This window comes from Streptomyces sp. NPDC004126 (assembly GCF_050275515.1).
Lineage (GTDB): Bacteria > Actinomycetota > Actinomycetes > Streptomycetales > Streptomycetaceae > Streptomyces.
Genome location: NZ_JBNNPF010000044.1, coordinates 14,787 through 66,587, shown reverse-complemented (window position 1 = coordinate 66,587; position 51,801 = coordinate 14,787). Strand labels below are relative to the sequence as shown.

The following is a 51,801-nucleotide window of genomic DNA, read 5'->3' as shown; positions in this document are numbered from 1 at the left end:
CGGCGGGGGGTTGGGGGGCGGGGGGGGGGGGGCGCCCCCCCCCGGAGGGGGTCCGGGCGCAGCCCGGGGAACGGGTGAAGGGCGGGTAGGGGACCTCCGCTCCGCGCAGCGGCACCCACCGGCACCAGCCACCCGAACCGGCCCCGCCCCGCCACCCGCCGGACGGAGTCCGGCGCCGCGGCGCGAAGCAGGTGAGGCCCCCTGGGGCCGAGCCGCGCGAGCGGCGCGTCAAGGAGGGGTCAGAGGTAGAGGCCCGCCTCCGAGGACGGCTGTGCGGGGAGCACCGCCGCCGGCCCCGTCCCGCGCCGGAGGGCGAAGAGTTCGGCCAGGGTGGCGCCCTCGCGGGAGACGCCCTCGTCCGTGCCGAGCCAGTCCACCGCCTCCCGGTGGGTCAGCCGGCCGACCTCGATGCGGGCCAGGCACCGCCCCGGGCGGACCACCGCGGGGTGGAGGCGTTCGAGGTCCTCGTTCGTCGTGACGCCGACCAGGACGTTGCGGCCCTGCCCCAGCAGACCGTCCGTCAGGTTCAGCAGCCGGGACAGCGCCTGACCCGCCGTGTGCCGGGCCTCGCCGCGGATCAGCTCGTCGCAGTCCTCCAGCAGCAGCAGCCGCCACCGGCCCTTCGCCGTGCCCTCGTCCTCGCCGATGGCGATGTCCATCAGGTAGCCCACGTCGTTGAACAGCCGCTCCGGGTCCAGGACGCAGTCCACCTGGCACCAGTCCCGCCACGACCGCGCCAGCGTGCGCAGCGCCGAGGTCTTGCCGGTGCCCGGCGGCCCGTGCAGCAGGAGCAGCCGGCCGGCGATGTCGTCCGGGGTGACCTTCATCAGCCGGTCCATCGCCAGCGCCACCGGCGCCGTGTAGTTCGGCCGGACGTCCTCCCACGTGCCCGCGGAGATCTGCCGGGTCGTGCGGTACGGGCCGCGGCGCGGGGAGACGTACCAGAAGCCCATGGTGACGTTCTCCGGCTGCGGTTCGGGCTCGTCCCGGGCCCCTTCCGTGGCCTCGCCGAGCACCTTCTCCGCGAGTTCGTCGCTGACCGCCGTCACGGTCACGTCCGCCCCCCGGCTCCAGCGGGAGACCAGGACCGTCCAGCCCTCGCCCTCGGCGAGCGTGGCGCTGCGGTCGGTGTCGCGGGCCGCGCGGAGCACGGTGGCGCGCGGGGGCAGCAGGGTGGCCTCCGCCTTCACCCGCTCGATCGTGACGCTCTGCGCGTACGGCTGCTCGCCGGTCGCGAACCGGCCGAGGAACAGCGCGTCGACGACATCCGACGGTGAGTCGCTGTCGTCGACATGGAGCCGGATCGGCAGCGCGTCATGCGGGTCTGCTGGCATGGCGCCCATGATCCGGCACGAAGTGCCCCCACGCACCCGTGTTTCGCCGGATCGGGTGGACGGGTTCCCTCTTCAAACCCGGTTCGGGGTGAAGATTCCCGCCCCGAACATTCTTGGCATGAACACTTCCGGCCGTGCCCGGCTGCTTGTACCACGGACTCAGTGGTAACCCCCCCCACAAGGAGCCGCACACCCATGAGCAAGAGAATGTCGCGTTTCGCTGCCTTGACCTCCTCCCTGTTACTCGCCGCGGGCGCCGCCCTGTTCGGCGCCGGCCAGGCGTCCGCCGCGCAGGCCGACTTCGGCTACGTGGCCCTCGGCGACTCGTACTCCTCCGGCGTCGGCGCCGGCAACTACGACAGCTCCAGCGGCAGTTGCAAACGCACCAGCCGCGCCTACCCTGCCCTGTGGGCCGCCGCCCACTCCCCGCAGACCTTCTCCTTCACCGCGTGCTCGGGCGCCCGCACCGGTGACGTCCTCTCGGGCCAGCTCGGCCCCCTCAACTCCGGCACCGACCTCGTCAGCATCACCGTCGGCGGCAACGACGCGGGCTTCTCGGACGTGATGACGACCTGCGTCCTGCAGTCCGAATCGACCTGCGTCAACCGGGTCAACGAGGCCAAGCGGTACGTCGACACCACCCTCCCCGGCCAGCTCGACCAGGTCTACGACGCGATCCGGGGCCGCGCCCCCTCCGCCAAGGTCGTCGTCCTCGGCTATCCCCGCTTCTACAAGCTGAACGGCACCTGCGTCGCCGGCCTGACCGAGGGCGAGCGCACCGCCATCAACGGCGCGGCGGACTACCTCAACGCCGCCATCGCCAAGCGCGCCGCCGACCACGGCTACACCTTCGCCTCGGTCGCCGGAGCCTTCACCGGCCACGAGATCTGCTCCGGCAGCGCCTGGCTGCACAGCGTCAACTGGACCAACATCGGCGAGTCGTACCACCCCACGGCCGCCGGGCAGTCCGGCGGCTACCTGCCCGTCTTCTCCGGCAAGGTCTGATCCGCGGGGCACGTCACCGAGGGCTGACGCCCGCGCTCGGCGTGGGCGCGGGCGTCGGTGTCGGCGTCCCGGCCGGGGAACCGGAGGGCCCGGGTGAACCGGGGGAGGAGGTCCCGCCCGTCGGGGTCTCCTCCACGCACGTCAGGGAGTACTCCAGCCACGCCGAAGCCGTCTGCGCCGGCGCCCGGACCTCCAGCCGTACCGCGTCGCGGAAGCTCGCGCCCGCCGGATCGCCGGGCTCGGTGTGGTTCAGCTGGCGGGTGCGCGCCCCGCCCTCCTCGTACACGATGCTCTGCCAGTCGGAGGCCGGCCCCCCGCCCGCACCGCGCCGGACCCAGCGGTACTCCACCACCGCCGGGGTCCGGGCCACCTCGACGGTCCCGGTGAAGGCGGGCGCGGCCGCCTCGGCGGGCGGGCAGCTCCCGCGGTACTCGGGGCGCGTGGCGTGGGCGTACAGGGTGACGCCCTGCGCGGCGGTGGCACCGGCGGACGCCGAGGCCGAGGCCGAGGCGGAAGCCGACGGGGAGGCGGACGGGGACGCCGAGGGTGACGCCGAGGGCGAGGGGGTGCCACCCGGCCCCTCCCCGCCCCAGGTGTCCCGCAGCAGCAGCCACCCCAGCAGGACCAGCCCCAGCAGCAGCACCACGATCCCCAGGGTCAGCACCGCACCCGCCGGCCCGCGGGAGCCGCCCCCGGGCTCCGGCGCGGGCGACGGCACCGGCACCGGCACCGGCGGGGTCTGCCCGTACCCGGGCCCGTAACCCGGCCCCGGCCCCGCCCCGGCTCCCGCCCGCGCGGCGACCGTCGGCGCGGTCGGCCCCGACGCCGGCGACACCGGCCCGCCGGGGTCCCGTACCGCCCCGCCCGCGCCGACGATCCGCAGCATCCGGGCGGCCTCGGCGGCGGACAGCCGCTCGGCCGGATCCTTGCGCAGCAGCCCCTCCAGCACCGGCTCCAGCGGCCCGGCCCGGCGCGGCGGGGGCAACTCCGAGTCCACGACCGCCTGCAGGGTGGACAGCGGGGTGTCCTTGCGGAAGGGCGAGACCCCCTCCACGGCCGCGTAGAGCATCACCCCGAGCGACCACAGGTCCGACTCGGGGCCGGGCTCGTTGCCCAACGCCCGTTCCGGGGCCAGGAACTCGGGGGATCCGACCACCTCGCCGGTCATGGTGAGCGCGGCGGAGCCCTCCAGCCGGGCGATCCCGAAGTCGCTCAGCACCACCCGGCCGTCATTGGCGACCAGCACGTTGGCCGGCTTCACGTCCCGGTGCAGCACCCCGGCGCCGTGCGCGGAGCGCAGCGCGGCCAGGACCTGTTCGCCGATGTGCGCGGCCCGCTGCGGGGTCATCGGGCCCTCGCCCTCCAGCACCTCCGCCAGGGAGAGGCCCCGCACCAGCTCCATCACGATCCACGGGCGGCCCTCCTCGCTCGCGACGTCGTAGACCGTGACCACCCCGCGGTGCGAGACGCGGGCGGCCGCCCACGCCTCCCGCTCCAGCCGCCGGTACATCCGCTCGACCTCGGCCGCGTCCAGCCCGGCGGGCGCGCGCACCTCCTTGACGGCGACCTCGCGGCCCAGCACCTCGTCACGGGCCCGCCAGACCACGCCCATGCCGCCGCGCCCCAACTGGCCGAGCAGCCGGTACCGGCCGGCGATGACACGCCCGGCGTCCCCGCTTTCGCTACCGTTCACGCGAACCCCCCTGCGTCACCGGGTGATCACTCCAAGTTAGCGCAGTACCCGCCGGGAGGCCCCCGTCGTGACGACACTGTCACCGACCGCTGCGCGAGACCCCCGAAGTCGGCCCGATGGTACGGAGAGTGACGGTCGACTCCGCTGAGTAATCGTCAACTACCCGTAATTACAGGGGTAATTCACACCACCGGGATACCCGCGGACGTTGCGGGGGCGATAGGGTTACCCTGCCCGGGCCGGGTGCCCTCGTACGGGTGGGGAGAGATCATGGAACAGATAACGATGCGCAGCAGGCCGCCCCGCGTGCCTGCCATCACCTGCGGCAGCAGCGCGGTCAGCTCACGCCTCGACCGCCACCTCGCCGTGCTGGGCGGTCCCGCCGTCCCGCGCCACGAGGTCGCCGAGGCGACGCTGCTGATGCGCGAGCTCACCTCGCGCGACCACACCCACGTCCAGCGGAGCCGGAGCGCGCGCGTCGCGCTGTTCGCGCCGCTGCGCAGGCTGCGGCGCACGCTCTTCGGCAGCCGCCGCACCTGACCGTCCGCGCAGCCGGTCCCCCGTCCGGCTGCGACCCGGCCCCGTCCCCCCGTCCGGCGTCTTCCGGGAATCCCCGGCGCCACCCCGGCCTCAGGCGACCACACCGTCCCGGCGCAGTGCCGTGATCTGCGCGCCCGTCATCCCCAGGGCGTGCAGCAGGGCGTCGGTGTGTTCGCCGAGCGCGGGTACCGCACCCATCCGCGGTTCCGCGCCGCCCGGCAGCCCGATCGGCGGCAGCAGTGCCCGCAGCGGGCCCGCCGGCGTATCCACCTCCCGCCAGCGGTCCCGCGCCGCCAGCTGCGGGTGCCCGGCCAGCTGTGCCACCGAGTTGAGCCGCGCACAGGCGATCCCGGCCGCCTCCAGTCGCGCCACGGCCTCGTCCGCGCCGAGCCGGCCGAGGGCCTCCGCCACCACCGCGTCCGTCTTCTCCCGCCCCCGCGTGCGGGCCGCGTTCGTCGCGTACGCCGGATCCTCCGCCAGGTCCGGCCGGTCCAGGACCTGGACCGCGAGGCGCCGCCACTCCCGGTCGTTCTGCACCGACAGCAGCACCCGGTCCCCGTCGGCCGTCGCGTAGGCGTCGTACGGCGCGATCACCGCGTGCGCGAGGCCGGTCCGTACGGGCTGCTCGCCGCCGTGCATCGTATGGTGCAGCGGATGCCCCATCCACTCCGCGAGCGCGTCCAGCATCGACACCTCCACCGGCCCGCCGCGCCCGGTGACGCCGCGGCGCAGCAGGGCGGCCAGCACCCCGGAGAAGGCGTACATGGCGGCCGCGATGTCCGCCGCCGGGATGCCCGCCTTCACCGGCCGCTCGGGTGTGCCGGTCACCGAGACCAGCCCCGCCTCGCACTGCACGAGCATGTCGTAGGCGCGCTTGTGGGCGTACGGGCCCTCCGGGCCGTAGCCGGAGACGTTGACGGCGACCAGGCGCGGGTAACGGGCGCACAGCGCGGCCGCGTCGATCCCGAGCCGGGCGGCGGCCCCGTGCGCGAGGTTCTGCACGAAGACGTCGGCACCGTCGAGCAGGCCGTGGAGCACCTCCAGCCCGCGGGGGTCCTTCAGGTCGAGGGCGAGGGACTCCTTGCCGCGGTTGGCCCACACGAAGTGCGAGGCCAGGCCCTGGGCGGCGGTGTCGTAGGCGCGCGCGAAATCGCCGCCGTCGGGCCGCTCGACCTTGATCACCCTGGCGCCGAGGTCGGCGAGCTGGCGGGTGGCGAAGGGGGCCGAGACGGCCTGTTCGACGGCGACGACGGTGAGCCCGGCGAGGGGGAGGGGTTCGGTAGCCATGGGGTCTGCCTACCGGGTGGAAGCCGGGTCTGTCACCCGTGTCCGGAGCCCAAGTCTGATGGAATGTCCGGATTGTATGCGTAAGGTGCGGGCGTCCGCCGTCGCGCCGTACCGAAGGGTCGCCCATGAGAGCCCCGACCGCCGCCGCATCCCCCGCCCGCTCCGCAGCCCGGCGGGTGGCGGCCGTCGCGATAGCGCTGCTGGCGGGCGTGGCGGTGGCGACGGCTCCGGCGGGGGCGGCGGGGCGCGTACCGGACCCGGTGACCGTGAACGCGTCCGGTGCCGACGGCGTCGTGACGAGCTCGGCGGGCTGTCCCGCCGGACCGCTCACCGGCGGCCGGACGCTCAGCGGCAGTGACACGCTGGATGCCGGCGTCTTCTCCTCGCTGCCCACCCAAATGGCCGTCAATCTGCCCTTCCGCGTCGGCGGCGCGCAGTCCGCGCTCCCTCCGGAGGGCATCCATGTCACCCTCACCAACGCGCGGGGGTCCATGACCGTGCGGCTGGACGGCGGTACCTGTGACGCGCCCGAGCTCCTGTACAACGGGACCGTGGCGTCGGGGGCCGCAACCTGGCAGGTCGTACCGGACTCCACCTCGACGAACGCCTACCGAAACGCGTCGGGCAGCGGGTTCTTCTCGGTCAACGCCGACGTCACTCTGGGTGGCGGCAAGCCTTGGGGCCTGGACCTCCTGGGGAACATCAGCCTCCTCCAGCCGCAGATCGCCGTCACCCACCGCGCCTACTGGGGCGGCCTCGGCAACTACCTCTCCCGCACGCTGAGCGTCGAGTACCGGATCCGGAACACGGGCTCCGGCGACGCCTTCAACGTCAAGCTCCTCGACGCCCTGCCCACGGGGTCCGGGATCACCCGGCTCGGCCCGGTACCGCAGACGGTGGGCTCGATCCGGTCCGGGGCCACCGCCTCCGTGGTCGTCCGCTACCGGGTGTGCGGGATCGCCGTCGTCGGCTGCCGCTTCACCGCGGGCACCCAGACGTCCCTGACGGACGCGCTCGACGGCAACCCGCAGACGGCGGCCGTCCCGGTGGCGGTGCAGGTGCCGATCGCGCCGGTCCCGTAACACCCCCGGAGGGAGCGGTCCCTGACCGGTCCTCAGCCCCGGCCGCGCGCGAACCGGCGCGTGGCCGGCGGCACGGCCAGGAGCAGGAGCAGCAGCGACCACAGCACCGCGCCCGCCACCGGATGCGACGCGGGCCAGGCCGCGCCCGGTGCCGTGGCCGCCCCGCCCGCGTTGCCGCACAGTTCCCGGACGGCGGTGGCGACGGCGCTGATCGGGTTCCACTCCGCGACCGTCCGCAGCCAGCCGGGCAGTCCGGCCGTCGGCAGGTACGCGCTGGACAGCATCGGCAGGATGAAGGTGGCGCTGCCGAGCTGGCCCGCGGCCTCCTCGCTGCGGCTCAGCAGCCCGAGGTAGGTGCCGACCCAGGCGGTGGCGAAGCGGAACAGCAGCAGCACGCCGAGCGCCCCCAGGGCTCCGGGCAGCCCGTTCTCCACCCGCCAGCCCATCGCCAGCCCCACCAGCATCAGCGGCACCATCGACACCGCCGTGGTCAGCAGGTCGGCGGTGGTCTGCCCCAGCGGGACCGCGGCCCGGCTCATCGGCAGCGTCCGGAAGCGGTCCATGACGCCCCGGTGGACATCCTGCGCGGCCGTGAACATGCCGGTCATCAGGCCGTTCGCGGCGGTCGCGGCGAGCAGCCCGGGCACCAGGAACTCGCGGTACTCGGACCCCGGCATCGCGAGCGCGCTGCCGAACACGTAGCCGAAGAAGAGCAGCATCATGATCGGCATGGTCTGGGTCAGCACCAGCAGGGCCGGGGCGTGCCGGGCCTTCTGGAGCTGGCGGGTGAGGACGGCGCCGCCGTCCGACAGCAGGGTGGTCATGCCGCGTGCTCCTTCTCGTCCGGGGTGGCGGAGGGGATCCGGGTGAGGCGCAGGAAGACCTCGTCGAGGGTGGGCGGGCGCAGGCTCGCGTCGGTCACCGGGATCCCGGCTGCGTCGAGTTCGCGGATGATCCGGGGCAGGGTGAGCCCGCCGTCCAGGACGGTCACGCCGACGGTGAGCCGCTCCTCGTCCAGGGCGGGCCGCCCGCCCGTGAGCCGGTCCAGGACCACTGCCGCGCCCGCGAGGGCGGCCGGCTCGGTGACGGTGACCTCGGCGCGGGCGCCGATCCGGGCCTTGAGGCCGGCCGGGGTGCCGGTGGCGACGGCCCGGCCCCGGGCCACGACGACGATGTCGTCGGCGAGCCGGTCGGCCTCCTCCAGGTACTGGGTGGTCAGCAGCACGGTGGTGCCCTCGTCGGCGAGGTCGCGCACCGCCGTCCAGATCTGTTCGCGGGCCGCCGGGTCCAGCCCGGTGGTGGGTTCGTCGAGGAAGAGCACCCGGGGGCGGGTGACCAGCCCGGCGGCCAGGTCCAGGCGCCGCCTCATGCCGCCCGACCAGGTGGCGGCCACCCGGTCGGCGGCCTCGCCGAGGCCGAACCGCTCCAGCAGCGCGTCCGCGCGCTCGCGCCCGGCCCGTCCCCGCAGACCGGCGAGGCGGGCGAACAGCCGGAGGTTCTCCCGGCCCGTCAGGTCCCCGTCGACGGAGGCGTACTGGCCGGTGGCGCCTATGGCGCGGCGTACGGCGGCCGGGTCGGCGGTGACCTCGTGGCCGGCGACCAGGGCGCGTCCGGCGGTGGGTGCGGTGAGCGTGGTGAGGATCCGCACGGCGGTGGTCTTGCCCGCGCCGTTGGGGCCCAGCAGTCCGCAGACGGTGCCCTCCGGCACGGCCAGGTCGAGCCCGCGCAGGGCGTGCACCTCGCCGTAGTGCTTCTCCAGACCTTCACTAAGTACAGCGTACGTAGTTGTCATGCGTCGCACCCTATCGCACTACGTACGGTGTACGTAACTAAGATGGGGCGGAGACGAACGACGAGGTGATGTGACCGATGACAGCCGGCGGGCGCCCCGCTGAACCCGAAGTGATCTGGGCCCGCCCGCAGCGGGCCGGCCGCGGGCCCCGGCCCGCGCACAGCCGCGACTCGATCGCGGCCGAGGCCGTACGGATCGCCGACGCGGAGGGGATCGAGGCCGTTTCCATGCGGCGGGTGGCGGCCGGGATCGGCGCCGGGACGATGTCCCTGTACAACTACGTCCCCCGCAAGGAGGACCTGTACGAGCTGATGGTGGACGCGGTCAGCGCGGAGTACGACCTCGCCCCGCCGACCGGCCGCTGGCGCGAGGACCTGCTCGCCCTGGCCCGGCAGACCCGGGACGTGATGCACCGCCACCCCTGGCTGCCCCGGCTGCTGAGCCCGGTCCACGGCTTCAGCCCCAACGCCCTGCGGTACCTGGAGCACAGCCTGGCCTGCCTGGAGCCGCTGGAGGCGTCGGGGGCCGAGAAGCTGGAGCTCATCGCCGCCGTCAACGGCACGGTGGCCACCTTCGTGGCGGGGGAACTGGCCCTGGCCGAACGGGCCCGCTCGCTGCCCTGGAGCGAGGCCGCCGAGGAAGGCGTACGGACGGCCTGGCTCGGCTCGCGGCTGGCGACGGGGGAGTACCCGAGGCTCACGGCGGCCCTCACCGAGGGCACACCGGTGACCGCCGCCGGGACGGACATGACGGACGTCTTCGACCGCGCGGTGTCCCGGCTGCTGGCGGGGTGGTCCTGAGAGGGCCCCGGAGAGGGGTCAGAGCAGCGCGAACTGCCCGCCCGGCCCCTCCTCCTGGTGGTCCAGCACCGAGGCCGGACGCCGGGCCCAGCGAGGCGGCGGCAGCACCCCGGCGGCCTCCAGCTCCGCGGCCGGCAGCAGCGGCCCGGGAACGAACGCCGCCCGCTCCGGCGCCAGGGCGGCCAGCAGCGCCAGCGTCGTCACCAGGGCCAGCAGCTCCGAGGTCCAGGACTGCGGCCACTCGGCCGGCCCCAGCCCCTCCAGGCCGCCGGCCCCCGGATCCCGGTGCGCGCAGCGGGCGCCGAACCACGCCTCCAGCACCCGGACCCCCTGCACCTCGTACTCCCAGGCCTCCACCGGGACGGGGGAGACGGCCCCGTCCCCGAGGGTCAGCGTCTCGGACTCCGGCTCGTAGCCGAGCCCCGCGGGCCAGGCCGTCACCGCCGCCCGGACGTACGGCCGCCGCCCGCCCGGCAGCCGGGGCGGCTCCCCGCCGCGCGCCCCGCGCAGCTGGACCGTCAGCAGCCGGTGGCCCAGCTCCAGGCCGGCCCGCCAGCGCTCCGGGTCGGCCGCCAGCGGGACCTCGTACCCCCGGGGCCCCGGCCGCCCGGCGGCGAGGACCCAGCACAGCACGTCCTCCGGGGTGACCCAGCCGCCGTGGCGCCCGCCGAGCAGGGGCAGCAGGCCCGGCGCCAGGTTCGGCTCGGCCCCGCCGGGGCGCCGGTGCAGCGGGCGGATCCGGCCGAGCCGGCCCGCCGGGAGGTGGGCGGTGGCCAGCAGGCCGGGCGCCTCCAGCAGGAACACCTGCTGAGCGTCGCGCACCCGCCACAGCTCGGGGCGGGCGGAGTCGATGAGCCGCTGGTCGGGCAGCAGCCACTGCTCGTCGAAGGGCGCACGGAGCACCCGTACGGGGTCCGGGAACGCGCCGGGCGCGTCGGCGAAACGGGCGGTGGCCGAGCGCTGGCCGGGCAGCGCGGCCGCCCCGGCGGAGGGCGTACGGGTCCGGCTCGGGCGGAACAGCCGCTCCCGCTCCGCCCCTTCGGCGCCGGTCAGGGCCGTCCACCGGGCGCGCAGGGTGGCGGGATCGGGCGCCGCCACCCAGTCCCGGCCCAGGCGCAGGCCGCCCACGGCCCAGGGCATCAGATCGTCCAGCAGCGGTACGTCAGCGCTCACCCGGCAGATGGTAGCGACGGCCCGGCGGGGCGGGGCCGTGTCCCGGCCGAAGCGTTACGCTCCTTATATGCGTATACGTCCCGTACGTACGCACCCGTTCCGACCGAGGAGCCGGTCATGAGCATGTACGACGAGTATTCGACCCCGTCGCAGGCCGAGGGCGAGCGGCTCGACGAGGACATGGACGAGCGGGAGAAGATGCAGCGGCACCCGCAGACCATGCGCACCACGCCCTCCCAGGCCGAGGGCGAACGTGTCACAGAGGAGAACGAGCAGCAGAAGTAGGAGGTTCCCGGAGCCCGGAGCCCGGAGCCCGGAGCCCGGAGCCCGGAGCCCGGAGCCCGGAGCCCGGAGCCCGGAACCGGCTCAGGGTGCTTCGACGGTCACCGTGAAGGAGAACCGGTCGCCCCGGTACCGGATCCGGGCCACGTCCACGACCCGCCCGTCCTCGTCGTAGGTCACGCCGGTGTAGTGCAGGATCGGGCTCAGCAGCGGGACCTCCAGCAGCTCGGCCGTGACCGGGTCGGCGAGCCGCGCCTCCACGGTGTCCGTGATCCGGCTGATCCGCACGCCGACCACGTCGCGCAGCACCTTGGTCATCGGCCAGCGCTCCAGGTCGGCCAGGTCCACGGCGTCGGCGAGCTCCGGACGGACCGCGTTCTCCGCCCAGTTGGTGGGCTCCCCGCTCTCCCCGTCGCGCCGGAGCCTGCGGTACGTGACCACCTCCGCCGTGTCCGGGAAGTGCTCCAGCAACTCCCCGGCCACGGGCGTGCGCTCACGGCCCAGCACCGTCGTCAGGTCACCCGACTGCTGGGCCACGATCGCGTCCACCGAGCCGAGCAGCCGCACCGGGGCGCTGCGCATCGCGCCCGGCTCGATGAAGGTCCCGCGCCGCCGGTGCCGGCTGATCAGGCCCTCGCCCTCCAGCTCCTTGAGCGCCTGGCGCATGGTCAGGACGCTCACCCCGTAGTGCTCGGCGAGCTGCTCCTCGGTCGGCAGCCGCAGCGAGGCGTCCGGAGTGCGCCCCAGTATCGAGGCGCGCAGGGACTGGGACACCTGGTACCAGAGCGGCAGCTTCCGGTTGAGTACCAGGGAGTCGGGGGCGAAGGCGGTCACGGGTCGTTCTCCGTACGGGCCGGCCGTCATCGGACGACGGGGCGGGGCGGTGCGCAGGGGGACACCGGCATGTTAGGCGCGGAAGTGCCGCTGGAGACCCTCCCATACGTCGTCGTAACCGCGCTGGAGGTGCTCCGCCCCCGCCGCCTGGGGGGTGGCGGTGATCGGCCAGCGGGTCTCGAACATGAAGGCCAGGCCGTCGTCGATCTTCTGCGGCTTCAGCTCGGCGGCGCTGGCCTTGTCGAAGGTCTCCCGGTCCGGACCGTGCGCGGACATCATGTTGTGCAGCGAGCCGCCGCCCGGCACGAACCCCTCCGCCTTGGCGTCGTAGGCGCCCTCGATCAGGCCCATGTACTCGCTCATCACGTTGCGGTGGAAGTACGGCGGGCGGAAGGTGTCCTCGCCGACCAGCCAGCGCGGGGCGAACACCACGAAGTCCACGCCCGCCAGCCCCGCGGTGTCGGAGGGCGAGGTCAGCACGGTGAAGATCGACGGGTCGGGGTGGTCGTAGCTGATGGACCCGATCACGTTGAACTTGCGCAGGTCGTAGACGTACGGGACGTGCGTGCCGTGCCAGGCGACGACGTCGAGCGGCGAGTGGCCGTAGGTCGCGGTCCAGAGGTTGCCGCAGAACTTGTTGACCACCTCGGTCGGACGCTCCACGTCCTCGTACGCGGCCACCGGAGCCCGGAAGTCCCGCGCCGCGGCCAGGCCGTTGGCGCCGATCGGGCCGAGGTCCGGCAGCTCGAACGGCTGCCCGTAGTTCTCGCAGACGTAGCCGCGGGCGTCGCCGTCCAGCAGCTCGACGCGGAAGCGGACGCCGCGCGGGATCAGCGCCACCTCGCCCGGGCGGGCGCTCAGCAGGCCGAGCTCGGTGCGCAGCAGCAGGCCGCCGCGCTCGGGGACGATCAGCAGCTCGCCGTCGGAGTCGCTGAAGACCCGGTCGGTCATGTCGGCGTTGGCGGAGTAGAGGTGGACGGCCATGCCGGTGCGCTGGGTGGCGTCGCCGTTGCCGCCGAGGGTCCACAGGCCGGAAAGGAAGTCGGTGCCGGGGGCCGGGTCGGGCAGCGGGTTCCAGCGCAGCCGGTTGGGGTCCGGGACGGCCTCGGTGAAGGGCGCGGTGCGCAGGGCGCCGTTGTCCACGCGGGTGAACGCCGGGTGGGCGGCGGAGGGGCGGATCCGGTACAGCCACGACCGGCGGTTGTGGCGGCGCGGCTCGGTGAAGGCGCTGCCGCTGAGCTGCTCGGCGTAGAGGCCGAGGGCGGCGCGCTGGGGGGAGTTGCGGCCGAGCGGGAGAGCGCCGGGCACGGCCTCCGAGCTGTGCTCGTTCCCGAAGCCGGTGAGGTACTCCAGCGCCTCCGCCGTCTTCCTGGCCTGCTCACTCATGGGCTGCTCCCGCTCCCTCGAAGGAATCCTATGGTCGACAGTAGGATTCCGGGCCCCTCCCCGTCAACGCCCTCTTGCGGCCACCGGCCGAAACCTCCGCCGGGCCGGGGCGGGCCGGAGGGGCTCCACCGGCCCGCCGGGCCGCCCGCCGGTCGGCGCCCCCGCCCGGCCGCCACCTCAAGCCGCCCGCTCGCTGGCGCCCGCCCGCCGTCCCCGCCCGCCCGCCATCCCCGCCCGGCCTCCGCCTCTGCCCGGCCGCCACCCCAAGCCGCCCGCCCGCTCGCTGCCGCTCGCCCGCCGTCCCCGCCCGGCTGCCGCCCCGGCCCCCGGCCCCCGGCCGCCCCGCCCGTCGCCCCCCCGGCCCGCGCCGCAGGCATTCGCGCAACGATCCGGTCACCGCCCGGAGGGACCCCGCACGGGGGGATCCCAAAAGATGAACATTGCTCTACTCTCTCGCGCATGTCGTGGACCCGCAGGTTCCCTGCCGTGCCGGCGGCGCTCCTCGCCGCCCTCCTCGCCTTCCTGTCCCTCCTCGCCGCCGCGCCCGCCGCCCGCGCGCACGAGGAGCGCCCCGTCACCCTCCCCGACGGCACCGGATCCGTCCCCGCCTACCGGACGGCGGCCGAGCCCGACCTGCTGGTCTGCAAGACCGACCGGCCCGCCTTCGAACGCCGCGTGGCCGGCTTCCCGCCGCAGCTCCGGCAGCGCAACCTCGACCTCTACGAGCGCTGCGAGAAGAGCGGCTACCGCCACCTCCAGCAGGCCGTGGACGCCGTCGACCGGCCGGGGATGAACATCGCGATCCTGCCCGGCCTCTACGAGGAGGAGCCCTCCCTGCCCGCACCCGCGGGGGAGTGCGCGAACCTCAAGGCCCCCGACTCCTCACTGGGCTACCAGATCCTGTCCTACGAGCAGCAGGAGAAGTGCCGCCACAACCAGAACCTCGTGGCCATCCTCGGCAAGACGAACCTGCAGATCGAGGGCACCGGAGCCGCCCGCACGGACGTCGTCGTCGACGCCGGGTACCAGAAGCTGAACGCCATCCGCGCCGACCGGTCCAACGGCATCTACTTCCGGAACTTCACCGCGCAGCGCACCACCTTCAACTCGCTGTACGTGCTCGCCGGCGACGGCTTCGTCATCGACGACGTCCTGACCCGCTGGAACGACGAGTACGGCTTCCTGACCTTCGCCAGCGACCACGGCCTCTACAAGAACTGCGAGTCCTACGGCAACGGCGACTCCGGCATCTACCCCGGCAGCGCCTCGAACATCAACGACGGCCGCGGCTACGACGTGCCCCGCTACTCCATCGAGATCACCGGCTGCCGCAGCCACCACAACATGGTCGGCTACTCCGGCACCGCCGGGGACTCGGTGTGGGTCCACGACAACGAGTTCGACCAGAACATGGGCGGCGCCTCGATGGACAGCGCCTTCCCCGGACACCCCGGACTCCCGCAGAACCACGCCCGCTTCGAACGCAACCTCATCCACGACAACAACGCCGACTACTACCACTACGTCGCCGACGGCACCTGCGCCAAACCGCCCGCCGAACGCGGCTACGAGCAGGGGGTGGTCTGCCCGCAGATCTCCATGCCGCCCGGCACCGGCATCATCACCGCCGGAGGCAACTGGAACCTCTACGAGGGCAACTGGGTGTACGGCCACCGGCGCGCGGGCTTCTTCCTCAGCGCCGTCCCCGCCTTCATCCGGGGCGAGGAGAAGTGGTCCAAGCAGACCGACACCTCCCACCACAACCGGTACGCGGGCAACGTGCTCGGCAAGGACAGGTCCGGGGCCTCCCGGCCCAACGGCACCGACGTGTGGTGGGACGGCCAGGGCCGCGGGAACTGCTGGCAGGACGGCCCCGACGGCTCCACCCCGGGCACGCTTCCTCAGTGCGGGAAGGAACGCGGCCAGGTCAGCGGCTCCGCGGCCCGCCTGGTGGGCGAACCGGTGAAGCTGACCCAGCTGATGGTCTGCGCCGACTACAACGTCCAGGCCCGCAAGCTCCCGGCGGGCTGCGACTGGTACGGCGCCCGGGGCCTGGAGCGGGTCGAGACGCAGATCGCGGTGGCGGTGGCGGCGGTGCTGCTGCTCGTCGGCGGCACCCTGTGGTGGCGGCGCCTGCGCGGCTCCCGGCTGGGCACGGCTGCCTCGCTGTCAGGCCTGGCCGGGCTGGCCCTGGACGTGGCCGGCTCCACGACGCCCCTGACCGACACCCCCGTCCCGGCACTGGCCCTGCTCCTGCTCGGCCTGTGGTGGACCGGCGCCGGCCTGGCACTGCGCCCCCAACGCCCCTGGCTGGCGCGCCTCACCCTGCTCCTGGGCGCCCTGACCCTGCTGGACGCCTTCGACAAGGCGGTCCTGATGATCCCGTGGATCCCGCTCAGCCCCGCCTGGGTACGGGTCCTGGTCGCGGTGGTGTGGGTGCTGTGGGCGGTCGTCGCGTCGGCCCGCCCGGGCCCGGCCGCCCCCGCCCGGCCCGCCGGCCCGGGCGACGACCCGTCCGGCGACCGCACCCCCGTCCCGGCCGGCCCGGCCCCCGGCCTGACCACCACCGCCGACACCCACGGCAGCCCCGCCTGACCCGCCCCGCCGGCCGGCCCGGGGGGCCGCAGGCCCCGCCCGGGGCTCGCCATCCTGCCCGGGGAGGGGCCGGCGGCCCCCCGGCCCGCTCCCGGCCAGAACGCCCGCGGCCCTCGCCCCGCCGCCGGCCCGGGGGTCGCGGCCCCGCCCGGCCGTCATCCGGCCCGGGGCCCGCCCCGCCCCCGCCCGCCCCGTCCCACCCCCGGAGGCCCGCAGTGAACGTGCCCGCAGAGACCCGCATCCGGTGCGACGTGTGCCGGACCCCCGCCCCCCGGACCCGCCGCCGCCCCGCCCGCACGGCGGCGCTGGTGGCCCTGCTCCTGCTGCTCGCGGGCGGCGCGGCGACGGGCTGCGGCGGCCGGGCCACCACCCACCACAAACCCGGCACCACCCACGAACAGGCCACCGGCGGCGCCGGCACCCTGCTGGACACCCAGGACGCCGGCGGCCACCGCCTGCGCGAGGTCCCGGCCCGGGGGGCACCCCAGGTGAAGCTCACCGCCCGCCCCGACTCCGAGGACGGCTGGAACCTCCAACTGGCCGTGACCGGCTTCCGCTTCACCCCCGACAGCGTCGGCGGCGCGGCACTGACCGGCGCCGGCCACGCCCACCTGGAACTCGACGGCCGCAAGCTGGCCCGGCTGTACGGCCCCTGGTTCCACCTGCCCGCGACGCAGGTGCCCGAGGGCACGCACACCCTGACCGTCCGCCTGTACGCCGACGACCACACGGCCTGGGCCGTCGCCGGCAAGCCGGTCGAGGCGGCCGTCGAGCTGACCGCGGGCCCCCCGGGCCAGGGAGCCCACAGCCACCCCGCACCCGCCCCGACCGGTTCCCCGGCGACGCCGGCACCACAGGCGACCCCGCCCGCCCCGCCGACTGACCGGACCGTCACCCTCGCGGTCCGGGACGGAAAGGTGGTGCCTGCCATCGGCCGCACCGAGCTGAAGCGCGGCGAACGCCTGGCCCTGCGCGTCACCAGCGACCGCGCCGACACCCTGCACGTCCACGGCTACGACAAGGAACTCGCCCTGCCCGCCGGCCAGGAGGCCACCCTGGTCCTGACGGCCGACCGCACGGGCCTGTTCGAGGTCGAGACCCACGAGTCCCGGCTCGTCCTGACCCAGCTCCTCGTCCGATGAGCCCGGCGGCACCCGTGGTCCTTCCCCCGCCCGGCCCGTCGGCCCTGCTCGCGCACGGCATCGGCTCCCAGCACGACCTGCCGATCTCCCCCTTCTACGCCTTCGCCGGCGCCTTCACGGCCCTGTTCGTCTCCTTCCTCGCACTCGGCCTCCTCTGGTCCGCCTCCCGCTTCCGCGGCGACCGCTCCGGCCTCGCCCTGCCCGCCGGGCTCCAGCGGGCGGCCGACGCGCCGGCCACCCGCACCGCCCTGCGCGGACTGGGCCTCGCCGCAGCCCTCGCCGTGCTCCTCCACCTCCTCCTCGGTCCCGACGACCCCGCCCGCAACCCCGCTCCCGGCGCCGTCTACGTCCTGCTGTGGGTCGGGATCGTGCCCGCCTCCCTCCTCCTCGGCCCCGTCTGGCGCCTCCTCAACCCGCTGCGCACCCTGCACCGCCTCCTCGCCCGGGTCCGCCGCCGCCCGCCCGGGGCCGGCCGCCCCCTGCCGCCCCGGACCGGCCAATGGCCCGCCGCCGCCGGACTGTTCGGCTTCACCTGGCTCGAACTCGTCGCTCCCGATCCCGCATCGACCACCACCCTCCTGTGCGCCCTCACCGCCTACACCGCCGCCCACCTGCTGCTCGCCGCCCGCTTCGGCGAGGGCTGGTTCGCCGAAGCCGACGCCTTCGAGGTCTACTCCGACCTCCTGGCCAGGCTCTCCCCCCTCGGCCGCCGCAGCGACGGCCGCCTGGTCCTGCGCAACCCCTTCCACGGACTCGACGCGACGCCCGAGCGGCCCGGACTCGTCGCCACCGTCTGCGTCCTGCTCGGCTCCACCGCCTACGACGGCTACTCCGACAACCCCGCCTGGATCGACACCCTTCAGACCTCCCCCCTCGGCCGCACCCCCACGGCCACGCTCGGACTGCTCGCCTCCGTCGCCTTCGTCGCCACCCTGTACTGCCTGTGCGCGGCGGCCACCCGCCTCGTCAGCGGCCCGCACCCCCGGCCGCTGACCGCCTTCGCGCACTCACTCGTGCCGATCGCCCTCGGCTATCTCACCGCCCATTACTTCTCCCTCCTCGTCACCGAAGGACCACGTACGGTAATCATGGCACTCGGCACTGACAACGCCCCCGATCCCAGTCCCCCCTTGGGTCCGGGCGCTCTCGCCGCCCTCCAGGTGGTCGCCGTCGTGGCCGGTCACGTACTCGGCGTCATCGCCGCGCACGACCGTTCCGTACGCCTCTTCCCCCCGGCGAAGGCGGTGGCGGGCCAACTGCCGCTGCTCGCGCTGATGATCACGTACACGATCGGCGGGCTGACCCTCCTCCTGAACTGAGGAGCGGGGACCCGCACCACTGGACCCACGAGCCAGGAGCGGCATGATGGACCCCGTGCCTCCCGCCCACCCCCTGCGCAGGACCCCGGTCCAGCAGCGCAGCGCCGACCGCCTCGCCCGGATCCTCGACGCCTGCGCCGAACTCCTCGACGAGACCGGTTACGAGAACCTCAGCACCCGGGCCGTCGCCCTTCGGGCCGGCGTGCCCATCGGCTCGGTCTACCGCTTCTTCGGGAACAAGCGGGCCATGGCCGTCGCCCTGGCCCAGCGCAACCTGGAGCAGTACGCCGAGGGCATCGAGCGGCGGCTCGCCCTGCTGCCGGCCACGCACTGGCGGCCCGTAGTGGACGCCGTGCTGGACGAGTACCTGGCCATGAAGCGCAGCGTCCCCGGCTTCGCCCTCGTGGACTTCGGGGTGCCCGCCCCGCCCTCCGAAGGGCCCGCCTCCGACCCCAACCACCTGGTCGCCGCCCGCCTGACCGGGCTGCTGTGCACCCACCTCGGGCTCACCCCGGACCCCGGACTGTCCCGGGCGGTCCTGGTGGCCGTCGAGGCCACCGACGCGCTGGTCCAGCTGGCCTTCCGGGCCGATCCGGCCGGCGACCCCGGCATCGTCGCCGAGACCCGGGCGATGATGCACGCCTACCTGGCCCGCGTCCTGGACTGACCCCACGGGACCGGATCCTCCGGCTCCCGCCGGGCTCTCCGGCTCCCCCCAACCCCTTGGCTCCCCCCGACCCCTTGGCTCCCCCCGCATCCGCTCGGGAGCAACCGGGTGCCGCAACCCCCTCCCCTCCGTGCCTACCGGTCGGTATGCTCGGGCCCCGCCGTGCCCGCGCCGCAGCCTGCCGCCCCCAGGAGGGCCCATGCCCCGCACCGCCCCGCGCATCTGCCCCCTCTGCGAGGCCACCTGCGGCCTCACCCTCACCATCGAGGGCACCACCGTCACCGGAGCCCGGGGCGACCGCGACGACGTCTTCAGCCGCGGCTTCATCTGCCCCAAGGGGGCCGCCTTCGGCGCCCTCGACGCCGACCCCGACCGGCTGCGCACCCCCCTCGTCCGCCGCGCCGGACGGCTCCGCGAGGCCACCTGGGACGAGGCCTACGACGCCGTCGCCGCCGCCGTCCCCGCCCTCGTCCAGGACCACGGCCCCCAGGCCGTCGGCATCGTGCTCGGCAACCCCAACGTCCACACCATGGCCGGCGCCCTCTACCCGCCGCTCCTCGTCAACACCCTCGGCACCCGCAACCTTTTCACCGCCAGCACCCTCGACCAGATGCCCAAACACGTCTCCAGCGGGCTCCTGTTCGGCGACCCCTTCGCCATCCCCGTGCCCGACCTCGACCGCACCGACTTCCTCCTGCTCGTCGGCGCCAACCCCGTCGAGTCCAACGGCTCCCTGTGCACCGCCCCCGACTTCCCCGGCAGGCTCAAGGCGCTCCGGGCCCGGGGCGGCACGCTCGTCGTCGTCGACCCGCGCCGCACCCGCACCGCCAAGCTCGCCGACACGCACCTCGCGCCCCGCCCCGGCAGCGACGCCCTGCTGCTCGCCGCGCTCGCGCACACCCTGCTCGCCGAGAAGCTCGCCGACCCCGGAGCGCTCACGGAACACACCGAAGGACTCCGGGAACTCGCCGACGCCCTCGGGAGTTTCACTCCTGAGGCGGTCGCCCCCGCCTGCGACCTGCCGGCCGACCGGATCCGCACCCTCGCCCGGGAGCTGGCCGCCGCGCCGACCGCCGCCGTCTACGGGCGGATCGGCAGCTGCACCGTCGAGCACGGGACGCTCGCCAGCTGGCTGGTGGACGTACTGAACATCCTCACGGGCAACCTCGACCGCCCCGGCGGGGCCCTCTTCCCGCTCCCGGCGGCCGGTCCGCGCCCCCGGCCCGCCGGGCCCGGCAGGGGGTTCGCCCTCGGCCGCTGGCACAGCCGGGTCAGCGGGCACCCCGAGGTCAAGAGCGAACTGCCCACCGCCGCCCTGGCCGAGGAGATCGAGACCCCGGGAGAGGGCCGCATCCGCGCCCTGATCGCCATCGCGGCCAACCCCGTGCTGTCCGCCCCCGACGGCCGGCGGCTCGACGCGGCCCTCGCCGGGCTCGACTTCATGGTCAGCGTCGACCCGTACCTCAACGAGACCTCGCGCCACGCCCACGTCGTCCTGCCCCCGCCGCCGCCCTCGCAGAGCGCCCACCACGACTTCGCCTTCAACGGGTTCGCCGTCCGCAACCAGGTCCGCTACACCCGGCCCGCCGTCCCCCTCGAAGCGGACCGGCTCGACGAGTGCGAGATCCACGCGCGACTCGTCCTCGCCGTCTCCGGCATGCACGGCTCCGCCCAGCCGTCCGCCGTCGACGACATGGCGATCCGGGCCGCCCTCGCCAAGGAGACCGCCGATCGCCGCTCCCCGCTCCACGGAGCGGACCCGGCCGCCCTGGCCGGGCAGCTCACCGGCGAGTCCGGACCGGAGCGCCGACTCGACCTGATGCTCCGGCTCGGCCCGTACGGAGACCTGTTCGGCGCCGCCGACCGGCCGGAGGGGCTCAGCCTGCAGCGGCTCCTCGCCCACCCGCACGGCATCGACCTGGGCCCGCTGCGGCCCCGGCTGCCGGGCCTCCTGCGGACCCGCAGCGGCAGGATCGAGCTGCTCCCGGAGCCGATCGCGGCCGAGCTCCCCGGGCTGCGCGCGGCGCTTGCCGCCCGCCCCGCCGCCCTGGTGCTCGTGGGCCGCCGCCACCTGCGCTCCAACAACAGCTGGCTGCACAACGTCCCGGCCCTCACCGGAGGTTCCAACCGGTGCACCCTCCAGGTCCACCCCGCCGACGCGGACCGGCTCGGCCTGGCCGACGGAGGCCGCGCCCGCGTCACCGCCGACGGGGGCAGCCTGGAGGCGCCGGTGGAGGTCACCGACGCGGTCCGCACGGGCGTGGTCAGCCTCCCGCACGGCTGGGGCCACGACCGTGACGGCACCCGGCTCGCGGTGGCCGGAGCCGAGCCGGGGGTCAACGTCAACCAGCTGCTCGACGGCACCCGCCTCGACCCGCTCTCGGGCACGGCGGTGCTCAACGGCTTCCCCGTCACCCTGACACCCCTGCCCTGAGCTGGGGTTTTGCTCGTATTGCTCACGCGTGGACGTCTTGTTGGCGTAAGGAGGCGGCACCTACCTTCCCTGCATGCTGACCTTCCTCGGCTTCGCCATGATCGCGACCTTCCTGGTCCTGATCATGCTGAAGAAAATGTCGCCCATCGCGGCGCTCGTCCTCATCCCCGCGCTCTTCTGCGTGTTCGCCGGAAAGGGCGCGCACCTGGGGGACTACGTCATCGACGGCGTCGGCAAGCTCGCCCCGACCGCCGCCATGCTGATGTTCGCCATCGTCTACTTCGGCGTGATGATCGACGTCGGCCTCTTCGACCCGATCGTCCGGGGCATCCTGCGCTTCTGCAAGGCGGACCCGGTGCGGGTGGTGGTCGGCACGGCCGTCCTCGCCGCGATCGTCTCGCTCGACGGGGACGGGTCGACCACGTTCATGATCACGGTTTCGGCCATGTACCCGCTGTACAAGCGGCTCGGGCTGAGCCTGGTGGTGATGACCGGTGTCGCCGCGACCGCCAACGGCGTGATGAACACCCTGCCCTGGGGCGGCCCCACGGCCCGCGCGGCCACGGCCCTCAAGCTCGACGCGGCGGACATCTTCGTCCCGATGATCCCGGCCCTCGCGGTCGGCCTGCTGTTCGTCTTCGTCCTGGCCTACGTCCTCGGCATCCGGGAGCGCCGCCGGATCGGCTCCCTCGTGATGCCCGGCGCGGAGGCCGTGGAGGAGTCCCTGGTGACGGCCGGTACCGGCGCCGGGGAGGCCTCCCAGGAAACCCGTACCGCCGGCTCCGCCCCCGTCCCGGGCGCGGCAGCCCCCGCCACCGGAGCCGGCGCCGGAGCCGCCGCCGGGGCCTCCGATGCCGGGCCGGCCGACGGCTCGCCGGAGGACGGTGACGGCTTCCAGGGGCTGGCCCCCCGGCGCCCGACCCTGCGTCCGCACCTCTACTGGTTCAACGCGGGCCTCACCCTCGCCCTGCTCACCGCGATGATCATGGAGCTGCTGCCCATCCCGGTGCTGTTCCTCCTCGGCGCGGCCCTCGCCCTCACCGTGAACTTCCCCCACATGCCGGACCAGAAGGCCCGGATCGCCGCCCACGCGGACAACGTCCTCAACGTCGCCGGGATGGTCTTCGCCGCCGCCGTCTTCACCGGCGTCCTCACCGGCACCGGCATGGTCAAGCACATGGCCGACTGGCTCGTCGGCGCCATCCCCGAGGGGATGGGCCCGCACATGGCCCTGGTCACCGGCCTGCTGAGCCTGCCCCTCACCTACTTCATGTCGAACGACGGCTTCTACTTCGGCGTCCTGCCGGTACTGGCCGAAGCGGGCGCCGCGCACGGGGTGTCCCCGCTGGAGATCGCCCGTGCCTCCCTCGTCGGGCAGGCCCTGCACATGTCCAGCCCGCTGGTTCCGGCCGTCTACGTCCTCGTCGGCATGGCCAGGGTCGAATTCGGCGACCACACCCGCTTCACCGTGAAATGGGCGGCCCTCACCTCCGTCGTGGTCCTGGCGGCAGGGATGGTTTTCGGCATCATCTGACCCCCCGGCCTCTGGCGGGCCGAAAACTACCGGCGCTAGTTTGTAGGGTGTTGTCGGCGAGGACAGGTCCACGCGCTCGTAGGTGCCCGGGAGGAATGCCATGAAGACCCACGACGGGATGTACATCGGCGGGGAATGGCGGCCCGCCGCCGGAACCGGCCGGATCGAGGTGGTCAACCCGGCCGACGAGCAGGTCATCGGCAGCGTCCCGGCCGGGACGGCCGAGGACGTGGACGCGGCCGTACGCGCGGCCCGCGCGGCCTTCCCCGGCTGGGCGGCCACGGCTCCGGCCGGGCGGGCAGCGCTGATCGGCGCCCTGCGCGACGTGCTCGCGGCCCGCAAGGGCGAGTTCACCGAGACCATCACCGCCGAGCTGGGCTCCCCCCTCGGCTTCGCGGAGGCGGTGCACGTGGGCGCCCCGATCGCGGTGGCCTCCTCGTACGCCGAACTCGCCGGCTCCTACGCCTTCGAGGAGCGGGTGGGGAACTCCACCGTCTTCATGGAGCCGGTCGGCGTGGTCGGGGCCATCACGCCCTGGAACTATCCCCTGCACCAGGTCGTTGCCAAGGTGGCACCCGCTCTCGCCGCCGGCTGCACCGTCGTCCTCAAGCCGGCCGAGGACACCCCGCTGACCGCACAGCTCTTCGCCGAAGCCGTGCACGAGGCGGGCATCCCGGCCGGAGTCTTCAACCTGGTGACCGGTACCGGCCCGGTCGCCGGCCAGGCGCTGGCCGAGCACGAAGGCGTCGACCTCGTCTCCTTCACCGGCTCGACCGCCGTCGGCAGGAAGATCGGAGCCATCGCCGGCGCCGCCGTCAAGCGCGTCGCCCTCGAACTGGGCGGCAAGTCGGCGAACGTCATCCTGCCCGGGGCCGACCTGGCCAAGGCCGTCGCGGCGGGCGTCGGACACGTCATGAACAACACCGGCCAGAGCTGCAACGCGCTCACCCGCATGCTCGTCCACCGGGACCAGCACGAGGAGGCCGTCGCCCTCGCGGCCGCCGCCGTCGCCGGGTATCCCTCGGGCGACCCCCGCGACCGGGCCACCCGCCTCGGGCCGGTCGTCAACGCCGTCCAGCGCGACCGCGTGCGCTCGTACATCCACCAGGGCGTCGCGGAAGGCGCCCGCCTCGTCGCGGGCGGGCTCGACGCGCCCCACGAGCGCGGGTACTTCATCGCGCCCACGGTCTTCGCGGACGTCACCCCCGACATGACCATCGCCCAGGAGGAGATCTTCGGCCCCGTGCTGGCGATCCTCCCCTACGAGGACCACGACGACGCCCTGCGCATCGCCAACGGCACCGTCTACGGCCTGGGCGGCGCGGTGTGGGCGGCGGACGAGGAGACGGCCGTGGCGTTCGCCCGCCGGATGGACACCGGCCAGGTGGACATCAACGGCGGCCGTTTCAACGTGCTCGCGCCCTTCGGCGGCTACAAGCAGTCGGGCGTCGGCCGCGAGCTGGGCGCGCACGGCCTGGGGGAGTACCTCCAGACCAAGTCCCTGCAGTTCTGACCCCGCCCGGAGCCCCGCCGAAGACCGCAAGCCCCGCCGCAGCCCCGCCCCCGCAACCCCCGCCGCCCCGAAGACACGGAGACGACGACCATGGTCCGCGCCGCCATCCTGCCCGCCGTCGGAGCCCCGCTGGAGATACGGGACATCGTGCTGCCCGACCCCGGACCCGGGCAGGTCCGGGTCCGGCTCGCCGCCGCCGGGGTCTGCCACTCCGACCTGTCCCTCACCGACGGCACCATGCGGGTGCCCGTCCCCGCCGTCCTCGGCCACGAGGGCGCGGGGACGGTCCTCGCCGTCGGCGAGGGCGTCACCCACGTCTCCCCGGGCGACGGGGTGGTGCTCAACTGGGCGCCGTCCTGCGGGGCGTGCCACCACTGCCGGATCGGCGAGGTCTGGCTCTGCGCCAAGGCCCTGACCGGGGTGGGCGCGGTCCACGCCCATGACGCCGACGGCAACGAGCTGCACCCCGGGCTCAACGTCGCCGCCTTCGCGGAGGAGACCGTGGTCGCGGCGAACTGCGTGCTGCCCGCGCCCGCCGGGATCCCGCTCCCCGAGGCCGCCCTCCTCGGCTGCGCCGTCCTGACCGGCTACGGCGCCGTGCACCACAGCGCCCAGGTCCGCCCGGGCGAGTCGGTCGCGGTGTTCGGCGTCGGCGGGGTCGGCCTCGCGGCCCTCCAGGCCGCGCGGATCGCCGGGGCCGGGCCGATCGTGGCCGTGGACGTGTCCCCGGCCAAGGAGGAGCTGGCCCGCGCCGCCGGGGCCACCGACTTCGTCGTCGCCTCCGACACCACCGCCAAGCAGATCCGCGGCCTCACCGGCGGGCAGGGCGCCGACGTGGCCGTGGAGTGCGTGGGCCGCGCCGCGACCATCCGCACGGCCTGGGAGTCCACCCGCCGGGGCGGCCGCACCACGGTCGTCGGGATCGGCGGCAAGGACCAGCAGGTGGCCTTCCACGCGCTGGAGATCTTCCACTTCGCCCGCACCCTCAGCGGCTGCGTCTACGGAAACAGCGACCCGGCCCGCGACCTCCCGGTGATCGCCGAGCACGTCCGGGCCGGCCGCCTCGACCTCGGCTCCATGGTCACCGACCGCATCACCCTGGACGGCATCCCGGCCGCCTTCGACGCCATGGTCGCGGGCAAGGGCGGCCGCTCGCTGGTGGTCTTCTAGCGGCCGGGCGCAGGGCGCGGCGGCCCCGGGCCCTACGCCCCCGGTGCGCCCGCCCGCAGGGCCTCGTACTGGAGGGCCAGGCCGTCGAGGAGGGCCGTCAGGCCCGTCTCGAAGGCGCCCTCGTCCACCTCCCGCCGGCGTTCCGCCAGCAGGTGGGCCTGGCCCAGGTGGGGGTAGTCCGCCGGGTCGTACGCCGTCTCGTCGTCCACGAAGCCCCCGGCGAACGAGGCCACCGCCGAGCCCAGGATGAAGTACCGCATCAGCGCGCCGATCCGGGTCGCCTGGGCCGGGGGCCATCCCGCCGCGGTCATGGCCCCGAACACCGCGTCCGCGAGCCGCAGCCCCGCCGGGCGCCGGCCCGGCCCGCGGGCCAGCACGGGGACGATGTTCGGGTGGTCCGAGAGGGCCTCGCGGTACGAGTGCGCCCAGTCGTACAGGGCGCCCCGCCAGTCCTTGCCGCCGCCGGACGCCCCGCCGGACCCGCCGCCGGACGTGCCCTCGCACCCGCCGCCGGACCCGTCGTCGAACATCGACAGGTCGACCTTCGCGCTCACCGCGTCCGCGACGGCCTCCAGGATCGCGTCCTTGGTCCGGAAGTGGTTGTAGAGCGAGGGCCCGCTCACCCCGAGGGCGGCGGCCAGCCGCCGCGTCGAGACCGCCTCCAGCCCTTCCTCGTCCACGAGCACGCCCGCCGCCTCGACGATGCGGTCTCTGCTGAGGAGGGGCTTGCGCGGTCTGGCCATGCGCCACATAGTAGGCCCTGCCCCGCCATAAACTACCGCCGCTAGTTTAAGAGCCCCGCGAGCGGCCGGACCACGCCCCGGGAGGGCCCCGTGAACCTGGAGCTGAGCGAGGAGCAGGAGGCCGTGCGCCGCCTGGCCCGCGAGTTCACCGACCGCGAGATCGCCCCGTACGCCGCCGAGTGGGACCGCGCCGAGAGCGTGGACCGCTCCATCGTGAAGAAGCTCGGCGGCCTCGGCTTCCTCGGTCTCACCGTCCCCGAGGAGTACGGCGGCTCCGGCGGCGACCACCTCTCCTACGTCCTCGTCACCGAGGAACTCGGCCGCGGGGACTCCGCCGTGCGCGGCATCGTCTCCGTCTCCCTCGGCCTGGTCGCCAAGACCGTCGCCGCCTGGGGCACCGAGGAGCAGAAGCGGACCTGGCTGCCCCGGCTCTGCTCCGGCGAGGCGCTCGGCTGCTTCGGCCTGACCGAGCCCGGCACCGGCTCCGACGCGGCCGCCCTCACCACCCGCGCCGTGCGCGAGGGGGACGCGTACGTCATCAGCGGCAGCAAGATGTTCATCACCAACGGCACCTGGGCCGACGTGGTCCTCCTCTTCGCCCGGACCGACCCGGCGATCCCCGGCCACCGGGGGATCTCCGCCTTCCTGGTCCCCGCCGACAGCCCCGGCCTGACCCGCCGCGAGGTGCACGGCAAGCTGGGCCTGCGCGGCCAGGCCACCGCCGAACTCACCCTCGACGCCGTCCGGGTCCCCGCCTCGGCGATGCTCGGCCCCGAGGGCAAGGGCTTCTCCGTGGCGATGTCGGCGCTGGCCAAGGGCCGGATGTCGGTGGCCGCCGGCTGCGTCGGCATCGCCCAGGCGGCGCTGGACGCGGCGGTCTCGTACGCGGCCCGGCGCGAGCAGTTCGGCAAGCCGATCGCCCACCACCAGCTGGTGCAGGAGCTGATCGCCGACATCTCGGTCGACGTCGACGCGGCCCGGCTGCTGACCTGGCGGGTCGCCGACCTGATCGACCGCGGGCGGCCCTTCGCCACCGAGTCCTCCACCGCCAAGCTCTTCGCCTCCGAAGCCGCGGTGCGCGCCGCGAGCAACGCCCTCCAGGTGCACGGCGGCTACGGCTACGTCGACGAGTACCCGGCCGGCAAGCTGCTGCGCGACGCCCGGGTCATGACCCTCTACGAGGGCACCAGCCAGATCCAGAAGCTGCTCATCGGCCGCGCCCGTACCGGGGTCTCCGCCTTCTGAGGCCCGTGCGCATGAGTACGCGTCTGAGTACCCGCGCGGATGTGGCCCGCGTCACGGCGCCCGATGCTGGGCCCATGAACGAGACACCGGTCAAGCAGCAGAACACGGGTGCGTACTACGGCCAGGCCGTCGCCTCCTTCGGCATCGCCCTGGCCGCCGTCGCCGTGGGGATCTACAACATGGACGTCGACGGCTGGGTCCGGGCCTTCCTCGGGATCGCCGTCCTCTACCTGACCACCTCCGCCTTCACCCTGGCCAAGGTGGTCCGCGACCGGCAGGAGGCGACGCAGATCGTCAGCCGGGTCGACCAGGCCCGGATGGAGAAGATGATGGCGGAGTACGACCCCTTCTCGCCGAAATAGCCCCGGAGCGCCGACTCCCCTAAGCGCTTGCTCACCCTCCGGTAAGCTGGCGTCTTCCTACAGGGCGAAGAGGGTGGGCGAGCGATGGACAGCGCGGCGGAGACGAGCGGCGGCTACGTGCCGTGGTCGGAGGTCACCCCCGACGCCGCGCGGCGGCTGCTCGTGGCGGCCGTCGACGCCTTCGCCGAGCGCGGGTACCACGCGACCACCACCCGGGACATCGCCGGCCGCGCCGGGATGAGCCCGGCCGCGCTCTACATCCACTACAAGACCAAGGAAGAGCTGCTCCACCGGATCAGCCGGATAGGCCACGACAAGGCGCTGGAGATCCTGGAGACCGCCGCCTCCGGCCCGGGGGCGGCCGCCGACCGGCTGGACGCGGCCGTGCGGTCCTTCGTGCGCTGGCACGCCGCGCACCACACCACCGCGCGCGTCGTCCAGTACGAGCTCGACGCGCTCGCCCCGGAGCACCGCACCGAGATCGTCGCCCTGCGCCGGCTGAGCGACGCCGCCGTGCGCCGGATCCTCGCCGACGGCGTGCGGGCCGGGGAGTTCGACGTCCCCGACGTCCCGGGCACCACGCTCGCCGTGCTGTCGCTGTGCATCGACGTCGCCCGCTGGTTCAGCACCGCCGGGCAGCGCACGCCCGACGAGGTCGGCGCGCTGTACGCCGACCTCGTGCTCCGCATGGTGGGCGCACGCCCGGCCGCCGGGACGGCCCAGAAGTAGTTCAGAAGTAGTAGCGGGACACCGACTCGGCGACGCACACCGGCTTCTCGCCGCCCTCGCGCTCCACGGTCACCGTCGCCGCGACCTGTACGCCGCCGCCCGCCTCGGTGACCGAGGTGATCACGGCGGTGGCGCGCAGTCGCGAGCCGACCGGGACCGTGGCGGGGAAACGCACCTTGTCCGTGCCGTAGTTGATGCCCATCCGCATGCCCTCGACGCGCATGATCTGCGGGACCAGGCTCGGCAGCAGGGACAGCGTCAGGTAGCCGTGCGCGATGGTGGAGCCGAAGGGCCCGGTGGCGGCGCGCTCGGGGTCCACGTGGATCCACTGGTGGTCGCCGGTCGCGTCGGCGAAGAGGTCGATCCGCTTCTGGTCCACCTCCAGCCACCCGCTCGGGCCGAGCGGTTCGCCGATTCCGGCGCGCAGCTCGTCGGCGGATGTGAAGATCCTCGGTCCGGCCATGCCCTGCCCCTGTCTTCCGCTGTCCACTGCCGTTTCCGGCCCCTCAGTCGAATAAGCGCTTGCTCAGCATGCTGGGGTCCTGGTACGTCTGTCAACGGACGTCCGACTAGGCTCGGCCGTGTGCCGCAGATTCCCGAGAAAGTCCACGAACTGACCGTCGGCCAGCTGTCCGCGCGCAGCGGAGCGGCCGTCTCCGCCCTGCACTTCTACGAGGCCAAGGGGCTGATCAGCAGCCGCCGCACCTCCGGCAACCAGCGCCGCTACAGCCGCGAGGCGCTGCGCCGGGTCGCCTTCGTGCGGGCCGCCCAGCGCGTGGGCATCCCGCTCGCCAGCATCGGCGAGGCGCTGTCCCAGCTGCCGGAGGGGCGCACCCCCACGCGCGAGGACTGGGCGCGACTGTCCGAGAACTGGCGTGCCGTACTGGACCAGCGGATCAAGCAACTCAGCAGCCTGCGCGACCACTTGGACGACTGCATCGGCTGCGGCTGCCTCTCGCTGAAGACCTGTGCGCTGTCCAACCCGGACGACGTCTTCGGCGAGCGCTTCACCGGCTCCCGGCTGTCCCAGTAGCCGTCCCATCAGCAGTCCCGGTAGCCGTCCCGGTGGCGGCCCCGCCCCGCAAGCCGAGGGCGGCCGCCACCAGTTCGGCGTTCGAGCGCGCCGGCCGCCCGTCCGGAAGCCGCAGCACCTGCGCCACGCCGATCCGCGCGCCCGCCCCGCACCGCGCGGCCAGCCGCAGCACCGGCCAGGCCGCGGCCTCCCGCCCGAACAGCAGCACCGGCACCGGCGGCAGCCACCGCAGCCCCGCCACCAGCGCCGGATCGGCCTCCGCCAGCTCCGCCACCAGCCGGACCCGGGCCGGCTCCGGCGCGGCCCACTCCAGGAACCGGGCCAGAGGCTCCGGCCCGGCCCCGCCGCCCAGCGGGACCACCGCGTCCACCGCCACCCCGCGCTCCAGCAGGGCCGCCGCCAACTCCCGGGCCCCGGGCTCCGCGAACGGCACCGCCGCCCGGTCCGGCAGCACCGTCCAGGACCGCACCCGCGCCGGCCGCCCCGCCGGATCCGGCTCGGCGGCGACCCCCGCCGGCACCGTCAGAGGTACGCGGACCCCCGCGCCGCGCATCTCCTCCAGCACCGGCCCCACCACCCGGGGCGAGAGGCTCTCCCGCCCGCACGGGGTCCGCGGGTGCACCAGCACCTCATCCGCCCCGGCGGCCACCGCCTCCAGCGCCGACCGGGCCAGATCCCCCGGGGACAGCGGCACCGCCGCCCCCTCGGCCGCGTCCCGCGAGCCGTTCAGCGCGACCTGGAGCACCGCCGCGGCCGCCCGGCCGCCACCGCCCGCCCCGCTCACGCCGCGCCCGCCGCCTGGTGTCCCACCGCCGCCTCCGCCAGCGCCGGCCGGGGCACCACGATCCCGCAGCCCCCGCACACCGGCCCGTCCCACGACCACGCACCGGCCCACGCCGACGGCCCCGGCAGCGCGGCCGGCCAGCGCAGCTCCTCCTCGCCGCAGACCGGGCACGCGGTCCCCGGCTCCGACTCCAGGGCCGTGATCAGCCGCCGCAGCACCTCGCCCAACGTCCCCTCCGGCCGCACACCCGGATCGGCACACCGCACCACGGCGTCCCCGCTGCCGCCCCAGGCCCACTCCGGCCGCCGCACGCCGTCGTGCTTCTCACGTCTGCGCCGCGCCGCGAACTGCCTCTCGTACTCCAGCCACACCGCCCGCGCCTCCTCCAGCTCCTCCAGCGCCGCGACCAGCCGCAGCGGGTCCGCACCCCGGTCCTCGGGCGCGATCCCGTGCCGGTCGCACAGGTGCCACCACGTCGCCCGGTGCCCGTAGGGCGCGAACCGCTCCAGGCAGCGGCGCAGCGAATGGCGCCGCAGGGCCCGGTCGTTGCGCGCGTCGCGCACCTGATAGGCGAGACTCCGAAAACCTGCCACCGTACCTTCACCTCCGCCGTGCCATGCCCACACCACCGGCCGCATCACTCCGTCGAACGAAGCGACCCCCCGCGACGTGCCCAACATGCCCGGCAGGATGTGGGCGCATGCGGGGGCGGTCGAGGCGTGCGGGTGGCACATGGCCGGAACTCAGCGCCCCATGCGCCCCGCCCCGACCACGATCCGGGCCAGTTCCTCGTGGCAGATGTCGCTGTGCGCCCCCGACGGAGCACCGCCGCGGCACACCACGGAGCCCGCGTCCACGCTGACGCAACCGGCCTCCGGCAGCCCGCCCCGCAGGGCCGCCTCCAAGCTCAGCCGCGGCGCGCCGGGCACCGCCTGCACCCCGTCGTGCCCGACCGCGCCCCACCGCTCGTCGAAGCCGAGCAGACCGGCCGAATCCCCCGCCATCCGGGAAGCCAGCGGGTAGAACACGCGCAGCGCGGAGTCGTGGGCGGAATGGCAGGCCACCACCGGTCCGTCCACCCGGCGCTGGAGCCCGCCCAGAGCCCCTCCGCGCCGCCGGTCGTGGGGGAGCCGCTCGCTGAACGCGTAGTGCGAGAAGGCCCCCTGGAGCAGCGTCAGCGACTTCACGTGCCGGGCCCCGTCCGGTACGGCCCGCAGCGAGAAGGACGCCACCCGGGCGCCGAAGCTGTGGCCGACCAGGTGGACGCGCAGGGCAGGCCGGCGCCCCGCGAGGTCGGTGAGGACCGGTCCGAGCCCGTGCTCGCCGACCACCCCGGCCCGCTTCTTCATCTCGTAGTACGTGGCCTGGCGCAGCAGCTCCTTGGCACCGCCCCACAGGGCGCGCGCCCCGTCGCCGAGCGCGACCGCCGGCGCACCCCCCGCCTCGGCGAGGGCCTCGGCCAGCGCCCGGCACACCTCGACGGCGTCCCCCGCGAAGACGGCCGGCACCTCCGGGGCGACGGCCGCGCCCACCGGGTCGGCGTCCACGAGCCGGCCCACCAGCGCCCCGAACTCGGGCAGCGCGGCGAGCGGTTCGGGCTGCTGCGCGAGCAGCGCGGCGACCCGGTCGAGCTCCGCCTCCCGCCCCGGCCAGAACACGCCGAGGGCCGCGCGCGTGGCGTCGTCGAGGGCCGTCCCGGCCTCCGCGCCCGGCAGGGCGCCGTGCGGGTCGAAGTCCGGGATCGGTTCGTCCGGGAAGCGGATCGAAGGCCACACCACCCCCACGTACCCCAGCCGCACCCCCGCCCCCACCAGCCCCGGGAAGGGTGCGAAGAAGCGGTCGAAGAGCCGGGTCGAGGTGGACCGGTCGCTGTTCCAGCCGTGCGCGAAGACCAGCAGGTCCGTCGCCTCGATCCGGGCCACCGCCGCCCGCGTGGCGGGGTCCACGTCGCCCTGGGCGTCGAAGGTCAGCTCCTGGTACGGACCCACCCCGATCCCGGCTCCGAACGCCGCCGCACCACCGCTGTCCACCATGGCCTCCCCCTTCCCGCGCGCCGCCTCCGTGCTCGCAGCATCCCGCCGCCGGGCCGCGTCGGCCAGACCCGTGACGGCACCGGTCCGCAGGAGGTCCGGCACGGGTCCGGGGGGAGGCGGGCAGGCCCCGGCCCGGGTCAGGGGTAGAGGAGATACCCCGCCCGGACCGCGGAGAACCCGGCCAGCCCGCCGGCCCAGGCGCCCGCGATCTCGTCCACCCCCGCGCCCGCGTCCACCATCGTCCGCACCCGGTCCGAGCCGGCCAGCCGGTCGATCCAGTGGTCCGCACGCCACCCGAACCCGCTCCACACCCGCCGCGCCGTCACCAGCAGCCCGATCCCCGCCCGGACCGGATCGAAGGCCTCCCGGTCGTGCACGACCAGCCGGACCCCGCCGCAGACCTTGCCGGCGTGCTTGGAGAACGCGGGCGTGAACCAGGTCTCCCGGAACCACACCCCGGGCAGCCCCAGCCCGTTCGCCGCCTCCGCCCACCGCCGGTCGACCCCCTCCGCGCCCACCACCTCGAAGGGCGTGGTCGTACCCCGGCCCTCGGACAGGTTGGTCCCCTCGAAGAGGCAGGTTCCCGCGTACGCGAGAGCCGTGTCCGGGGTCGGCATGTTCGGGCTCGGCGGCAGCCACGGCAGGCCGGTCTCCCCGAAGAAGGACCCCCGCCGCCACCCCGACACCGGCACCACCCGCAGCCGGGGGCCGGCGCCCTTCAGGAACTCCCCGTTGAACAGCAGGGCCAGCTCGCCCGCCGTCATCCCGTGCGCCAGCGCGACCGGCTCCCGGCCCACGAAGCTCGCGTACGCCCGCTCCAGCACCGGCCCGGCCGCCCGCCGCCCGCCCACCGGGTTGGGCCGGTCCAGCACCACCACCGCCTTGCGGGCGAGCGCGGCCGCGCGCATGCAGTCGTACAGCGTCCAGATGTAGGTGTAGAAGCGCGCCCCGACGTCCTGGATGTCGAAGACGACCGTGTCGACGCCCGCCGCCGTGAACACGTCCGCGAGCTGCTGCCCGCTCCTGCCGTACGTGTCGTACACCGGAAGCCCCGTCGCCGGGTCGCGGCCGGCCGCCTCGGAGCCGCCGGCCTGAGCCGTCCCGCGGAAGCCGTGCTCCGGCCCGAACACCGCGACCAGGTCCACCCGCTCGTCGGCGTGCAGTACGTCGACCAGGTGGCGGGCGTCGGCGGTGATCCCGGTGGGGTTGGTGACCACCCCGACCCGCTGCCCGGCGAGCTCCGCGTACCCGTCGGCGGCGAGCCGCTCGAAGCCGGTGCGCACCCGCCCGTCGGCGGCCGCCGGCCCCGCCGCCGCGCCCCCCAGGGCTCCCGCGGCCCCCACGGCCCCCGCCATCCCCAGCACCCCGCGTCGCGACAGCGTCATCCCGCCACGCTAGGGCCCGCACCCCTTCCGCCCTCACATACCGACTGGTTAGTCTGCCGGGATCCGGCCGGTCCGGCCGGCAGCCGGCAGTGACGAGAGGTGACCCCCGTGAGCGCGAGCGCGTACCAGGACCAGCGAGTCGTCGTCACCGGCGCGGGCGGCGGCATCGGCGCGGCCCTCGCCCACCGCTTCGCCGCCGAGGGGGCCGCCGTCGTCGTCAACGACCTCGACGCGGCCAAGGCCGCCTCGGTGGCCGGGGCCATCGCGGCGACCGGCGCCCGGGCGATCGCCGTCCCCGGCGACGCCTCCGCGGTCGTCGGGGAGGCCCGCGAGGCCCTCGGCGGCACCGTCGACGTGTACTGCGCCAACGCCGGACTCGCCTCCGGCGGCGACGCCTTCGCGGACGAGGCCGTCTGGGAGGCCGCCTGGGACACCAACGTCATGGCGCACGTACGTGCCGCGCGGGCCCTGCTGCCCGACTGGCTGGAGCGCGGCAGCGGCCGCTTCGTGTCCACGGTCTCCGCCGCCGGGCTGCTGACCATGATCGGAGCGGCCCCGTACAGTGTCACCAAGCACGGTGCCCTCGCCTTCGCGGAATGGCTGTCGCTGACCTACCGCCACCGGGGCGTCCAGGTCCACGCCATCTGCCCCCAGGGGGTGCGCACCGACATGCTGACCGCCTCCGGTTCGGCGGGGGAGCTGGTCCTGGCGCCGACCGCGATCGAGCCGGAAACGGTCGCCGAGGCACTGTTCGACGGCATGGAGAAGGGCCGGTTCTTGATCCTCCCGCACCCCGAGGTGGCGGACTTCCACGCCGCCCGCGCGACCGACCCCGAGCGGTGGCTGCGCGGAATGAACCGCCTCCAGCAGAAGTGGGAGGGCTCGTGACGGCCGCCCCCTCCGGGTCCCCGTACGCCGCCCGGCCGTGGCTGGGCCGGCTGAGCCCCGCCCAGCTGGCGCCGGTGACGCCGCCGGCGAGCGTGCCGGACGCCTTCCGGGCCGCCGCGGCCCGGGCGCCGGAGCGCACGGCCCTCGCGTACTTCGACGGCCGGATCTCCTACGCCGAGGCCGACGCGCTGTCCGACTCCGTCGCCGGGTACCTCGCCGGGCGGGGGGTCGGCCGGGGCGACCGGGTGGCGGTCATGCTGCAGAACACCCCGCACTTCGTGCTCGCGGTGCTGGGTGCGTGGAAGGCCGGGGCGGTGGTCGTCCCGCTGAACCCGATGTACAAGGCGGGGGAGGCGGGGCACGTCCTGCGGGATTCCGGGGCGGCCGTGCTGGTGTGCGAGGGGGGTGCGTGGGGGGAGTACCTGGGGGAGGCGGTGGCCGGCTCCGCCGTGCGAACCGTCCTCACGGCCCGCAGCACCGACCTCCAGACCCGCAACGACCCCCGCACCTTCCCGGCCCCCGCCCCGGAGTCCGACGCGGCTCCTGTCGGGTCCCGCTGCGCGGAGCCGTCCCCTACCCTCCCCCGGACTCCGTCCGGGGGGACCCGCACTTCCACCGTTCCCGCCTCGATCGCCGGCGCGGCTCCACGAACCCGGGGGCTCCGCCCCCGGACCCCCGCGCCTCGAACGCCGGCGGGGCTGGAGGTGCCGGAGGGGCCGGAGGTGCCGGCCGGGCTGGAAGTGCCCGCGGGGCCCGCAGTGGGTCCGGGGGCGGATGTCGTCGAGCTGCTTCTCGTGGCCCGGCAGGGGTATCCCGGGCCGGGGGATCCCGGGCTGGGCGGTGCCGATGTCGCCCTCATCAGCTACACCTCCGGTACCTCCGGCACCCCCAAGGGCGCCATGAACACGCACGGGGCCATCACCTACAACGCCACCCGCCAGGTCACCGGCCACCCCGTTCCCGAGGGCGCCGGGTACTTCGCGCTCGCCCCGCTCTTCCACATCACCGGCCTCGTCTGCGAGCTCGCCGCCTGCTTCGTCAACGCCGGCACCCTCGTCCTCACGCACCGCTTCCACCCCGGGGCCGTTCTCGACGCCTTCCTCGAACACCGGCCCGCTTACGCCATCGGCCCGGCCACCGCCTTCACGGCCCTCGCCGCGCACCCCGACGCCACCCGGGACCACTTCGCCTCCTTCCAGGTGCTCTCCTCCGGCGGCGCCCCGCTCCCGCCCGCCCTCGTCGAACGACTCCGCGCCGACTTCGGGTTCTACCTGCGCAACGGCTACGGCCTCACCGAGTGCACCGCCCCCTGCGCCTCGGTCCCCGCCCACCTCGAAGCGCCCGTCGACCCCGCCACCGGCACCCTCTCCGTCGGGGTCCCGGGCGCGCAGACCGTCGTACGGATCCTCGACGAGCACGGCGCCGAGCTCCCGTTCGGGGAGGCCGGGGAGATAGCCGTGCGCGGGCCGCAGGTCGTCCCCGGCTACTGGGGGCTGCCCGACGCCACCGCCGCCGCCTTCCCGGACGGCGAACTGCGCACCGGGGACATCGGGTTCATGGACCCCGACGGCTGGCTCTACGTCGTCGACCGCAAGAAGGACATGATCAACACCTCCGGGTTCAAGGTCTGGCCCCGGGAGGTGGAGGACGTGCTCTACACCCACCCCGCCGTACGCGAGGCGGCCGTGGTCGGCGTGCCCGACCCCTACCGCGGGGAGACGGTGAAGGCGTACGTGAGCCTGCGGCCGGGCGCCGCGGCGGAGCCCGCGGAACTCGCCGCGTACTGCGCCGACCGCCTGGCCGCGTACAAGTACCCGCGCCAGGTCGAGGTCCTGCCTGTCCTTCCGCAGACCACCAGTGGCAAGATCCTGCGACGAGAATTGCGCGACCGCGGCTGAAAACAGTCGGAGGATCAGGAGAGGAAGGCGAGCGCCATGGCCGCCAGGACCACCGAGGGCCCCGAGGACGGAAACCGGGAGACCCCGGTGCCGCAGCGGCTGCTGGCCGTCGCCACCCGGCTCTTCGCCGAACGCGGCTACGACCGCACCTCCGTCCAGGAGATCGTCGAGGCGGCCGGGGTGACCAAGGGCGCCCTCTACCACTACTTCGGCTCCAAGGACGACCTGCTGCACGAGGTGTACGCGCGGATGCTGCGCCTCCAGCAGCAGCGGCTCGACGCCGTGGCCGACTCCGACGCCCCCGTCGAGGAGCGGCTCCGCGCCGCCGCGGCCGACGTCGTGGTCACCACCATCGAGAACCTCGACGACGCGATGATCTTCTTCCGGTCGATGCACCAGCTCAGCCCGGAGAAGTACAAGCAGGTGCGGGCCGAGCGCCGGCGCTACCACGAGCGGTTCCGCGCGCTGGTCGAGGAGGGCATGCGCGACGGGGTCTTCGCCACGGCCACTCCCGCCGACCTCGTGGTCGACTACTACTTCGGCTCCGTGCACCACCTGTCCACCTGGTACCGCACGGACGGCCCGCTCACCCCGCGCCAGGTCGCCGACCACCTCGCCGACCTGCTGCTCCGCTCCCTGCGCCCCTAGGCGAGGGCGGGGACCAGCGCCGGGTAGTCGTTGTAGCCCTCGGCCCCCTGTACGTGCATCAGGAACTCCGGGCGGAGCGCGTTGAGCGGCGCCCCCGCGCGCAGCCGTTCCACCAGGTCGGGGTTGGCCAGGAAGCCCCGCCCCAGCGCGACCAGGTCGGCGCCCGCGGCCAGCAGCCGTTCGCCCTTGAGGCGGCCCGCGTCGGCGGCGAGTTCCTCGTGGGAGAGCCGGGGGTTGGCGATCAGGGTGCCGGGCCAGGCCCCGCGGATCTCGGCGAAGAGGGGCAGGTCCGGGTCGGAGTGGACCTGGTGCAGGTAGGCCGGCCCCACCTCCGCGAGGGCCGCCACCAGCGCCGGGTAGAGCAGCTCGGTGTCGTCCTCCCGTACGCCGTTGACGTTCGTCCCGGGGGAGATCCGCACGCCGACCCGCTCCGGCCCGACGGCCTCGGCGACGGCCCGGACCACCTCGACGGGGAACCGGATCCGGTTCGCGACGGACCCGCCCCACGCGTCGGTGCGCAGGTTGGTGTTCCCGGCGAGGAACTGGTGGAGCAGGTGGCCGTTGGCCGAGTGCACCTCGACCCCGTCGAAGCCCGCCTCGACGGCGTTCAGGGCGGCGCTCGCGAAGTCGGCGATGGTGGAGCGGACGTCCTCCTCGCTCATCACGCGGGGCGTGACGCCCTCCCGCAGCCCGCCCGGGGTCTGCAGCGGCTCCGGGAAGCGCACGGCCGACGGCGCGAGCGGCACGTGCCCGCTGGTGTCGGGGTGCCCGACCCGGCCGCCGTGCTGGAGCTGGAGGAACATCCGCCCGCCGGCGGCGCGCACGGCGTCGGTGACCCGGCGCCACCCGGCGATCTGGGCCGGGGTGTGGATGCCGGGGATGTGCGGGTAGGTCTGCCCGACGGCGTTCGGAGTGGTGCCCTCGGCGATGATCAGGCCGGCCGAGGCGCGCTGGGCGTAGTGGGTGGCCATGAGCTCCCCGGGCACCCCGTCGGCCCCGGCGCGGTTGCGGGTCAGCGGGGCCATCACCAGGCGGCTGGACAGCTCCAGGCCGCCGAGGCGGGCGGGTTCGAAGAGGCGGGATGCGGCGGCGGGGGTCTGTCGTGTCTGCGTCATGCCGGTACCGTAGAACCTGACACCAGTGTCAGGTTCAAGGGCGGGAGCCCAGGAGGTGGCCGTGCGGATCGGTGAACTGGCGGCGCGCACCGGGGTCGGTGAGCGTTCGCTGCGCTACTACGAGCAGCAGGGCCTGCTGGCGTCCGACCGGACGCCCGGCGGCCACCGGGACTTCCCCGAGCGGGCCGTCGACCGGGTCATCCGGATCCAGGAACTCTACGCGGCCGGCCTGAACAGCTCCAGGATCAGGCAGATCCTGCCCTGCATGCGCGACGAGGACGGCGGCCCCTCCGTGCGCGCCACCCCGGCCCTTGTGGCCGAACTGGCCGGCGAACGGGACCGGATCGACCGGATGATCGGCGACCTCCTCCGCTCCCGCGAGGTCCTCGACGAGGTCATCGCGGCGGCGGCCGGCCGCTCCACGGCGTCCCGGGGCTCCGTCGGCGCGTGATCTATCGTGACGTCCGATCCGGTTCCGGGACTACGGGAGGGCGACGGATGACCGTCGACGGTTTCAAACTGCTCGCGGACGCGCACGACTACCTGCTCACCGCCGTACGCGGCGTCCCCGACGGGGCCTGGGGGGACGCCACGCCCTGTTCGGAGTGGACGGTGGCCCAGGTGCTGAACCACGCGCGGCTGGACCAGCAGGCGCTGGTCATGCAGATCACGGGGACCGCGCCCGCGGGCGACCCGTTCGAGCCCGCGGACACGACGGCCGGGGACCCGGTCGCGGACCTGGCGGCGGTGCTGGAGTCGGCGGCCGCCGCCTGGGAGTCGGGGAGGGACGCCGAGAGCGTGCCCACCCCGATGGGGCCCATGCCCGCCGGGGCGGGCGCCGCCGTCGCGGCCCTCGACGCCGCCGTCCACGCGTGGGACATCGCCAGGGCCACCGGGCAGGACCTGCCGCTGACCGAGGAGATGGCAGGAGCGCTGGAGGACATCGCGTCCCGGATCGTCGACTTCGTGCGCGACTCGTACGGGAAGTACGCGCCGGCGCTGACCGTCGCGGACGGCGCGAACCGTGCGGAGAAGCTCCTGGCGTTCACCGGGCGCGACCCGCACTGGACCCGCTGAGACCCGCTGAGATCCGCTGACCCCGCGGCGGAAGGGCCGGCTCAGGCGCGGTACCGCTTGAGCTCGCGGTGCGCCAGCGAACGCTGGTGCACCTCGTCCGGCCCGTCCGCCAGCCGCAGGGTCCGCGCCGCCGCCCACAGTTCGGCGAGCGGGAAGTCCTGGCTGACCCCGCCCGCGCCGTGCAGCTGCACCGCCTGGTCCAGGATCCCCACGACCGCGCGCGGGGTCGCGATCTTGATGGCCTGGATCTCGGTGTGCGCGCCCCGGTTGCCCACCGTGTCCATCAGCCAGGCCGTCTTCAGCACCAGCAGCCGCAGCTGCTCGATGGTGACCCGGGCGTCCGCGATCCAGTTCTGCACGACGCCCTGCGCGGCGAGCTCCTTCCCGAAGGCCGTACGCCCCACCGCGCGCCGGCACATCAGCTCCACGGCCCGCTCCGCCATTCCGATCAGCCGCATGCAGTGGTGGATCCGGCCCGGGCCGAGCCGGGCCTGGGCGATGGCGAAGCCGGCGCCCTCCCCGCCGATCAGGTTCCCCGCCGGGACCCGGGCCCCGTCGAAGACGACTTCGGCGTGGCCGCCGTGGTCGTGGTCCGCGTACCCGTACACCGTCATCGCCCGGCGCACCTCCAGGCCCGGGGTGTCGCGCGGGACCAGGACCATCGACTGCCGGCGGCGCGGATCGGCCCCGTCCGGGTCGGTCTTGCCCATCACGATGAAGACCTTGCAGTCCGGGTTCATCGCCCCCGAGATGTACCACTTGCGCCCCGTGACCACGTACGAGTCGCCGTCGCGCTCGATGCGCGTCTCGATGTTCGACGCGTCCGAGGAGGCCACCTCCGGCTCCGTCATCGCGAAGGCGGAGCGGATCTCCCCGGCCAGCAGCGGCTCCAGCCACTGCTTCTTCTGCGCCTCGTCGCCGAACTGCGCGAGCAGCTCCATGTTCCCGGTGTCCGGGGCCGCGCAGTTGGTCGCCATCGGCGCCAGGTGCGGGCTGCGGCCGGTGATCTCGGCGAGCGGCGCGTACTGGAGGTTGGTCAGCCCCGCGCCGTACTCCTCGTCGGGCATGAAGAGGTTCCACAGGCCCTGGCGGCGCGCCTCGGCCTTCAGTTCGCCGAAGACGGCCGGGGTGTCCCAGGGCGAGGCCAGCCGTGCGCGCTGCTCGGCGGCGAGGGCTTCCGCCGGGTGGACGTACTCCTCCATGAACGCGAGCAGCCGCCCGCGGAGTTCCTCGGTCCGGGTGTCGAATGCGAAGTCCATGCGGTGCGGCTCCTCAGCCTTCCTGGAGGGTGGTCAGTCCGTGCTCGATGAAGACCGGGACCAGCTCGCCGATCCGGTCGAAGCCCGCGCCGACCGTCTGCCCGAGCACGTACCGGTAGTGGATGCCTTCGAGGATCACGGCGAGCTTGAACCAGGCGAAGGCCGTGTACCAGGCGATCGACCCGGTGTCCCGCCCCGAGCGGGCGGCGTACCGCTCGACCAGCTCGGCGGGCGCCGGATGGCCGGGCGCCCCGCTCGTGGTGCTGACCGGGGAATCGGCCAGGCCCAGGTCGGAGCTGTACATCACCAGCAGGCCGAGGTCCGTCAGCGGATCGCCCAGCGTGGACATCTCCCAGTCCAGCACCGCCCGGATCGTGTCGTCCGGCCCGCCGATCAGGACGTTGTCCAGCCGGAAGTCCCCGTGCACCACGGCCGGCGCGGGGGAGCGGGGCAGGGCCCGTCCCAGTGCCCCGTGCAGCTCGTCGATCCCGGCGAGCTCCCGGCCCCGGGAGGCCGCGAGCTGCTTGCCCCAGCGGCGCAGCTGCCGGTCCAGGAAGCCCTCGGGCCGGCCGAAGTCGCCCAGCCCCACCGCGTCCGGGTCCACCGCGTGCAGGTCGACCAGGGTGTCCACCAGGCCCAGCACCGCCCGCCGGGTGCGCTCGGGGCCGAGCTCCGCGAGCTGCCCGGCGGTCCGGTAGGGGGTCCCGTCCACGTGCTCCATGACGTAGAACGGCGCCCCGAGCACCTCCTCGTCCTCGCACAGCAGCAGCGGCTCGGGCACCGGCACGGCCGTTCCGTGCAGGGCCGAGATCACCCGGTGCTCGCGGCGCATGTCGTGCGCGGTGGCCAGGACGTGCCCCAGCGGCGGGCGCCGCACCACCCAGCGGGAGGTGCCGTCGGTGACCGCGTACGTCAGGTTCGACCGGCCGCCCTCGATCAGCCGGCCGCTCAGCGGCCCCGCCGTGAGCCCGGGCCGCGCGGCGTCCAGATGGCCGCGCAGCCTCCGCAGATCGAGGCCTCGGGGATCGGCTGGGGTCATGGCGCGCGCCTCCGTACGGGTCGACGACGGGATTCTCGGTCCGGGGCCATCATGCCGACCAGTCGGTATGCCGTCCAGGGGGTGGCCGGAAGAATCCCCCCGGCCGGCCCCGCTCAGCTCACGCGTGGCACAGGATCGGCGTCCCGCCGTTCATCACCGTCATGTCCCGCAGCACCGCCATGATGTCCAGCGGGGCCCCCTCCGGCTCCCCGGCCAGCTCGGCGTACGCCCGGTGCAGGTTCGCCACGAGCCGCTCGCTCTCCCGCCAGGCCGCGAACTCGCCCAGGTCCGCCCCCTGCGCCGCTTCCAGCGGGGTCAGCCCCTTCTCCCGGCCCTCCCGGGCCAGCTCGGCCACATGGCGCAGGTAGCGCTCGGTCGCGTCGTACGCCGAGGCGTCGGTCAGCGGCCCGTGGCCCGGTACGACGGTCTCCGCGCCCAGCGAGCGCAGCAGCTCCAGCGCCCGCAGCGAACCGGCGAGGGAGCCCATCGCGAGGAACGGGGTGCCGCCCGCGAAGACCAGGTCACCGGTGAACACCACCCGCTGCCGGGGCAGCCACACGACGGAGTCCCCGGTGGTGTGGGCCACGCCCGGGTGGATCACCTGCACCTCGGTGCCGCCGACGTGCAGGGTCAGCCGGTCGCGGTAGGTGAGGTCGGGCGCGGTGATCTCTATCGCCCCGAAGTCGGTCGCGGGCCAGATCAGCTCCAGCTGGTGCCCGGCGGCGAGCTGCTCGGCGCGCGCGTTGTCGTGGCCGACGATCAGCGCCTCGGGGGCGAACACGGCGTTGCCGTAGGTGTGGTCGCCGTGGTGGTGGGTGTTGACCACGGTCCGGGGCAGCGGTACCCCGGACGCCGCGACGGCCTCGCGCAGGGCCAGCGCGCGCCGTTCGGTGGCCGCGGTGTCGACGAGCAGGGTGCGCCCGCCGTCGCTGATCCAGCCGGCGTTGTTCAGGCACCAGCCCCCGTCGGGCTGGACGTAGGCGTGCACCCCGGCCGCGGGCTGGACGACGTACGGCTCTTCGACGGTCATGGAGGCTCTCCCCGGATCGCTGTGACAGGCGGTCAGCATCCTGTCAGCCGGGGGCCAGGCCGGGGAGAGCGGGGGCGGCCGGGGTGGCCGGGGATCGTCAGTGGTCGTCGTAGTGGCCGTCGTGCCGGGCGTGCCGGTGCCCGTCGTGCAGGTAGTCGAGGTGGTCGCCGTGCGGGACCGCGTCGTGCCCGCAGCCCTCGCCGTGCCGGTGGTCGTGCTCCTCGTGCGGGGCGTGCTCGGAGGTCTCGCACTCGTCCCAGTGCCCCGAGTGCTGCCGGTGCAGGTGGCCGTCGTGCGCGTAGTCCAGGTGGTCGCCGTGCTCGACGGCCGTGTGCCCGCAGCCGGGGCCGTGCTCGTGGGCGTGCGTGGGGTGTTCCTGGTGCAGGGTCGTCATGCGGCCGAGGCTAGTGCGGAACCTCCCGGGCTGCCCGTTCTGTCCCCGTGGCGCGGCACTAATGGGACCGTAGGGCGATCGCATGGTCCGGCCGCCGGGCACACCGCACGGACCCGGCAGACCCGGCAGACCCGGCAGACCGGACAGGCCGGCCGGACCGCCCGGCCCCCGCCTCAGACGATGACCGCCATCGCGAACACCGCCAGGCCCACCGAACACAGCACCGCCCCCAGCGCCACCCGCGGCGAGAGCCCTGGCGGCCGGGCCCCGGCCAGCTCCCGCACCCGCCGGTGCGCCACCCACAGGAAGGCCACCCAGATCAGCGCGATCACCGCCGTCCCGGCCACCTCGATCCGCGAGCCCGTCCCGTGCAGGGCCTGCCGCAGCGCCAGCAGCGCCGTGACCGAGCAGGCCAGCGTCGTGCGCCGCCACGCCAGCCGCGTCCGCTCGGGCTGGAGCCCCGCGTCACGGGCCGCCGTACCGGGACGGGTCACCGCTCGGCCGTCCAGCCCAGCAGCACGACCACCACCATCGACACCGCCACCAGCCCCACGCCCATGCTCAGCACCACCGGGAACCGGGACACCGGCAGGTCCTCGCCCCGCCGCATGGCCCGCTCGCACCGCACCCAGTGGTTCACGGCCCGCAGTGCGCACGCCGCGCCCACCGCCAGCAGCGCGAAGGCCATCCCGACCCGCACCCCCCACCGCAGGTCCGGCAGGAACTGGTCCACCGCGAACCCGCCGCCGACCAGCGCCAGCGAGGTGCGGATCCAGGCGAGGAAGGTCCGCTCGTTGGCGAGGGAGAAGCGGTAGTCCGGCGTCTCGCCCTCGTCCCGCACCCGCTCCGGTGCGAACCAGAGCCGCAGGTCCTTGACGAAGTCGATCACATGGCCAATTTACGTCCCCGTCACGGACCCGGCGCGGGCTGGGTCCCCTCCCCGGGCAGGGTCCCGCCCCCGGGCAGGCCCCCGCCCTCCCGGAAGGCGCGCAGCCGCCGGTACGCCTCCAGCCCGTCCGGCACCCACGCCCAGTCCCCGCCCGCGACCCGCCGGTCCAGCTCCTCCTGCGGCAGCCAGGTGTGCCAGTCCACCTCCGATGCCTGCGGGGCCACCGGCAGGGTGCACCGCACCTCGTGCACGTACGACCACCAGCCGCCGCCCGGACCCTCGTAGAGGAACTTGAACAGCGGCCGCGGCCTCGGCAGCCCGCTCACCCCGAGCTCCTCCCCGGCCTCCCGCAGCGCGGCGTCCGCGTACTCCTCGCCGGCGCCCAGCACCCCGCCCACGAACATGTCGTAGTGCGAGGGGAAGACCAGCTTCGACGCGGTCCTGCGGTGCACGAAGACCCGCCCCCGCGCGTCCCTGGCCAGGACGAACACGCACCGGTGCAGCAGTCCCCGGCGGTACACCTCGCCCCGGGGCGCCCACCCCGTGACCCGGTCGTCCCGGTCCACCACGTCCAGTACCTCGTCAGCGGGATCCATGAACCCATCCAACCACCGCTGTTGACTGGTTACCGCTCCGTAGCCAAGGATCTGCCCCACCACCGACCGACCGGAGGACCGGCAGGCATGACGTACGACGCTGACGTGATCGTGATCGGAGCGGGCCTCGCGGGCCTCGTGGCCACCGCCGAGCTCGTCGACGCGGGCCGCAGGGTGATCCTCCTCGACCAGGAGCCGGAGCAGTCCATCGGCGGCCAGGCGCACTGGTCCTTCGGCGGGCTGTTCTTCGTGGACTCGCCCGAGCAGCGCCGCATGCGCATCAAGGACAGCCGCGAGCTCGCCCTCCAGGACTGGCTCGGCACCGCCGGGTTCGACCGGGAGGAGGACGCCTGGCCGCGCCGCTGGGCCGAGGCGTACGTGGACTTCGCGGCCGGCGAGAAGCGGCCCTGGCTGCACTCCCGCGGGGTGCGCTTCTTCCCGGTGGTCGGCTGGGCCGAACGCGGCGGCTACGACGCGAACGGCCACGGCAACTCCGTGCCCCGCTTCCACATCACCTGGGGCACCGGCCCCGGCCTGCTGGAGCCCTTCGTGCGGCGGGTCCGCGCCGGAGCGGCCCGCGGGCTGGTCCGGTTCGCCTTCCGCCACCGCGTCACCGGCCTGTCGGCCACCGCCGGCGCCGTGGACACCGTCACCGGCGAGGTACTGGCCCCCTCGGACGCCGTACGCGGCACCGCGAGCAGCCGGGAGGCGGTCGGCGCGTTCAGCATGCGGGCCCAGGCGGTGATCGTGACCAGCGGCGGCATCGGCGGCAACCACGACCTCGTGCGCGCCCAGTGGCCCGAACGGCTCGGCACCCCGCCCGCGCGGATGCTCTCCGGGGTCCCCGCGCACGTCGACGGCCTGATGCTGGGCATCACCGAGGCCGCCGGGGCCAGCCACATCAACAAGGACCGGATGTGGCACTACACCGAGGGCATCGAGAACTGGAACCCCATCTGGGCCCGGCACGGCATCCGCATCCTGCCCGGCCCCTCCTCGCTCTGGCTCGACGCCACCGGCAAGCGGCTGCCCGTACCGCTCTTCCCCGGCTTCGACACCCTCGGCACCCTCGACCACATCATGCGGACCGGCCACGACCACACCTGGTTCGTGCTCAACCAGCGCATCATCGGCAAGGAGTTCGGCCTCTCCGGCTCCGAGCAGAACCCCGACCTGACGGGGAAGTCCGTCCGCGAGGTGATCAACCGGGCCCGGCAGGCGGTCCCCGGACCGGTCAAGGCCTTCATGGACCACGGCGTCGACTTCATCGTGGAGCGGGACCTTTCGGCGATGGTCCGCCGGATGAACGAGCTCACCAAGGAGGACCTGCTCGACGAGGCCGCCGTCCGCCGGGAGATCACCGCCCGCGACCGGGAGATCGCCAACCCCTTCACCAAGGACCTCCAGGTGACGGCCATCCACGGAGCGCGCAGGTACCTCGGCGACAAGCTGATCCGCACCGCCGCCCCGCACCGCATCCTGGACCCCGCGGCCGGCCCGCTGATCGCCGTCCGGCTCTCGATCCTGACCCGCAAGTCCCTGGGCGGCCTGGAGACCGACCTGTCCTCCCGCGTCCTGACCCCCTCCGGCGACCCCCTGCCCGGCGTCTACGCGGCCGGCGAGGCCGCCGGCTTCGGCGGTGGCGGCGTCCACGGCTACCGCGCGCTGGAGGGCACCTTCCTCGGCGGCTGCGTCTTCTCGGGCCGCGCCGCGGGCCGCGCGGCGGCCCGCGCGGTCGGCTAGTCGCGGACGATGCGGAAGCGCTCCGCCACCACGAGGGTGTCGTCGTCCACGGTGAAGGCCGGATCGCCCAGCCAAGCGCGATGCTGCTCGCTCTGCCAGAAGCCCTCGTGCGCGGAGCGCCATTCGGCCACGGAGGCGAAACCCTCGCCCTCGTCCAGCGCGTGCCGCAGGCCGACCTCGGCCAGCCGCAGCACCTGGACGTCCGTGATCTCCAGGACGGCCAGGGGCTGCTCGTCGGAGTCGACCAGCACCACGCGTTCCCCCGGCCGCGGCACTGGCTCGCCCTCGGTCTCGTACCCCTTGAGCAGGCCCGTCGTCGTGGTCTTGGCGCCGCTCAGCACGGCGGCGGTCAGGGTGTCGCGCAGTTCCCCGGGAAAGCCCATCTCGAAGGGGCGCAGACCATCGTGGTTCGTCATGCGCCCACCCTATGGACCGTCCTCCCAGGTCACACCTGCATTTCGAACCGTCACTTGCGTCCCAACTCGCCCCTTCTGCTCACCAGTTGAAACGCGCCACCCAGTGGACCGGACCTTGACGCGGAGCTGTGCCTACCGGTTTGCTGTGCGTGATCATCCGGACTGACCACCGGCACGATCGAGCCGCGCCGCCGGCACCCCACGCGTACCACCGAACCGACCGCCCCACCCGTGCCCCCGTGCGTACACCCGTGTACGCAGCCCACCCGCGCCCGCGTCCTGGAGGGAACCCGCGGATGTCCCCGCCTCCGCCGCCCCTCGGCCGCGCCCGCAAGCGGGACGCCCAGCTCTTCGACCCGGCCCTGTGCGACACCGAGCTCGTCGGCGTCCGGAGCCAGTTCACCCAGGGCCGCTGGGCCAAGGCCCGCGCCCTCCTCGTCGCCACCGGCGACGACTGGGACCGCCGCGGCCACCGCCTCGTCGTCCTCGCCGAGACCCCCGCGGCCACCGCCTGGGCCAACGAATGGCTGCTCGCCGAACCCGACAGCGCCGACGCCGCCACCCTCCTCGCCTGCGCCGCCGTCTCCACCGCCCTGCGCGGCAAGGGCAGCCCCGAGGCCGCCGACGCGGCCTGCCGCCGCGCCGCCGCGCTGCTCCCCGCCGACCCCACCCCCTGGCTAGGCCTCCTCATGCTCGCCCGCGCCTTCGGCACCGAGGAGGAGTTCAGCCGCCACTTCGACCAGGTCCGGGCCCGCCACCGCGAGCACCACCACGCCCACCACCTCATGGTCGCCAGGCTCGCCGAACGCGCCCCCGCCTCCGGCCACGACCCGCTCCACGAGGTCTACGACTTCGCCGCCTGGGCCGCCGAGGAGTCCCCGGCCGACTCGCCGCTCGCCGTCCTGCCCGTGATCGCCCACGCCGAGCGCTTCCGCGTCCTCGCCGCCGCCCGCGGCAGCAGCACGGCCGGGACCGCCGCCGAGCACTGGACCGGCCGCCGCGCCCGCCAGGTGCTGCGCTCCGCCTTCGACTGGTGGCTGGAGTGGGAGCGCGAGGACCACCCCCGCAACCGGGTCGACCTCAACTTCCTCGCCCACGCCAAGCTCTGCGAAGGCCGCCCCGCCGAAGCGGCCGCCCTCTTCCACCGCATCGGCAGCCATGCCACCCGCGCCCCCTGGTCCTACCCGGACCGCGACCCGCACAAGGCCTTCCTCGCCGCGCGCAGTGCCGCGCTCGGCACCGCTTGACCAGTCACCCCCGAAAGGACCCTGCCATGCCGACGGGCAGATCCACCACGCTCCCAGCCGACTCCGCGGCCGAGATACGCACGTACAAGGGCCAGGACCGCGCCCTGCGCGCGGACCGCCTCGGCACCGCCGGACTGCTGCTCTCCGTCCTCGCCGCCAGCGCGCCCCTGATGGTCGTCGCCGGTGTCATGCCCACGATCTTCGGGGTCATGGGCATCGTCGGCCAGCCGCTGCTCTTCGTCATCCTCGGCGTCGTCCTCGCCCTGTTCGGGATCGGCTACGCCGAGATGAGCCGGCACGTCCACAACGCCGGAGCCTTCTACGCCTACATCGCCCGCGGCCTCGGACCCACCGCCGGCGCCTCCGCCTCCCTCGTCGCCCTCGTCGCGTACAGCGCCATGCAGGTCGGCGTCTACGGCATCCTCGGCTTCGAGATCTCCGGCCTCTTCGCCACCTACCTCGACACCCAGGTCGCCTGGTGGATCCCGGCCCTGATCGCCGTCGCCGCCACCGGCGCCCTCGGCTGGCTCAAGATCGACCTGAACGCCAAGGTGCTCGGCGTCCTGCTCCTCATCGAGTGCGCCCTCGTCGTCGTCTTCGACGCCGCCGCCCTCGGCAAGCCCGGCCCCGAGGGCCTCTCCCTGGACGCCTTCGACCCCTCCACCCTCGGCGGGGCCGGCCTCGGCACCGCGCTGTGCTTCTGCATCGCCGCCTTCGTCGGCTTCGAGCAGTCCCCGGTCTACGCCGAGGAGACCAGCAAGCCGCACATCGTCGTCTCCCGCGTGATGTTCCTCGCCATCGGCTTCGTCGCCCTCTTCTTCGCCCTCAGCGCCTGGGCCCTCTCGGTCGCCACCGGCCCCGCCGGCATCGTGAAGGCCTCCGCCGAGGCCGGTCCCGGCCTGCTCTTCGAGCTCACCCAGAGCCGTCTCGGCGCCGCCTTCACCGACGTCCTGCACGTGCTCTTCGTGACCGGCATGTTCGCGGCCATGCTCAGCTTCCACAACGTCGTCGCCCGCTACGCCTTCGCGATGGGCCGCGAGGGCCTGCTCCCGGCCCGCTTCGGCCGCACCAACCCGGGCACCGGCGCCCCCGCCACCGGCTCCCTCCTGCAGACCGTGGTCGCCGCCGTCGTCGTCCTCCTCTTCGCCGTCACCGACTCCGCGCCGGCCGGCGACCCCACCGCCCCCGTCCTGCACCTGTTCACCTGGATGGGCAGCGTCGGCGCCCTCGGCGTGACCGTCCTCATGGCCGCGGCCTCCTTCGCCGTCATCGCCTTCTTCGTCCGCCGCGGCACCGCCGGCGCCCAGATCTGGCGCCTCGCCGCCGCCGGCCTGGCCGGCCTCGCCCTGGTCGGCATCGCCGTCTACACCGTCAAGGACTTCGCCGTCCTGGTCGGTGCCGAGCAGGGCTCCGCGCTGAGCTGGGCGCTGCCCGCGATCATCGCCGTCGCCGCCCTGGGCGGGCTCGTCCACGGGCTGGTCCTGAAGTCCCGCCGCCCCGAGGCCCACGCCCGGATCGGCCTGGGCAACGAGGCCTTCCGCCTCGACCAGGCCGCCGACGCCGCACCGGGTGCCTGACCGCCCGCAGCCCTCGTATTCGTACCCCTGGGAAGCCCCCGGAGACCGTTTCCATGGTCGCCGGGGGCTTCCGCGTTCGGTGGCCGATTTTGGCGGGTTGCGGAGGCACGTGGTCTCCTATGGCGACAAAATCACCGGAACCGCGATACGGGGGAAACCACCCAGCTCCCCCGCACGCGGCTGTCCGGACCTGCCTGACCGAACCACGAAGGCGAAGTCCCACATGAGTGATCGCACCTTGGCCGAGGCCCCCGCCGAGCCGTCCCGCCGCCCCGTCGACGCCGGTGACGAGGGTTACAGCAAGGACCTCAAGTCCCGCCACATCAACATGATCGCCATCGGCGGCGCGATAGGCACCGGCCTCTTCCTCGGTGCCGGAGGCCGCCTCGCCGGCGCCGGTCCCTCCCTGGCCATCGCCTACGCGGTGTGCGGAGTCTTCGCCTTCTTCGTCGTCCGGGCCCTCGGCGAGCTCGTCCTCTACCGCCCGTCCTCCGGCGCGTTCGTCTCGTACGCGCGCGAGTTCATGGGAGAGAAGGGCGCCTACACGGCCGGCTGGCTGTACTTCCTCAACTGGTCCACGACCACCGTGGCCGACATCACCGCCGCCGCGACCTACGCGCACTTCTGGTCGATGTTCACCGACATCCCCCAGTGGGTCCTCGCCTTCATCGCCCTGGCCGTCGTCCTCACCGCGAACCTGATCTCGGTGAAGTACTTCGGCGAGATGGAGTTCTGGTTCTCCCTGGTCAAGGTCGCGGCCCTCACGCTCTTCCTGCTCGTCGGCATCTACCTCGTCGCCACCAGCCACGACATCGGCGGCAACACCCCGGGCCTCGCCAACATCACCGACAACGGCGGCATCTTCCCCTCCGGCGTCCTGCCGATGCTCCTGGTCATCCAGGGCGTCGTCTTCGCGTACGCCTCCGTCGAGCTCTGCGGCGTCGCCGCCGGCGAGACCGAGAACCCCGAGAAGATCATGCCGAAGGCGATCAACTCGATCATGTGGCGCGTGGGCATCTTCTACGTCGGCTCCGTGGTCCTGCTGGCCCTGCTGCTCCCGTACACCGCGTACTCGGCCGACCAGAGCCCCTTCGTCACCGTCTTCGACAAGCTCGGCGTCCCCGGCGCCGCCGGCATCATGAACCTGGTCGTCCTGACCGCGGCACTGTCCAGCCTGAACTCCGGCCTCTACTCCACCGGCCGCATCCTGCGCTCGATGGCCATGTCGGGCTCCGCCCCCAAGTTCACCGGCGTCATGAACAAGGGCAAGGTCCCCTACGGCGGCGTGCTCTTCACCGCCGCCTTCGGCGTCGCGGGCGTCGGCCTGAACTACTGGATGCCGGGCGAGGCCTTCGAGATCGTCCTCAACCTGGCCTCCATCGGCATCCTCGGCACCTGGGCCATGGTCATGCTCTGTTCGCTGTTCTTCTGGCACCGCTCGAAGAACGGCCTGGTCGAGCGCCCGTCCTACCGCCTGCCCTGGGCCCCGTACACCCAGATCGTGACCCTGGTCTTCCTGGTCACGGTGCTGGTCCTGATGTGGAGCGACGGCGGCGTCGGCCGCACCACGGTCATGTTCCTCCCGGCGATCGCCGCCGCCCTCGTCGGCGGCTGGTTCCTGGTCCGCCGCCGCGTCAACGAGCTCGCGTCCGCCAACGCCGCCGACTGACCCGGTCCGCCCGTACGAGAGGCCCCCGGGCCGGGATCCGAGATCCCGGCCCGGGGGCCTCTCCACATTCCCGCATTCCCGCGCTTCCACGGGGGAACGAAGAAGGACCCCGCCGAAGCGGGGTCCTTCTGTTTGTGTCCGAGGGGGGACTTGAACCCCCACGCCCGATAAAGGGCACTAGCACCTCAAGCTAGCGCGTCTGCCATTCCGCCACCCGGACAGGGTGTGCGCCTCACGTTCCTTGCGGCCCGTTGCGACGTGGAAAACATTACCAAACATTCCGGGGTCGCCGGTCCACGCCCTGCTCCGCCCCCGGAGCCCCCCGGGAACGAAGAAGGACCCCGCCGAAGCGGGGTCCTTCTGTTTGTGTCCGAGGGGGGACTTGAACCCCCACGCCCGATAAAGGGCACTAGCACCTCA

49 protein-coding genes and 1 tRNA gene are annotated in these 51,801 nt (G+C 74.3%); 26 read left to right on the top strand and 24 right to left on the bottom strand.

The annotated features are described in order from the left end of the window. Window positions 1-239: 239 nt before the first annotated feature. Entirely contained in the window at window positions 240-1,334 is a 1,095-nt protein-coding gene (locus ACQKM2_RS31430) for a DUF5925 domain-containing protein (RefSeq protein ID WP_386272350.1), read from the bottom strand. 195 nt (window positions 1,335-1,529) lie between these two features. On the opposite strand from ACQKM2_RS31430, the gene ACQKM2_RS31425 reads away from it, so the two are divergent. Continuing rightward, entirely contained in the window at window positions 1,530-2,339 is an 810-nt protein-coding gene (locus ACQKM2_RS31425) for an SGNH/GDSL hydrolase family protein (protein ID WP_427715706.1), read from the top strand. A gap of 13 nt (window positions 2,340-2,352) precedes the next feature. Here the strand turns inward: ACQKM2_RS31425 and ACQKM2_RS31420 are convergent, their stop codons facing one another. Beyond that, a complete protein-coding gene (locus tag ACQKM2_RS31420; RefSeq protein WP_427715705.1) occupies window positions 2,353-4,032 on the bottom strand; it encodes a serine/threonine-protein kinase in 1,680 nt (559 codons plus the stop codon). 270 nt (window positions 4,033-4,302) lie between these two features. Between ACQKM2_RS31420 and ACQKM2_RS31415 the strand changes: the two genes are divergently transcribed. Next, entirely contained in the window at window positions 4,303-4,572 is a 270-nt protein-coding gene (locus tag ACQKM2_RS31415; RefSeq protein ID WP_125816285.1) for a hypothetical protein, read from the top strand. A 90-nt stretch (window positions 4,573-4,662) separates the two neighbouring features. Here ACQKM2_RS31415 and ACQKM2_RS31410 read toward each other — a convergent pair whose 3' ends face one another. After that, window positions 4,663-5,859, bottom strand: coding sequence for a CaiB/BaiF CoA transferase family protein (locus ACQKM2_RS31410; RefSeq protein WP_427715702.1), 1,197 nt, complete (start codon window positions 5,857-5,859; stop codon window positions 4,663-4,665). Window positions 5,860-5,984: 125 nt separating this feature from the next. Between ACQKM2_RS31410 and ACQKM2_RS31405 the strand changes: the two genes are divergently transcribed. Continuing rightward, entirely contained in the window at window positions 5,985-6,941 is a 957-nt protein-coding gene (locus ACQKM2_RS31405; RefSeq protein WP_427715701.1) for a hypothetical protein, read from the top strand. Window positions 6,942-6,973: 32 nt separating this feature from the next. On the opposite strand, the gene ACQKM2_RS31400 is transcribed toward ACQKM2_RS31405, so the two are convergent. Together ACQKM2_RS31400 and ACQKM2_RS31395 are read right to left on the bottom strand one after the other, a co-directional pair. Then, window positions 6,974-7,765 (bottom strand): ABC transporter permease, encoded by a 792-nt coding sequence (locus tag ACQKM2_RS31400; protein WP_427715698.1) that lies wholly within the window; start codon window positions 7,763-7,765, stop codon window positions 6,974-6,976. After that, on the bottom strand, window positions 7,762-8,733 hold the full coding sequence (locus ACQKM2_RS31395) for an ATP-binding cassette domain-containing protein (RefSeq protein ID WP_427715695.1): 972 nt from the start codon (window positions 8,731-8,733) through the stop codon (window positions 7,762-7,764). The genes ACQKM2_RS31400 and ACQKM2_RS31395 overlap by 4 nt, the downstream gene beginning before the upstream one ends. A gap of 77 nt (window positions 8,734-8,810) precedes the next feature. On the opposite strand from ACQKM2_RS31395, the gene ACQKM2_RS31390 reads away from it, so the two are divergent. Beyond that, window positions 8,811-9,533, top strand: coding sequence for a TetR/AcrR family transcriptional regulator (locus tag ACQKM2_RS31390; RefSeq protein ID WP_427715693.1), 723 nt, complete (start codon window positions 8,811-8,813; stop codon window positions 9,531-9,533). Between the two features lie 18 nt (window positions 9,534-9,551). Here the strand turns inward: ACQKM2_RS31390 and ACQKM2_RS31385 are convergent, their stop codons facing one another. Continuing rightward, entirely contained in the window at window positions 9,552-10,673 is a 1,122-nt protein-coding gene (locus ACQKM2_RS31385; protein WP_427715716.1) for a type ISP restriction/modification enzyme, read from the bottom strand. Between the two features lie 150 nt (window positions 10,674-10,823). Between ACQKM2_RS31385 and ACQKM2_RS31380 the strand changes: the two genes are divergently transcribed. Further along, window positions 10,824-10,991, top strand: a complete 168-nt coding sequence (locus tag ACQKM2_RS31380) for a hypothetical protein (RefSeq protein WP_427715691.1) — start codon at window positions 10,824-10,826, stop codon at window positions 10,989-10,991. Window positions 10,992-11,072: 81 nt separating this feature from the next. Here ACQKM2_RS31380 and ACQKM2_RS31375 read toward each other — a convergent pair whose 3' ends face one another. Together ACQKM2_RS31375 and hmgA are read right to left on the bottom strand one after the other, a co-directional pair. After that, window positions 11,073-11,822 (bottom strand): GntR family transcriptional regulator, encoded by a 750-nt coding sequence (locus tag ACQKM2_RS31375; RefSeq protein ID WP_042800699.1) that lies wholly within the window; start codon window positions 11,820-11,822, stop codon window positions 11,073-11,075. 72 nt (window positions 11,823-11,894) lie between these two features. After that, window positions 11,895-13,208 carry a homogentisate 1,2-dioxygenase gene (hmgA, locus tag ACQKM2_RS31370; protein WP_427715689.1) on the bottom strand — a complete coding sequence of 438 codons (1,314 nt, stop codon included), beginning with the start codon at window positions 13,206-13,208 and terminating at the stop codon, window positions 11,895-11,897. Between the two features lie 459 nt (window positions 13,209-13,667). On the opposite strand from hmgA, the gene ACQKM2_RS31365 reads away from it, so the two are divergent. From ACQKM2_RS31365 to ACQKM2_RS31330, 8 genes are all read left to right on the top strand, one after another. Further along, window positions 13,668-15,803 (top strand): right-handed parallel beta-helix repeat-containing protein, encoded by a 2,136-nt coding sequence (locus ACQKM2_RS31365; protein WP_427715687.1) that lies wholly within the window; start codon window positions 13,668-13,670, stop codon window positions 15,801-15,803. A 221-nt stretch (window positions 15,804-16,024) separates the two neighbouring features. Further along, a complete protein-coding gene (locus tag ACQKM2_RS31360) occupies window positions 16,025-16,945 on the top strand; it encodes a hypothetical protein (protein WP_427715714.1) in 921 nt (306 codons plus the stop codon). Continuing rightward, entirely contained in the window at window positions 16,942-18,264 is a 1,323-nt protein-coding gene (locus tag ACQKM2_RS31355) for a hypothetical protein (RefSeq protein WP_427715685.1), read from the top strand. Before ACQKM2_RS31360 ends, ACQKM2_RS31355 begins: the two co-directional genes overlap by 4 nt. Window positions 18,265-18,310: 46 nt before the next feature. Then, window positions 18,311-18,931: a TetR family transcriptional regulator gene (locus tag ACQKM2_RS31350; protein WP_427715682.1), complete on the top strand. Its 621-nt coding sequence runs from the start codon at window positions 18,311-18,313 to the stop codon at window positions 18,929-18,931. Window positions 18,932-19,130: 199 nt separating this feature from the next. Continuing rightward, a complete protein-coding gene (locus tag ACQKM2_RS31345; protein ID WP_427715681.1) occupies window positions 19,131-21,365 on the top strand; it encodes a molybdopterin-dependent oxidoreductase in 2,235 nt (744 codons plus the stop codon). A gap of 73 nt (window positions 21,366-21,438) precedes the next feature. Beyond that, window positions 21,439-22,899: a CitMHS family transporter gene (locus ACQKM2_RS31340; protein WP_427715679.1), complete on the top strand. Its 1,461-nt coding sequence runs from the start codon at window positions 21,439-21,441 to the stop codon at window positions 22,897-22,899. 100 nt (window positions 22,900-22,999) lie between these two features. Beyond that, window positions 23,000-24,412, top strand: coding sequence for an aldehyde dehydrogenase family protein (locus tag ACQKM2_RS31335; protein ID WP_427715676.1), 1,413 nt, complete (start codon window positions 23,000-23,002; stop codon window positions 24,410-24,412). Window positions 24,413-24,502: 90 nt separating this feature from the next. Beyond that, a complete protein-coding gene (locus tag ACQKM2_RS31330; protein ID WP_427715674.1) occupies window positions 24,503-25,582 on the top strand; it encodes a Zn-dependent alcohol dehydrogenase in 1,080 nt (359 codons plus the stop codon). Window positions 25,583-25,614: 32 nt separating this feature from the next. Here the strand turns inward: ACQKM2_RS31330 and ACQKM2_RS31325 are convergent, their stop codons facing one another. Then, window positions 25,615-26,325 carry a TetR/AcrR family transcriptional regulator gene (locus ACQKM2_RS31325; RefSeq protein WP_427715672.1) on the bottom strand — a complete coding sequence of 237 codons (711 nt, stop codon included), beginning with the start codon at window positions 26,323-26,325 and terminating at the stop codon, window positions 25,615-25,617. A 90-nt stretch (window positions 26,326-26,415) separates the two neighbouring features. On the opposite strand from ACQKM2_RS31325, the gene ACQKM2_RS31320 reads away from it, so the two are divergent. From ACQKM2_RS31320 to ACQKM2_RS31310, 3 genes are all read left to right on the top strand, one after another. Next, window positions 26,416-27,570, top strand: a complete 1,155-nt coding sequence (locus ACQKM2_RS31320) for an acyl-CoA dehydrogenase family protein (RefSeq protein ID WP_427715671.1) — start codon at window positions 26,416-26,418, stop codon at window positions 27,568-27,570. A 74-nt stretch (window positions 27,571-27,644) separates the two neighbouring features. Then, entirely contained in the window at window positions 27,645-27,932 is a 288-nt protein-coding gene (locus tag ACQKM2_RS31315; RefSeq protein ID WP_405981429.1) for a YiaA/YiaB family inner membrane protein, read from the top strand. Between the two features lie 84 nt (window positions 27,933-28,016). After that, window positions 28,017-28,661, top strand: a complete 645-nt coding sequence (locus ACQKM2_RS31310; RefSeq protein ID WP_427715669.1) for a TetR/AcrR family transcriptional regulator — start codon at window positions 28,017-28,019, stop codon at window positions 28,659-28,661. A gap of 1 nt (window position 28,662) precedes the next feature. Here the strand turns inward: ACQKM2_RS31310 and ACQKM2_RS31305 are convergent, their stop codons facing one another. After that, window positions 28,663-29,124: a MaoC family dehydratase gene (locus ACQKM2_RS31305; protein WP_427715666.1), complete on the bottom strand. Its 462-nt coding sequence runs from the start codon at window positions 29,122-29,124 to the stop codon at window positions 28,663-28,665. Window positions 29,125-29,244: 120 nt separating this feature from the next. On the opposite strand from ACQKM2_RS31305, the gene soxR reads away from it, so the two are divergent. Then, a complete protein-coding gene (soxR, locus tag ACQKM2_RS31300; protein ID WP_427715664.1) occupies window positions 29,245-29,694 on the top strand; it encodes a redox-sensitive transcriptional activator SoxR in 450 nt (149 codons plus the stop codon). Here the strand turns inward: soxR and ACQKM2_RS31295 are convergent. The 4 genes from ACQKM2_RS31295 to ACQKM2_RS31280 all read right to left on the bottom strand — a co-directional run bounded on the left by ACQKM2_RS31295 (window position 29,669) and on the right by ACQKM2_RS31280 (window position 33,896). Beyond that, window positions 29,669-30,478, bottom strand: a complete 810-nt coding sequence (locus tag ACQKM2_RS31295; protein WP_427715662.1) for a 3-keto-5-aminohexanoate cleavage protein — start codon at window positions 30,476-30,478, stop codon at window positions 29,669-29,671. The two genes, soxR and ACQKM2_RS31295, sit on opposite strands and share 26 nt — an antisense overlap. After that, a complete protein-coding gene (locus ACQKM2_RS31290) occupies window positions 30,475-31,071 on the bottom strand; it encodes a hypothetical protein (RefSeq protein WP_427715661.1) in 597 nt (198 codons plus the stop codon). Before ACQKM2_RS31290 ends, ACQKM2_RS31295 begins: the two co-directional genes overlap by 4 nt. 150 nt (window positions 31,072-31,221) lie before the next feature. After that, the gene (locus ACQKM2_RS31285) at window positions 31,222-32,511 is read right to left on the bottom strand and encodes a serine-threonine protein kinase (RefSeq protein ID WP_427715658.1); all 1,290 of its coding nucleotides are present in this window, start codon (window positions 32,509-32,511) and stop codon (window positions 31,222-31,224) included. 137 nt (window positions 32,512-32,648) lie between these two features. After that, window positions 32,649-33,896, bottom strand: coding sequence for an exo-beta-N-acetylmuramidase NamZ family protein (locus ACQKM2_RS31280; RefSeq protein ID WP_427715657.1), 1,248 nt, complete (start codon window positions 33,894-33,896; stop codon window positions 32,649-32,651). A 108-nt stretch (window positions 33,897-34,004) separates the two neighbouring features. Between ACQKM2_RS31280 and ACQKM2_RS31275 the strand changes: the two genes are divergently transcribed. The 3 genes from ACQKM2_RS31275 to ACQKM2_RS31265 are packed head-to-tail and all read left to right on the top strand — an operon-like array spanning window position 34,005 to window position 37,330. After that, window positions 34,005-34,784, top strand: a complete 780-nt coding sequence (locus ACQKM2_RS31275; RefSeq protein ID WP_427715655.1) for an SDR family NAD(P)-dependent oxidoreductase — start codon at window positions 34,005-34,007, stop codon at window positions 34,782-34,784. Further along, entirely contained in the window at window positions 34,781-36,682 is a 1,902-nt protein-coding gene (locus ACQKM2_RS31270; protein ID WP_427715652.1) for an AMP-binding protein, read from the top strand. The genes ACQKM2_RS31275 and ACQKM2_RS31270 overlap by 4 nt, the downstream gene beginning before the upstream one ends. Window positions 36,683-36,718: 36 nt before the next feature. Then, window positions 36,719-37,330 (top strand): TetR/AcrR family transcriptional regulator, encoded by a 612-nt coding sequence (locus ACQKM2_RS31265; RefSeq protein WP_427715649.1) that lies wholly within the window; start codon window positions 36,719-36,721, stop codon window positions 37,328-37,330. On the opposite strand, the gene ACQKM2_RS31260 is transcribed toward ACQKM2_RS31265, so the two are convergent. Next, window positions 37,327-38,445, bottom strand: a complete 1,119-nt coding sequence (locus ACQKM2_RS31260; protein ID WP_427715648.1) for an alkene reductase — start codon at window positions 38,443-38,445, stop codon at window positions 37,327-37,329. The genes ACQKM2_RS31265 and ACQKM2_RS31260 overlap by 4 nt on opposite strands. Before the next feature lie 61 nt (window positions 38,446-38,506). Between ACQKM2_RS31260 and ACQKM2_RS31255 the strand changes: the two genes are divergently transcribed. Next, window positions 38,507-38,896, top strand: a complete 390-nt coding sequence (locus ACQKM2_RS31255; protein ID WP_427715647.1) for a MerR family transcriptional regulator — start codon at window positions 38,507-38,509, stop codon at window positions 38,894-38,896. 47 nt (window positions 38,897-38,943) lie between these two features. Further along, window positions 38,944-39,522, top strand: coding sequence for a TIGR03086 family metal-binding protein (locus tag ACQKM2_RS31250; protein ID WP_427715646.1), 579 nt, complete (start codon window positions 38,944-38,946; stop codon window positions 39,520-39,522). A 41-nt stretch (window positions 39,523-39,563) separates the two neighbouring features. On the opposite strand, the gene ACQKM2_RS31245 is transcribed toward ACQKM2_RS31250, so the two are convergent. The 7 genes from ACQKM2_RS31245 to ACQKM2_RS31215 form a co-directional block, all read right to left on the bottom strand. Then, on the bottom strand, window positions 39,564-40,781 hold the full coding sequence (locus tag ACQKM2_RS31245) for an acyl-CoA dehydrogenase family protein (RefSeq protein WP_427715643.1): 1,218 nt from the start codon (window positions 40,779-40,781) through the stop codon (window positions 39,564-39,566). A 13-nt stretch (window positions 40,782-40,794) separates the two neighbouring features. Further along, a complete protein-coding gene (locus tag ACQKM2_RS31240; protein WP_427715640.1) occupies window positions 40,795-41,820 on the bottom strand; it encodes a phosphotransferase family protein in 1,026 nt (341 codons plus the stop codon). Between the two features lie 118 nt (window positions 41,821-41,938). Further along, window positions 41,939-42,850 carry an MBL fold metallo-hydrolase gene (locus tag ACQKM2_RS31235; protein WP_427715638.1) on the bottom strand — a complete coding sequence of 304 codons (912 nt, stop codon included), beginning with the start codon at window positions 42,848-42,850 and terminating at the stop codon, window positions 41,939-41,941. 97 nt (window positions 42,851-42,947) lie between these two features. Next, the gene (locus ACQKM2_RS31230; protein WP_427715637.1) at window positions 42,948-43,244 is read right to left on the bottom strand and encodes a hypothetical protein; all 297 of its coding nucleotides are present in this window, start codon (window positions 43,242-43,244) and stop codon (window positions 42,948-42,950) included. Window positions 43,245-43,417: 173 nt separating this feature from the next. Further along, on the bottom strand, window positions 43,418-43,738 hold the full coding sequence (locus ACQKM2_RS31225; protein ID WP_427715635.1) for a DUF202 domain-containing protein: 321 nt from the start codon (window positions 43,736-43,738) through the stop codon (window positions 43,418-43,420). Beyond that, entirely contained in the window at window positions 43,735-44,133 is a 399-nt protein-coding gene (locus ACQKM2_RS31220; RefSeq protein ID WP_427715634.1) for a YidH family protein, read from the bottom strand. Before ACQKM2_RS31220 ends, ACQKM2_RS31225 begins: the two co-directional genes overlap by 4 nt. 20 nt (window positions 44,134-44,153) lie before the next feature. Continuing rightward, window positions 44,154-44,729, bottom strand: coding sequence for an NUDIX hydrolase (locus ACQKM2_RS31215; protein ID WP_427715632.1), 576 nt, complete (start codon window positions 44,727-44,729; stop codon window positions 44,154-44,156). An 87-nt stretch (window positions 44,730-44,816) separates the two neighbouring features. On the opposite strand from ACQKM2_RS31215, the gene ACQKM2_RS31210 reads away from it, so the two are divergent. Beyond that, window positions 44,817-46,472 (top strand): FAD-binding dehydrogenase, encoded by a 1,656-nt coding sequence (locus ACQKM2_RS31210; RefSeq protein WP_427715630.1) that lies wholly within the window; start codon window positions 44,817-44,819, stop codon window positions 46,470-46,472. Here the strand turns inward: ACQKM2_RS31210 and ACQKM2_RS31205 are convergent. Further along, window positions 46,469-46,888 (bottom strand): ASCH domain-containing protein, encoded by a 420-nt coding sequence (locus ACQKM2_RS31205; protein WP_427715627.1) that lies wholly within the window; start codon window positions 46,886-46,888, stop codon window positions 46,469-46,471. The genes ACQKM2_RS31210 and ACQKM2_RS31205 overlap by 4 nt on opposite strands. Before the next feature lie 296 nt (window positions 46,889-47,184). Here ACQKM2_RS31205 and ACQKM2_RS31200 point away from each other — a divergent pair, with 296 nt between their 5' ends. The 3 genes from ACQKM2_RS31200 (at window position 47,185) to ACQKM2_RS31190 (ending at window position 51,381) form a co-directional block, all read left to right on the top strand. Continuing rightward, entirely contained in the window at window positions 47,185-48,135 is a 951-nt protein-coding gene (locus tag ACQKM2_RS31200) for a hypothetical protein (RefSeq protein WP_427715626.1), read from the top strand. A 26-nt stretch (window positions 48,136-48,161) separates the two neighbouring features. Further along, on the top strand, window positions 48,162-49,712 hold the full coding sequence (locus ACQKM2_RS31195; protein ID WP_427715623.1) for an APC family permease: 1,551 nt from the start codon (window positions 48,162-48,164) through the stop codon (window positions 49,710-49,712). 223 nt (window positions 49,713-49,935) lie between these two features. Further along, window positions 49,936-51,381: an amino acid permease gene (locus ACQKM2_RS31190; protein WP_427715621.1), complete on the top strand. Its 1,446-nt coding sequence runs from the start codon at window positions 49,936-49,938 to the stop codon at window positions 51,379-51,381. Between the two features lie 135 nt (window positions 51,382-51,516). On the opposite strand, the gene ACQKM2_RS31185 is transcribed toward ACQKM2_RS31190, so the two are convergent. Further along, a tRNA-Leu gene (locus tag ACQKM2_RS31185) sits at window positions 51,517-51,601 on the bottom strand. Between the last annotated feature and the right edge of the window lie 200 nt (window positions 51,602-51,801).

What these genes read in the sequence shown, in the direction of transcription:
- ACQKM2_RS31430 (WP_386272350.1), bottom strand. Translation starts at nt 1,334, where the DNA reads ATGCCAGCAGACCCGCATGACGCGCTGCCGATCCGGCTCCATGTCGAC.
- ACQKM2_RS31425 (WP_427715706.1), top strand. Translation starts at nt 1,530, where the DNA reads ATGAGCAAGAGAATGTCGCGTTTCGCTGCCTTGACCTCCTCCCTGTTA.
- ACQKM2_RS31415 (WP_125816285.1), top strand. Translation starts at nt 4,303, where the DNA reads ATGGAACAGATAACGATGCGCAGCAGGCCGCCCCGCGTGCCTGCCATC.
- ACQKM2_RS31410 (WP_427715702.1), bottom strand. Translation starts at nt 5,859, where the DNA reads ATGGCTACCGAACCCCTCCCCCTCGCCGGGCTCACCGTCGTCGCCGTC.
- ACQKM2_RS31405 (WP_427715701.1), top strand. Translation starts at nt 5,985, where the DNA reads ATGAGAGCCCCGACCGCCGCCGCATCCCCCGCCCGCTCCGCAGCCCGG.
- ACQKM2_RS31400 (WP_427715698.1), bottom strand. Translation starts at nt 7,765, where the DNA reads ATGACCACCCTGCTGTCGGACGGCGGCGCCGTCCTCACCCGCCAGCTC.
- ACQKM2_RS31395 (WP_427715695.1), bottom strand. Translation starts at nt 8,733, where the DNA reads ATGACAACTACGTACGCTGTACTTAGTGAAGGTCTGGAGAAGCACTAC.
- ACQKM2_RS31390 (WP_427715693.1), top strand. Translation starts at nt 8,811, where the DNA reads ATGACAGCCGGCGGGCGCCCCGCTGAACCCGAAGTGATCTGGGCCCGC.
- ACQKM2_RS31385 (WP_427715716.1), bottom strand. Translation starts at nt 10,673, where the DNA reads ATGCCCTGGGCCGTGGGCGGCCTGCGCCTGGGCCGGGACTGGGTGGCG.
- ACQKM2_RS31380 (WP_427715691.1), top strand. Translation starts at nt 10,824, where the DNA reads ATGAGCATGTACGACGAGTATTCGACCCCGTCGCAGGCCGAGGGCGAG.
- hmgA (WP_427715689.1), bottom strand. Translation starts at nt 13,208, where the DNA reads ATGAGTGAGCAGGCCAGGAAGACGGCGGAGGCGCTGGAGTACCTCACC.
- ACQKM2_RS31365 (WP_427715687.1), top strand. Translation starts at nt 13,668, where the DNA reads ATGTCGTGGACCCGCAGGTTCCCTGCCGTGCCGGCGGCGCTCCTCGCC.
- ACQKM2_RS31355 (WP_427715685.1), top strand. Translation starts at nt 16,942, where the DNA reads ATGAGCCCGGCGGCACCCGTGGTCCTTCCCCCGCCCGGCCCGTCGGCC.
- ACQKM2_RS31350 (WP_427715682.1), top strand. Translation starts at nt 18,311, where the DNA reads ATGGACCCCGTGCCTCCCGCCCACCCCCTGCGCAGGACCCCGGTCCAG.
- ACQKM2_RS31345 (WP_427715681.1), top strand. Translation starts at nt 19,131, where the DNA reads ATGCCCCGCACCGCCCCGCGCATCTGCCCCCTCTGCGAGGCCACCTGC.
- ACQKM2_RS31340 (WP_427715679.1), top strand. Translation starts at nt 21,439, where the DNA reads ATGCTGACCTTCCTCGGCTTCGCCATGATCGCGACCTTCCTGGTCCTG.
- ACQKM2_RS31335 (WP_427715676.1), top strand. Translation starts at nt 23,000, where the DNA reads ATGAAGACCCACGACGGGATGTACATCGGCGGGGAATGGCGGCCCGCC.
- ACQKM2_RS31330 (WP_427715674.1), top strand. Translation starts at nt 24,503, where the DNA reads ATGGTCCGCGCCGCCATCCTGCCCGCCGTCGGAGCCCCGCTGGAGATA.
- ACQKM2_RS31325 (WP_427715672.1), bottom strand. Translation starts at nt 26,325, where the DNA reads ATGGCCAGACCGCGCAAGCCCCTCCTCAGCAGAGACCGCATCGTCGAG.
- ACQKM2_RS31315 (WP_405981429.1), top strand. Translation starts at nt 27,645, where the DNA reads ATGAACGAGACACCGGTCAAGCAGCAGAACACGGGTGCGTACTACGGC.
- ACQKM2_RS31310 (WP_427715669.1), top strand. Translation starts at nt 28,017, where the DNA reads ATGGACAGCGCGGCGGAGACGAGCGGCGGCTACGTGCCGTGGTCGGAG.
- ACQKM2_RS31305 (WP_427715666.1), bottom strand. Translation starts at nt 29,124, where the DNA reads ATGGCCGGACCGAGGATCTTCACATCCGCCGACGAGCTGCGCGCCGGA.
- ACQKM2_RS31285 (WP_427715658.1), bottom strand. Translation starts at nt 32,511, where the DNA reads ATGGTGGACAGCGGTGGTGCGGCGGCGTTCGGAGCCGGGATCGGGGTG.
- ACQKM2_RS31280 (WP_427715657.1), bottom strand. Translation starts at nt 33,896, where the DNA reads ATGACGCTGTCGCGACGCGGGGTGCTGGGGATGGCGGGGGCCGTGGGG.
- ACQKM2_RS31265 (WP_427715649.1), top strand. Translation starts at nt 36,719, where the DNA reads ATGGCCGCCAGGACCACCGAGGGCCCCGAGGACGGAAACCGGGAGACC.
- ACQKM2_RS31260 (WP_427715648.1), bottom strand. Translation starts at nt 38,445, where the DNA reads ATGACGCAGACACGACAGACCCCCGCCGCCGCATCCCGCCTCTTCGAA.
- ACQKM2_RS31250 (WP_427715646.1), top strand. Translation starts at nt 38,944, where the DNA reads ATGACCGTCGACGGTTTCAAACTGCTCGCGGACGCGCACGACTACCTG.
- ACQKM2_RS31245 (WP_427715643.1), bottom strand. Translation starts at nt 40,781, where the DNA reads ATGGACTTCGCATTCGACACCCGGACCGAGGAACTCCGCGGGCGGCTG.
- ACQKM2_RS31240 (WP_427715640.1), bottom strand. Translation starts at nt 41,820, where the DNA reads ATGACCCCAGCCGATCCCCGAGGCCTCGATCTGCGGAGGCTGCGCGGC.
- ACQKM2_RS31235 (WP_427715638.1), bottom strand. Translation starts at nt 42,850, where the DNA reads ATGACCGTCGAAGAGCCGTACGTCGTCCAGCCCGCGGCCGGGGTGCAC.
- ACQKM2_RS31230 (WP_427715637.1), bottom strand. Translation starts at nt 43,244, where the DNA reads ATGACGACCCTGCACCAGGAACACCCCACGCACGCCCACGAGCACGGC.
- ACQKM2_RS31215 (WP_427715632.1), bottom strand. Translation starts at nt 44,729, where the DNA reads ATGGATCCCGCTGACGAGGTACTGGACGTGGTGGACCGGGACGACCGG.
- ACQKM2_RS31210 (WP_427715630.1), top strand. Translation starts at nt 44,817, where the DNA reads ATGACGTACGACGCTGACGTGATCGTGATCGGAGCGGGCCTCGCGGGC.
- ACQKM2_RS31205 (WP_427715627.1), bottom strand. Translation starts at nt 46,888, where the DNA reads ATGACGAACCACGATGGTCTGCGCCCCTTCGAGATGGGCTTTCCCGGG.
- ACQKM2_RS31200 (WP_427715626.1), top strand. Translation starts at nt 47,185, where the DNA reads ATGTCCCCGCCTCCGCCGCCCCTCGGCCGCGCCCGCAAGCGGGACGCC.
- ACQKM2_RS31195 (WP_427715623.1), top strand. Translation starts at nt 48,162, where the DNA reads ATGCCGACGGGCAGATCCACCACGCTCCCAGCCGACTCCGCGGCCGAG.
- ACQKM2_RS31190 (WP_427715621.1), top strand. Translation starts at nt 49,936, where the DNA reads ATGAGTGATCGCACCTTGGCCGAGGCCCCCGCCGAGCCGTCCCGCCGC.